Origin of the sequence: Bacillus cereus (assembly GCF_002577405.1) — a bacterium.
In the GTDB taxonomy this organism is placed as follows: domain Bacteria; phylum Bacillota; class Bacilli; order Bacillales; family Bacillaceae_G; genus Bacillus_A; species Bacillus_A cereus_AU.
Window position 1 is genome coordinate 1 of the sequence record NZ_NULR01000021.1, and the last position, 57671, is coordinate 57671.

Below are 57671 nucleotides of genomic sequence, written 5' to 3' on the forward strand. Positions count from 1 at the left end.
GTAACTTATCCAAAGCCCTCCCCTATACCTTCAGTTCTATAAATTAAATAAAGAAAGAGTGTGTTTTAATCAATCTTTTTTCAAAACACGCTTTTTCTTTTTGCTCATCTATCAAGGTTATTAGTATCAATTTGAACAAACATTATTTCGAAGCTGTGGATTTGAAATAATGTTGTACTGTTTATAAGAAAGTCGTACCGTTTATAAAAAAAGTTTAATCAAAAGCCTATATTATCAAAGCAGTTTTTTTGTTTCTCTTATTCAACTAAAGGAACAAAATAATATAAGAATGAGGACGAAGGGAAGCTACTCCTATTTATTGAATTTCTATTTGAAGATATTATTGTGAGGAGGGAATTAAATGGTAGTGAAAGAAGCAGAAATTATCTTAAACAGGAAAGGAGCCAAGAGAGCAAGCGAAATTCCTAATGAGGTATTACAATTACTACAGCAAGGGAAATTAGAAAGTGTTAATTTAACAGAATGGCTAGCTATAAACCATATTGAATTACTTAAAAATGTCTTGCCTTCAATAGGACTTAAAGATAGTTTAGAATTTGTAATAGCTGAATTGGAAAAACAGAACGTTGAAACTGGAATGAAAGTCATACGAATGACAGGAAATTTATTGGATAAAGTTATATTCAAAGAGAGTGAAAGAAAAAAGGAAGACTTACTGTTAAAATTCTCTAATCACATCTCAGATAGTGTACGATGTTGGGCAGCGTTTATGAATAAAAAACCAAATAACACATTAAAAGATAAATTGAAGTACATTCGCCCTTTTGCAGCGGATCGTCATTTTGGTGTTCGAGAAATTGCTTGGATGTCTATTAGAGAAGACCTTTCACAAAATATAGAAAAAAGTGTGGAATTGTTAGTAGACTGGGCAAAAAGTGAAGATGAGAATATTCGCAGGTTCTCTGTAGAATCTATTCGTCCTCGGGGTGTATGGAGTAAGCATATTGAAATATTAAAACAAGAACCAGATAAAGCACTTCCCATTCTTAATTTACTTAAATCAGATCCATCAAAATATGTCCAAGATTCAGTTGGAAACTGGTTAAATGATGCAAGTAAAACCAAACCGGATTGGGTGATTAACCTGTGTGAAGAATGGACAAAGGATACTGACATAAAGTCGACTAGTAGAATTATTAAAAAAGCTAAAAGAACAATATTGAAAAATAATTAATGTTCCACTAACATACTTATTAGTTAAGCAAGGAACAAAAATAATCAATCTTTTTTATAAAAGAATAATTTGAATAAATATGAGAAGAGCATATTTTGATCAATCTTTGTTCAAAACATGCTCTTCTTATTTTCTTTTATATCAGTGTTATTAATGTTAACTTGATCAAACTTTATTTCAAAGCTACAGAAGCTACATTTGAAGAAATAAAAAGAATGACGCTACTAGCTCAAAAGTAATGGTGTGTTAATGTAGCCAAGTACAAAGAAGATATAAAATAGTTAGCTTAAGTGACAAAGCGATTGATGAGGGAATATCATAAGGGAATTGCGGTGATGAGAGGGAAGAGAAAGTCGTGGAAGAAGCTCTGGTGATTATATTTCTAAATCTCTGTTAATAATTTAAATTTCCTTTTCTGTTCGGGAGTTAATTGATTTTCTACATAATGATGTATAAGTAAATCTATTATTTCATGAGTATATTTCTTAATAGTGAGCTTCATTAGTGTTCCAAGCTCTTCATGAGTCATGAGATTGGCTAGAAGTTTAAAAACCGCCCTATTGGTTTTTAAATTCCATACATTCACTTGTCTTTACTCGTTTTCAGGTGAAGAAACAGGAGTATCTTCGCTATTTTTGATAAAAAAATCAGGGATATATAGAAATAGGGATATTTCTATACTGTGGGAGAGGGGCACAGGGATGATATGTGATACAAGTAATAGAACTATAAAATTAACGGATAGTGCGTGAACTACTCGCCACTTAGCTAAGCTTGAAGTGGGAGCTTCTCAGTTCCACGACGAAAGTAACCTTTCGTCTCCCTGAGCGTTACTTCGGGGTGTTCCACCCCTAGATGTCCAACGCTTGGATGCTCTTTTGGTACGGTTGATATTTTACGCAGGAACCGAATGGCTTGGTTTTCGCACTCTATTTTCTTCCTGCAACCTCATATATCAAGTTATCAAAGAACTTCATATAGCTAGTTTATCAAAAGTTTTTGGCTATGCCAAACCGAAATTCATCGTCCACCTACCGTTGGACTATCGCCCTTCACACGCTTGAGGAAGGAGAATTCTTTCGGTAAATTCGTTAAATCATTGATGTCAAAAACGATAGACTACAACAATGAAACTAGAATGATATTTCTGATCTTGAAGAGATAAAAGGGTTGGAATTAGCTATTCAGGCAATTAGTAATTTTTCTAATAAATTACTTATCTAACTAAATAGAGTAACAGGTACTTTGGTTCAACATGAATTAAACAACTTATAAGAGCCTTGCTATAAAAAAATATAGCAAGGCTCTTATATTTTTTATCGAAATTAAATAACCTTATTATCAATTTACATAAGGTATATCATGAGGAAATTGCAGTGGAGAGAAGAAAAGGTTGTGGAGGAAGTGCTGGTGATGATATTTTTTAAAATCAAAAAATATAGAAATATCCCTATTTCCACGTAGGGATATTTCTATATTTCTAAATCTCTGTTAATAATTTAAATTTCCTTTTCTGTTCGGGAGTTAATTGATTTTCTACATAATGATGTATAAGTAAATCTATTATTTCATGAGCATATTTCGTATTAGTAAGTTTCATTAGTGCTCCAAGCTCTTCCTTAGATTGACTAGAAATTTTAATACTGCCTTGTTGGTTTTTAAATTTCTTTTTCTCTGGTGTTTGCTCCGTCTTTTGTTCCTGCTGATTTACTTGTTCTTGCTCATTTTTAGGTGGAAAAGTAGGAGTATCTTCGCCACTTTTTGTTACAACTGAATCCTCGTTTGGGATATAAGGATCTGTTGGGTCAAAATTGCTCTTTTTTCTGCCTAATAATCCAGGAGTTCTTGCCATGTTATACACCAACCTTCATACTTTCAAAAACATTGATACGAGATAATAATTCATCACTAATTTTTTCGTATAGTTCTATTACATTTAAATCATGTCTATCATTTTCAGTAATACCGTTAACATCAAACCTTTTAATACGTTCCATCTGTGGAACGATATTTTCAAATAGGTTTTCTTCACCAAAAATTTCACGAGCATTTTCCATAATGTATTCATCCACTTTACCATTATTTTTTAATAGCACTGGAAGAATACCTACAACTTCAATATCAAGATCATATTGCTCTTTTAATTTTATTAGCTGGTTAATGTAGTTCTCTGCACCTGTAAGAGAACGTTCTTGTGTTTGTAGAGTTATAAGAACATAATCAGAAGCTACAACTGCATTTTTTGTAACTTCAATTGACATAGGTGGAACATCGATAAATATGTAATCGTATTTATGTTTTATTTTCTCAAGTAATCCCTTAAAGTAGAAATCTTCTTCTTCTTCCGAAGAACACGATTTATATAGAAATTTTGCGAAATCTTGAAAATCAACATAAGAAGGAATTAAATGTAAATTTTCCGTTATTTCAACTTCTAATCCATCTAAATTCCCCTCTTGAATCCCTTTCATCAATGTTTTATTTAAAGTTACCTTTTCGTCAGGATTAAGGATAGATTTTGTTAGCATTAGAGATTTTGTTGCATTACTCTGTGGATCAAGATCAACAAGTAAAGTTCGTTTCCCTTTTTTTGCGAATTCATAAGAGTTTAATACAGCATTAGTGGTTTTACCAACGCCCCCTTTATAATTTCCAACAGTAATTGTAATAGCCATTTATACCACTCCATTTATTTTCCGGAATATTTCCCTATGTCCCTATTTCTATATCTTAGTGAAAAGATTAGAAAAAATAGGGAAATATCTAATTATAGAAATAGGGATATTTCTATGTTACAAAGAAGATTATAGCAGTGATATGTGGTACATGCAATAGAATCTGTCATTTATACCACTCTATTCATTTTTTTGAAAAAGTCCTTATATCCCCATATCCCATGCTCATCAAGCTAAGAAAAGCAAATACCCCAAAACGAGAGAATTGATGTTACCAGTAAAAAAAAGCCCCCCCATTCCTATAATTGACGTTGCGTAAGTGTAACTTGATGACCATGACCTACTTCAATATTTTTGATAGCGTAGGTAGGGATATATCTATATTGTAAAGAAGACTATAGTCGTGATAATTGGTACATACAATGGAATCAGTAATTTCCAAAGGCGCCCATTAACCCCCTATTTTTAATAATAAAAGTAGAGGTAAAGAGAAATATTCAATTATAGAAATAGGGATATATCTATATTAAAAAGAAGATTATAGTCGTGATAATTGGTACATACAATGGAATCAGTAATTTTCAAAGGCTCTCCCATACCTCCATTTCTGATAACAAAAGAAGATATATAGGGAAATATCCAATTATAGAAATAGGGATATATCTATATCGAAAGAAGATTATAGTCGTGATATGTGGTACATACAATGGAATCAGTAATTTTCAAAGGCTCCCCCATACCTCCATTTCTGATAACAAAAGAAGATATATAGGGAAATATCCAATTATGGAAATAGGGATATATCTATATCGAAAGAAGATTATAGTCGTGATATGTGGTACATACAATGGAATCAGTAATTTTCAAAGGCTCCCCTATACCTCCATTTCTGATAACAAAAGTAGAGGTATAGGGAAACATTCAATTATAGAAATAGGGATATATCTATATTGTGAGGGAGATTATAATAGTGATATGTGGTACATACAATAGAATCAGAAATTTTTCAAAGGCTCCCCTTATACCACCATTTATAATAATAAAAGTGGGAGTATAGGGAAATATCCAATTATAGAAATAGGGATATATCTATATCAAAAGAAGATTATAGTCGTGATATGTGGTACAAATAATAGAATCAGAAATTTTTTCAAAGACTCCCCCTATGACACATGCCCATCAACTTAAGAATTCAGAATTACCCCAAAATGAAAAAATGAGCTTTTTTGTTACAAGTTAGCACAAAATTTCGTTCTGGGAGTAGTTGTATTTTTTTAGCTTGATGGCGGTGTGACGCTCCCCTATTGTTAGCCGATTAAAAAGTTCTTTACTGAATAAAAAAGTTGTTTAAAAATCCTTCTTTAACTAAACGGCAGGTTAGTTTTAATACGATGTTTGTTTTATCATTTAAGCAAAGTGATAGAAGGTCGAAGAAAAGGCAGTAATAAAGAAGTGCCATTCCTAATGTGGACTGGCACTTTGTAAGGTGCAAAATTCATTATTTGATTTCGGCTGAGGAATTTGATTCATCTATTTTTCCTGTACTTTATTATGATTTCTTAGGCAGCCTTCTCTGTTTTAAATACCCATTGTTGAAGAGTTGGTTGATAATACGGTATCATCCACCCTAAAATTTTGCCGATAAAATAGGCGGCAATTAGTGTACCGATTCCGATTGAGCCTAATGATTGAATGAAAACTATACAGATTGCACCAGCTACACAAATGTTTATAAAATCGCTCAAAATTTTTGCTTTACCGAATTTCAAATTAAATTTTTCACTAATTGCATAAGTTAACGCATCATACGGCATTAATGGCAGTTTCGCTGTTGTATAGCCCATTAAACCGAACGCTATAACAAATAAACTAACAATCAAATACACACTTCGAGCAAAGATAGTTTCAGGTGTAGGGAAAAGTTGTACAAGGAAGAGTGTTGCATCCATGAAGAATCCAAATAAAAACGAAATAATGAATTGACTCACAAATTCATTGAGATTCATTCGTTTACTTAATATGACTTGAATAATAATGTATAAAACATTTGCAAGCGCCATTGTCACACCAATCGATAAACCAACCGTTAGCGTACTTGCATATGCTAATGATGACACAGGCGATACACCAAATCCTGCTTGAATCGACATACTAATGCCAATTGACATAAAAAATAACCCGAGCACGTACAAGTGGATGCGCTTCAAGGTTCTGTTCCGATGTTTCATATTATCTCTCACTTCCTAGTTAATATTATTCATATAAACACTATAGCTACAAAATTAACTATAACGCCAAATTAAACATATGAAAAATATATATATGATATACTAATCATATGAAAAAACATATAATGGATTTTCGACAATTATATTACTTTAAAGAAATTGTGAAACAAGGAAGTATTTCTAAAGCAGCAGAAGTGCTCCATATCGCGCAGCCACCACTTAGTCAATTATTAAAAAAGCTCGAAACTGATCTTGGTACAACTTTAATTCATCGATACCGTCAAAAATGGGAGCTTACAGAAACAGGTGAAATACTATATCAATATGCCACTCAAATGCTAATGCAAGTGCAAGATGTAAAGCAGCAAATTCAAGAAATTGAACAAGGTATAGGTGGAACAGTAAGTATTGGTGTATCGTCTACATGTTCGAATATGCTCATTGACTATGTTAGTACGTTTAGAACAAAATATCCTAATGTTAAAATGAATATAGTAACTGGAAATTCAGAAGAATTATTAAAAAGACTAGAACAAAGAGAAATTGATGTTGCCTTACTTTTACGATTGGGCAGTAGTGAACAATATGAGATGAAAATATTAAAAAAACAACCAACCGCTGTGATTATTCCAACAAGTTGGGCAACATCGTTTTCATCACAGCATGTGACGATTGAACAGATTGCGAAATTCCCATTCATTATGCTAGGAGCAATGGAAGGACTCTCTTTCAATGAAAACCTACTCAAAGCGTTTGATGAACATCAAGTCAAGCCAAATATCATTATCGAGTGTAAAGATATAAGTATGGTTGTATCACTTGTTAGTAAAGGGCTAGGCTTATCCGTCATTCCAAGAATGGATTACACATCACCATTTTTAGAACATACAACGCTTTTTGAATTGAAACAATTTGATTTTCACCTAGAGCCTGTAATAGTAAAATTAAAAGACAAAAGAATTTCCAAAGTAGCATCTCAATTTTGGGAAATGGTTGATTAGGAGATATGAACAAAGCAAAAATAGTCTTCAATCAAGTAATATAGACATCGTCCGAAAAATTGAGTTGGGATAAAAAAGTCCTTTACTAAGTTGAAAAACGCAGTAATTACACTACTTATTAGTAAAGAACTTTTTTATACAAAGACAGGTATATAAAGATAAATTTTAAAAAAATTTATTATTTCTTTTAATCATGGTTCTGTTTAATGATTAAGATTTTTAAACAACTTTAACTCTAACTGTCGATTTGAAAGACATGTGGTTCTTTTATTTCTAAGAACAAAATTAAACAACTTTATTATCTCTGCACACCTATAATGAATATATTGTTTGATTGTTAGTATTTTCTATAGGGAATGAATCCAATCAAATGTTGTTTACGTACAATCATGACAAGAAAAAGAGCATCCTTAACATGTAAGGACGCTCTCTCTTTTATTTAAGAACAGAAGGCGAAGTCTTTTCTAACCATAAAATGCCATCATATTGTTCGATAGGAATCATGATTTCTTCTTGCTTTTTGACCCCCCAGTAACTTGCTGCAGTTGGGGTAAACATCCATGACGTTTCTGGTCGGTTACTTTCTCCTTTTAAGTTTACAAAGACATTTGGACTTCCAACGGTGCTTATTATTTTTTCTACACTTTGTTCTTCATGTTCGGTATGTACAGGAACAATTTTGTTATTGGCAGAGTTCCAACTGCTCCCACTATACGCAAATACGCCAATCGTGTACATTTGGTTTTTGATGCGCTGCGGAAGATAATCCATCATATTAGGGCCTACAAAATTGTATTGCTGCAACTTCGTATAGTCTAATATCATTTTCGAATTTTGTTTCCGAATATGATAATTATGTCCCCATACAATAATTTTTTTGTTTTTATATTGCATTTCAGTGAGCCATGCTAGGTTTTGAGCCATTTTTTGATCTCGGATATAATCAGCGTAGTCTCTAACATTAGTAGAGAAGATGCCACCTCTAAATTTCATATAAGCATCTAGATGTGTTTTAATCGCATCAATCCGTATATTGATTGATTTCTCAAGGAAATTCACATCATACGTAGGGTGAGGTGCAACTTGAGTCAATTCAGCTTTATGATTCTGAATAAAAGTTCTCACATTTTCAAACTTGTTGATAACAGGTTGTATTTCTATTTTATATTGATCATAGGGATATGTACCGTCATAACCATTGTAATACTTATCCAGTTTAATCAACTCTGTTACTGCTGCATCAAATTCAGATGCCACTTCAGGACTTAGTTTTTGCAACCAGTCTTTCGCATACGAGTGGAATGAAGATCTATAAAACAAATTGATATCAAAACCAGCTAATGTTAGTGGCTTTCCTTTTTCTTTTTGTTCTTTCATATAGGTAAACAATTGTTCAACTTCCTCTGTTTGCCATACACCTTCTAAAGATTGTTTCATCGCTTCAGTAGCGGTTAAGTTATCAAAATTTTGTTGAACCGTACTTGCTTCTGCAAATCCTGATTCAAATGCAATTACATCATATCCCATTTCTTCATGTAAGTACTTAATCATACGTATTTTGGATTGATTCATTTCCTTAGCACCATGCGTACTTTCGCCAAGTACAACAATACGCTTGTCCTGTACGGCCTCTTTTAGAAAAGATAAATCTTCTGTTGTTTGGGAAGTGGGTTCATTTAATCTTTTTGCATGTCCATTTAGCCATTCCTCCCATTTGGGTTGATCGACTGGCTTTTCTGCTGCAAATGCTACAGATGTGAAGGTAGTACAGGCAAGAAGCGTACTCATTAGCCCGATTTTCCATTTTTTACGCACAACAACGCCTCCAAGAATCATATTTTTAGAGATTGAATAGAATCTGTATCAAAAATTTACTAATATACCATTATTTATAATAATACATATGCGGATTCCAAACAATATCAATATTCTAAAAATTAAAAACCCACTTCGTGCATAATGAAGAAACCTTCTATATGGGGTCACCATACATCACCATCGAGCTAAGAAAAGCAAATATCCCAAAACGATAAAATTGACACCACCAGGTGAAAATATACAGTTTTTGTTTTGGGGCGTTATAAAATTCTTAAGTTGATGGGCATGGGGTAGCGTCACATCATTATCAAGCTAACAAAATTAAATTTCTTTAAAATGAAAAAATACGTTATTCTTTCTGTAGAATCGTAGGAAAGGATGGCGTATTTGGCATAAACTTATCGATTTTTGATAAACTAGAATTATTTTCTAAAGAGTTACAACGATATATGTTAGCTGATGTCTTAGAACAATTAGCTAGAGAGATAGGGTTTATTCAGCGAAAAAGTAAATATCATGCACAAGATTTAGTAGCTCTATGTGTTTGATTAAGCCAAAATATAGCTCATACTTCATTGGCACAATTATGTAGTCGATTAGAAGCTAATACAGGTATTTCTATGAGTCCAGAAGGACTCAATCAACGATTTAATTCTCAGGCTGTACAGTTTTTACAACAAATACTAGCGTATGTACTTCATCAACAATTGTGTTCCACTAACAAAATTACAACCATGTATACTAACTATTTTCGTCGTATTCGTGTATTGGATTCTACACATTTTCAGATTCCGGATAAATTCGCTTCTACATATATCTATATTGAGAGAGATTATAATAGTGATATGTGTTACATACAATAGAAGCAGTAATTGTTCAAAGACGCCCCCTATGCCTCCATTTCTGATAACAAAAGTAGAGAGATAGGGAAATATCCAATTATAGAAATAGGGATATATCTATATTGAGAGAGATTATAATAGTGATATGCAGTACATACAATAGAAGCAGTAATTGTTCAGAGACGCCCCTTATACCACCCTTTCTAATATTAAAAGTAGAGGGATAGGGGAATATCCAATTATAGAAATAGGGATATATCTATATTATGAAGGGGATCATAGCCGTCATATCAGGACTACTTCATTTTGACACTCCCATCCCTAAAGGGGACAGATGACTTATGTCAGTGGGATCCGTACTATCAAAACCAAGTCTATTTTTAGATGTCAAAAAATCAAAATAAGATTGTGATACCGTACGAATTTCGTATTAACCGTAGGAAATACGGGATAAGCCTAATAGGATAACCGAAGGATACTTTGGTGTTCGTAGGAAGCCCCCACTTAACAACCCATAAGGGTGTTAAGTGGGGGCTAGTTCAATTCAACAGATTTTTAGGTCACACAATTATAAGAAGACCTTAGGATTATACCTAAAGGTCTTCTTTATTAGTTAGAAATCGAGCTCTTCGTTATCTTCTTCAGAAATCCCACCAAGTACTACCCTGGCGTCAATAATTTTACCTTCTTGCAATATGGGCTCCTCTGTTTTTAAATCTTCTTGTCTCTGTGCGGAAACAAATCCATTAGTAAGCAAAAGATTCAATTTATTCTCAACTGTATCTAAAAGATTTAATCTCTGTTCTACATTATCTAATTTCTGTAGTAGTTGCTCATAACGTTTTTCATTTTGTACCAGTTCAACAACAAATGCTGTTAATTGTCTACTATTAGCTTTTTCATTAAGGATCCTATATACATCTTCAGGCATATTATCAGCATGTAATGCCATTTTTCTATTTGTAGCCATTATCAGCACGTCCTTTTATTTTAAGCTAGCTGTCCCTTCATTTCATCAATTACTTTTAATTCTAATGCAGTTAGATTAATTGTACGTGAAGTTGGAGCAAATACTTCTTTGTCGCTATTTTGAATAATATCGTTCAAGAAGAAGTGATTGTTTTTAGCAGCCATTTCAGACATATGATTCAATAAAGCGAGACGGATGTATGGTTCTAAAACGGGTGCTTCGCCTCCGATATAAATGAATTTCAATACTGTATTCGTACTAGATGGGATGAATACATCAAGAATTTTAGCAACTAAAATTCTTGCATATTCTTTCAGTGCCTCTACAATTTCATTTGTAAAATCATATTCTTCACCAGTATTTTCATTCGATAGTACATACTTTTGTACTTTATATTTATTAACTATAAATTTCTCTAATGTTCTTAGATCCTTAAAGTATTGAATCAATTTTTCTTTTCTAAAGCGTTCTAGGTATCCCAAGAATGGCTCAATATCGATAACTTGGAAAGAATCTCTGTGCTTAGGTGTAGTAAGCCCTTTACCCAATCGCACAGCATCTGTAGAACCGCCACCAATGTCAGTTAAAACTACTTCATAGTCATCGAATCGCTCAGATTCATAGCGCTTTTCAATACTAATTACATTTGTATTCTGATCTTTTGAAACCATTTTATATTTTAAAGAATGTCTAGCAACTTCTGATTCATTTCTACATTTTGCTGATTGGACTGTAATAGTTAGTTCTTTCTCCATTCCTGGTGTTAACACTTTAACTTTATGTTCACCGTTAAATCTTTCTTCCATTTTTTTATGGGCAATGCTAAATTTCTCTTCGCGTTTTAAAAGCCAAATTGGAAGCATCATACTCATGTGTTCAATTTCAATTTCATTATCTTCTTGATCAGCATTAAGGGCATGATAATATGCAATTGCTCCTAAAAAGCATACGTATGGGATAGGACTATTTATTTTATCGTGCATCTTATTTACATGTGAGTTTGCTAACTGATTATCTTCAGCCAATTGCCCAACTAAATAGTAAGACTCTTCACCTTCGATTTCAGTGGAAATTAGTAATCTATCCAGTAAATCTTCTGGTTTAGAAATACGATCAACAAGTAAATCCTCAGCTTGTTTCTTTGAAATCTTAACTACATTCGTTGCAAGTTCAATATAATAACCGTCAACCATGAAATTATTAAAACTATTTCCGAAATCCGCTACTTTTCTTCCAATTTTCATTTATAATTCCCCCTTTATACATTAAGTGCGACTTAAGTGCTACTTTTGATTATGCTTTAGCGCATTTAATCAAAAATAGAAACATTTTAAATAATAAGTACGACTTGAATCGTGCTTATTATTTAATTAACCTATATACTTAAAAAATTCAAAATAAACAAGGAAATACCTTCTTTCAAACGAATTAAACACATAACAGTTAGACGCCGACATGTCGAACATAAATGATGATGAATAACAGTAAAACAGCAACATGGTCGACATGAATGATGGTCAACAACAATGTAATGACAACACGACCAACATGGATGATGGTCAATAACAATATAATGACAACATGACCAACATGGATGATGGTCAATAACAATACAATGACAACATGACCGACATGGATGATAATCAATAACAATGTAATGACAACATGTCGGACATCGATAACAACAAATGACGATGAGGGGAGGACGATGGAATGGATAGGGAAGAACCTTATAAGAAAACATATTCCCTTGCAGATATAGCAAGGATGCTTGGGAAGCCACGGACAACCCTTCAGGCCTGGCGGGACCAATTCAAACCATACTTACCAACCGTCGCTGGGACGAAGGGGCGAACGCTGAGATATGAACAGGAAGCATTAGAGCTTTTTAAATTAATTGCTAATATGAAAGATGCACAAGAACCACCAGAAATAATAGAACAGACGTTAAAACAAAATGTAGATTATATTGTAGTAGAAGAGAGTGATGAAGACAACGAAATAACGAAACCAATTATTCAGACGATGTATGAGAGTATGAAAGAGGTTTCTATATATTTTCAAGAACAAAAAGCTATGAATATGGAACTTTTAAAACGCATAGACAATTTAGAACAAACTAATCAAACATTAACGAACAAGATTGATGAACAGCAAAAGACTATTGATAGAAAAATAAACAATAGAGATCAGCAGTTATTAGAAGTGGTTCGAGAAATACAAGAAACCAAGAAGTTAGTTGCGTCTTCTCAACAAGAAAAATCATGGTTCGCTAAACTATTTAAAAAATAACTTAAATAATACGTAAAAAAATAGGGAAGCTTGTATGTTTTTACAAGCTTCCCTACTTTTTTTGTGAATTTGATGTATTTCCCCAAACAATCACAAAAATTAAGAGACAGTCTTCTGTCGGAAAATGATAAAGAACATACTTATAATGTTTCCCTTTTAGGATAGAATACTGTATTTATTAAATCTTGTTTAAAAAATAAAATCATTATAAACATTAGAATCTATTTTAGAGATGCTAGACTAGCTGTATCAAGTGATTCAAGATTTTACCTTAGTAAATTACAAGGTTAATTTATGAGTAAATAATAGAATTTTCAGTTTCGTATGAATGGAAATTTCATAGCTGAATAGTTTAGAAAAAGAGAAATAATTATAAGATCTGAGAGGTGTTTTGAATTCCTTTTTTGGGAAAATAGTACGTTGCTCGGGGATTATAAGAATACATGACAAATAGCCTTGCTAATTATATTATTTTTGAGCAAGGCTAAGTTTTAGATGTTTTTTTATTAGGGCTTTAGAGCGCCTATTTTTTGCAAAATGGAATCCACTTTCTTGTTATTAAGCCAGTCTATAATTGGAAGTTTGCTTTCATATTTTTGTGTATGTTCCATGTTAGTTAAGGCTTTTTTTGCTTCATAATCGTTACGCTCTGTTCTTTGTTTGGCTTTTTTCGCGAACATTTTCATAAAATGAGCAGGATTACTTATTTCAGCTTGATTATATTCAAAGCATTCAACGCATTTTTCAAAATCCCATTTTTGATAACGATCAATTCTTTGCGGTATTCTTAAGGCTATAGTATAAGCGTTCTGTTCGGTTAAATATGTTACAGGTTGACTTGTTATATAGCGATATGCCTTTATCTGATCTTCACTTAAATAATCATTTAAATCTTGTGATCTATCAATAGCATTTTGTGAATTAGTATTTGATCTTTCTAGTTCTTCAAAATTTAAAATATCTATGCCATTAGATAAAGTATTCTTGGTACTGGTGCAAAAATAGAATAAAAGATAATAAAGTGCATAGATTTCTAACGGAATCGTATCTTATGCTGCAAGTCCAAACAATTGATGGATAAACTCTTTTTGATTTTGGACAGACTGGTCCCGTAAATCAACCTGTTCTTTGTTCATCATATGCATGGCTTCTACTCCAGAAAGAATGGATGTAGCTGTGTCAAAACATTTGAACCCTAGCATAGAACGAATTCATCTCTTTATAAAGCGATGGTCTTGTTCTACTATGTTATTCAAGTACTTTTGTTGTCTAAGTCGCATACCGTTAGGTATGCTTTTTTCTTTTTTCAACTGTTCAATTGCTATAGGATAAGCTGGATTCTTGTCGACCGTTATAACACGAGGCTTTGAAACATGAAAAGACCGCAAAGCTTTCTTGAAAAAGCGCTTTGCAGCCTTCTGATCTCTTGTTTGGCTTAGGAAAAAATCGATTGTGCTTCCTTTCGAATCAACAGCACGATACAAGTACATCCATTGACCTTTTACTTTGATATATGTTTCATCGACTCTCCAAGGATCATTTGTTTGTTTGTTTGAGGTAACGTCGGATCCGTTTATCCAATTCAGGACCATACTGATGAACCCAACGCATAATCGTTGTATGAGAAATGGATAAACTCCGTTCCTCCATCATTTCCACTAAATCACGAAAACTAAGATTGTACCGTAGTACCATCTTACCGTTAATAAGATAATATCAGGCTGATAGTGTTTCCATTTGAACAAATTATTCTTTTCCATACCAATCACACACCTTTTTAGAGTAATAGTATCAGTATGGCTTTTGCACCAGAACCTTCTAATAGAATTATATCAATTGCACCTAATCATTCATACCATCCTAATAGAATATCCTTAGGTTATCTTTTATTTATATAGAACGTAGCAAAAATAAAATATATGTAAAGTTAGATACTCTCACTGTAAACACGCCACATTTTTCTCGAATTCTGTACTCTTGCTGTAAATACGCAACACCCTTCCCAAGTTGCGTACTCTCACTGTAAATACGCAACAGCTTTCCCAGGTTGCGTACCTATTCCTTTAAAAAAGAAGCAACAGCTTTCCCAAGTCGCGCGTGTAACTAAAGAATAATGAATACAAAATACGATTATATCAAGGTTCATCGTGATTACCTTGTTTCCTTTAGAATTGAAACAGGAAACATATTTTCACAAAAGTTGCACATGAAATTTTTTGTAACTTTTTTTGAGGCCTTGTAGCCCAAGGGATTAGCATGTGTTTCCTCTTTTTAAAAACTCTCTTAAAGAGCGCATTTTTACAAAATTCGTTTTGATATAATCAAAATTGGTATATTTTATAGTCTTTTGGCATATATTTCTGAATTTGTAGAACGGAGGTGAAAAAGATGGGGAAATCATTTGTAATATGAAATCAACGTAGCTTAAATGGGGAGACAACCAATGCTGTGTTAGTAACACTGAAATCTTAGCTTTTCAGATTCAATTTGTAGTGTTTCTTCTTTTAGAGGAAACACTTTTCTAAAGTTGTGCGTATAACAAAACAAAAGGAAACACCTGCAACAAAACAAACTATTTTTGGGAAACAAATTTTTTCTTAAAACACAAAAAAGGGTTCTGGTGCAAAGATAAAATGAAAACCAGTAAAACGCATATATTCCTAACAGAATTGTATTTTATGCTACAAGTTCAAACAATTGATGGATGAATTCTTTTTGGTTTTGGACAGACTGGTCCCGTAAATCAATCTGTTCTTTTTTCATCATATGCATAGCCTCTACTCCAGAAAGAATGGATGTAGCTGTGTCAAAGCATTTGAACCCTAGCATAGAACGGATTCGTTTGTCCAATTCAGGACCGTACTGATGAACCCAACGCATAATCGTTGTATGAGAAATGGATAAGCCCCGTTCCTCCATCATTTCCACTAGATCACGAAAACTTAGATTGTACCGTAGGTACCACCTTAATGTTAATAAGATAATATCAGGCTGATAATGCTTCCATTTGAATACATTTTCCTTTTCCTTTTCCTTTTCCTTTTCCTTTTCCTTTTCCTTTTCCATACCAATCACGCACCTTCTTTAGATTAGTAGTATCAGTATGTCCAAAAATTAGAGATTGCTTACAGTTATTTTGAAATTTTCGCACCAGAACCCTTTGGAAATCATTTAATAATTCTTGAATACTTGTAGTCATTAAATCTATAAATTTACTGACACAAATTTTGTTAGGACGTCCTAACACTTTTATACCTATACTTTATTCTTCAAAAAAATGTTAGGGTAAAACTGTTACTCTGTCCTAACAATTTTAAAAGAGCTTTAAAGCTATATAAATCAATGCCTTCCAGTGGATTTTTATAAAGAGAATTGATCCAAACTCCAGCGTACAAGTTTTAGTATCCATATTGGCTCAAATTCAATTTAATTTTTTCGTAATTTACAACCATTTTTTACTGTAATAAGATATATAAAAATGATAGTTATTGAATAAGAGTAAATTTATATTTCGGGGGTGTATATTATGAACAATAAAACGTATAAATATAAAAGTAACGGAACAAAAAAATCATTCCACTTAAAAGATGCCGACTTATTTGTCTTCACGGTTTTATATTACAAAAGGTACCTGACTACTAGACAAATCACTCAACTATATAATGCGTTTGAAGGTAGAGATTTTTCCGAAGCCAGTGTGTTTACAAAACTTAATCGTTACTCACAATATGGTGCTATTTTAACTAAAAAGATTGATAAGAGAGATGATAGTATAACTAAACGTGCAACATTCTCCTTAAAAGAAAGGATGATTGATTTTCTTCAGGAACTAGGAAAGATTCCTGCTGGATCTTCAAAACGTAGATATTCTCATTCAAGCTCATTGCATACATTTTGTTCACGAGAAATATTAGTCCGAACACTTTTAGAAGTGTCGAAAAAGACCAATACGAATAAGATATTAAGTGAACTAGATATTCGGTCATATCATCAAAAGCAAAAGAAAACAGAAATAGAAGGTTCTGGTTTAGCTTTAGTTCCAGATGAACATATTTCGTATCATGATGAAAATATTTATATTGAGATGGACATGTGTAAAGAAACTAATGCTACATTAGTTGAAAAAGTAGGGAAGTACGTAGAGTACGCGCAAAAAACTGATGAAAATGTAACGGTTGTTTTTGTACTTTATGACAAATCTATGTTCCTTGCAGAAGATGCTGATCCACCTTACGTACGAATGAAAAATTTCTTGTTTTCTATGAGGGAGTATCATGAACTATTAATGAATCTACCAAATCTAAATGTGCATATTTGTTCAATGAAAGATGCTGGAGATGTTATTTCAGATATCATTCTAGGAATAGGTGGTAATCAAAACTTTGAACAAGATATTTTATTACCTTTATCTCAACGTATAGTAGGAGATGCCGATTGGCGTTACGCATTTGTTGAAAATGTTCAAACGTTTAAAGAACCAATAGATGGTGGTCTTCGAAGAATGTATAGAAGAGATAAAGATGCTATGCAAGACTTCTTCTTTATTTTTGGAAATGAAAATGATTATCGGATGATTGCTAGATTAGACGATGTTGTATTTTCAAGAAGAGAAGGTGATGAAGGGGTGCCTCTTGTTGTGATCTATCCGAAACGCCGAATGGCTAGAGATATACTTTTAATGGACACTTATGACAACGTACTGCTGCTATCCCTCCAAAATGAAAGTGTCACTATAGACGCTGATGAACAAATTATGGTACGTACTGCAAATAACATACACCCAAAAAGACGTAAACTTATTGAATTATATTAATCTATTGTTTTTTATATACTTCTATATAATTTTATTGATTTCTATTTTTCAAGGTGTTAGAATAACGTTTGAACAAACATTCAAAACAACAATCAAATCAGAACATATGAATTTAAGGCAAGCGACACACGCTGTTTTTACAGTGGGTGTCGCTTGCCTTTTTTTATATGGAGAAAGGTGGAAAACCAAAATGGATTTACAATATGCAACTACTACGACTGGGGAAGTGCTTTCTGCTAGAGAATCGTTTGAAAACCCCGAACTAGTCCTCAAACATATGACAGCTGATTTCATTTTACAACCGAATGGACACGCATATTTTATTTCTGATTCAACATCGGATACACAGTTAAATGCAATGAAAGAGCATCTTGATAGTAGAGGTTGGTGGTATGAAGTTACGTAAAATATACTTTATTACAGCAAGTGAAGCTTATGTGTATGTGAAGTAAGGAAAAGAGCCGTTTCCTGTAGTGGAATCGGCTCTTTTTACGTTTGTTTAATTATGCTTCATATGCCATGCTATTAGGAAAGTCTTCGTTTCTTTTAAGACAGCGCACAATTCTAGTACATGCACAATTAAAATAATGTTTTCTCATTGTTTCTGAATCTACTAGAGCTTGCTCTAAGTCATTAAACATTCGTTCTTTTTTATTATAATACATTTTGCCTATTTTATCGGGTGATTCAGAAGGATAGTATTGATAAACAACAATCTCTTCATCTTCAAATTCTTTAGTCATTAATAAATATATTGCCATATACAAAAACCTCTTTATTTATACTGAATTTTATGTTTGAGGTTATGTGAGAAAAATGACTTACTGCTCTTAGTTTGAAAACTATTAGAAGTGACTAGTCTTCTTTTAAAAATTCAATATTGATTCTATCAACTTCAATTTCAACATACTTGTTAAAGTATTCACTGTGTTCCGGGAATATTTCATCTTCGTCTGTAATAATAATCCCTGCATCAATAAACTCATGATTTAATATCCCACTAATACGATACTTGAAAGAATTATCAATTCTCTTTAAATCTTTTACTCCATCTATTCCTTTATTTATTTCAATATCATCAAAAACTGTAATGTCGAGAATAACAGGATAATTTTTTCCTTCTTCAATTTTATATGGACAAACAGTGGAGAATCCTGTGAATACTACACCGTTAATATTTATTGTAACTTCCTCTTCAATTAGCTCATCGATTTTTTCTACATATGCCATGTATTTCATATTTTTTCCTCCTATTATTAATTAGCAGGGTTTATAATTTGTTCATTTTTTCCGTTTAGGGTTCTCCAAAACGTTTTACCGCTTTGCGTATGATATGTTGTAATATATCCCTCGTTATTTGTACCTACTAACTCAAACTTAGCTTTCCCCTTACCAGTATTGCCCATATATTTAACGTAACCGGTTCGTACCTCACCTTTGTAATCATACTTAACTTTTATCCCATTTTCGATTACATCTCTAGCACCTTGCAAATATTGTTCAGCATTTTCATAAGCACCTTTAAATTCTCCGCCATGTTTATCAAAATGCCCAATTAATTTTTCTTTATCAGCAAAATTCTCTGCCTTTTTGACTGTGTTTTCAACTTTTTCAGCTTTTTTAACTGTATTAGCAGCTTCGACTGCATTTGCAGTCATCTTAACACCTTTCCCTACCTTGGCTATCTTTCCAATAGGTGTAAGACCGGCTACTGCCATTCCGCCTGCAAAAATTCTATCCCAAGCCAGGGATCAACCCCATCCCAGGCCCTTTTAATATCATACTCACCACTTATTTCGCCAGCTATATCCCTGGCTAATTTTCCACCATCAAATCCTTTTTCCTCCGAAGAAGGTTTACCACACATTGCCCCTTCTTCCAGTGTAACATCTTGATTATCTGTGTTACGGAATTTTTCGGCAATTCGTTTCAAATCCTCTTCTACTTTTATAATTGAATTGATAGATGTAAAAGCTTTTGGTTTCGCATCATTGAACATTTGAATGAACTGTTGATTAGAGGCTCCAATCCATTGAAAACACAAATGATCTATTTCATTACATAAATTATTATGTATAGATTCTAATGCGATTCTGGTATTACATGCACGATTAGCAACTTCTTCTAGCATTTCAGGTGTCACTTTGATTTGAACCATTTCTTTCCTCCCTTTTCCTAATTAAAATTATGAGATAAAAAGAAAAAAATGTAAACACAGAAATTTTATACTAGTATAGTAATATTTATATAAAATAAAATTTGCTTAATTGTAAATAAAGCCTATGTATATGTGAAAGAAGAGCCGTCCTGTCGGGCGGCTCTTATCATTTTAATATTTAATTTTGCTATTCAAATAGTTTATCCATTAAATCTTGGACTTCGCGTCTTTTTTTATCTGTTTCATTCTTAGCGATTGTATACTTATCATCCTCAATAATAAGAACGTCACCTTCTTTTGCGGTAGGAGGAAGTTTAGATTTAGGTACATCAATTGTCGAGTTATTAATTTCAATAACTGCTAGTTCTCCTTCAAAACGATCAATAATACCTCTTTTCATACTTATCTCTCCGTTCTTACAGAAATATTTGAACCATCACTATTAACAACTACAGTTCCATTTAAATCAGTTCTATATACCTTAACAGACATTGAAGATAACTTAGCTAAAGTTTCCTGTGTAGGGTGTCCATATCGGTTACCTGCACCAGCACTGATTACAGCAATGCTTGGTTTAACTGCATCTAAAAATGGTTGAGAAGAAGAAGTTTTACTTCCATGGTGACCGGGCTTTAATACATCAGATTTTAGGTTTGAACCGTGCGCTTCAACCATATCTTTTTCGCTTTTTGCTTCAGCGTCGCCAGTAAATAAGAATGATTTGCTGCCGTGCGTTACTTTTAACACAGCACTCCATTCGTTTAGGTCATCACCATATTCTTTTACAGGGGCTAAAAATTGTGAATTTAAGCCATTGATTGGTAAAGTTACACCAGTTTTTGCTTCTTTAATTGTTAATCCTTTGTTAGCCACCGCAGTTAAAAAGTCTTGATACGTTTGTGTCGTATGGCTTACTTTAGGGGCGTAAACATTTTTTACATTCATAGAATAAAGGACTTCGTCTAATCCGCCTACATGATCAGCATCAGGGTGCGTAGCAATCATATAATCAATAGTTTGGAATCCTAATCCCTTTAGATAATTCGCCACTACTTTGCCTTTGCCATTGTTTCCGGCGTCAATGAGGATCGTTTCTCCGCTTGGAGATTTAATAAATGTAGCATCGCCTTGTCCCACATCAATATAATGAACCTCTAAGTTACCCTTAGGTTGAGGAAGAGTAGGACGGAAGCTAGGTTCTAATACACGAGCCAAGAATGCAGCGAATTGCTCACGAGTTACTTTTACGTCTGGACCAAACGTACCATCAGGTAATCCAGCAGTAATATTATTTTGAGCTAGGATTTTGATATATTCATAACCCCAATGAGTAGATGGAACATCAGGGAAATTGACGTCCGCACCTGTAGGCTTCAAATCAAAAGTTTTAACAAGAACTACTGCCATTTCTGCACGAGATAATGAGCGGTCAGGGAAGTAGTTTTTCTCACGTTGTATAATGTTATAATGTGCTAACTTATGTACAGAATCGTAGTAATAGATGCCCTTGGGCACATCAGAAAAAATATGATTATAGCTATCTGGTTTTTGGGATACTATCGATAAATCTAACATTAATGCCATTTGTCCACGGGTTACATTATCACCTGGTTTAAAATATCCCTCGGGAGTACCATTAATAATGCCTTGATCCGCTAGATAGTTAATCTCTTTAATTGCCCAATGGCCAGCTTGGACATCAGGGAAAGATTTAGCACTTGCAAGATTAGGAATAAATAATGAAACAATCATTACAAATGCTGTTAGTAATAAGCTTAACTTCTTCAAGAATATCGCCTCACTTTGTATGTTTTTTTACCTACTTAACTTTAGCATTTCTTACAAATAATTCAAAGTTTAATAGAGAAGTATGTAATATTTATGTTTTTTAAGTTTGTATTCACTAATTCTTCAAACTTAAACTCGGTGTCCAATCCAATTACATCCGTTGTAGCGTTATGCGGTGGCTTGTTGATTATGGTTGGTAGCCAGGAACGAGGATTCTCCCTAATTTCAAGGTATATAGTAGTCCAACTGATTCCATTGTTTATGAGATTATTTGTTGAGACTGCTAAAGCGATTTAATTCTAATATAAGCTAATATTTACTTGTAAAAAACTATCGAAGCAACTAAATGTAATTTACATGATATTCTTATAGAAGGACATTAGAGAATATATCGGAAGGACGAAAAATTATGAAATCAAATTGGGCAGCTACAATGGAGCTAGTCACTATGTGTATGGGGATATCAATAATATCTTTAGGAGTTTCCTACCTATTTGGTGGTGCAACACTTCCACCTGCTTTAGTTACGGGAATTTCTATAGCTGGTTTTTGTTTAACATTAAGTGATTATTTTATAAAAATAAACGTTGAGCATAGTAAATTTGTTAATACGGAATCTAGAAAAAGAAAGATTGTAATCCTTATGCATCTTATAGCTGTTTATGGACTAATTGTATTTCCAAACTTTAAATATATTGAGGATATAGGAAAAGAAAATTTAGAATATATAAGTACAGTTGCGAGTGTTATCGCATTAGGATTTGTAATACTGGCAATTGGATATAATAACAGAAAAGAAGTTGTTAATGATATCACTAAACAGTTCCAATTATTGAAAGTTAATCAAGAAAATATAGATGAGTTAAAGAAGCGAATTCCTAAGTTAGAAGAAGAACTACAAAAATCACAAGAACAGGCTTTGCAAAATAAAAAAGAGGTAGAGCGATTGCAGTTACTTTTAGAAGATGCGCGTAGAGATTTAATAGAATTCAAGTGAGATGTCCCCTGTTTAAACAGGGGATTTTTCTTTGCAGGAATTTCTGAACCACCATGGAATACTCTCACTAGGAGGTGTTGTGACGCTATGACGGACGAGATTGTTTATTCTGCTAGTGAAGTATACAAAAGGCTAGGAATATCCGATAGTACGCTCAGAAAGTATATGGAAGTGTTACAACGAGAGGGATTCACAGTAAAGAAAGATAAGCGCGGCCGACGGGAATACTCAGAAGGCGACATTATGGTCATTGAGAGGCTAATTGACCTTAGTAAGCATGACGGTATGACGCTAGAGAAAGCAGCGAAGATGATTGCGCAGCAAATAGAAAAAGTTAACCCGGATCTGATCAAAGAAGAACCTGAGGACACAAACTTAATCCCATTCCACATTCAAGAGCAGCTCCAACAACAATACAGCGTTATGGCGCAAGAAATGAATCAGGGTATGTTAGCGATGGAGAAGCGATTAAGTGAGCAAGCGAAGCAAAGTAACGAAGAAATTAAAGCGAGTATAGAGCAACATAATGAAAGAGTGGAAAAACGTTTAGAAGCGCGAGACGAGACGCTTATGAAAACATTACGCGAGATACAGGAATCTAAGAGATTGATGCAGGAATATTGTGATGAGGTCGCTGCAGCAAAAGAGAAGAAAAAGCCGTGGTGGAGGTTCTGGTAAGAACAAGAAGGGGTACCACTAGTATTTCGGGAAAAAACCATGCTAAGAGCATGCAAGATTTTATACAGTTTTTCAGCTAAGTCAGTAACAAATGGGAACCTTAAAATCCACGTCAGAATAGGAATGTATAAAAAAATGAATAGGATTATAGAAAAAGAAAAAGGGGATTCCTTGTGAGAATAAGGAATCCCTTTTTCTTGCTACCGATAATAGGACGTTATGTTAACCTTACATGTATAGGATATTCACTCGTTTTACTTATCTAACGGAGCGTTTTGTTAAGGAAAACTTGTTATAATATCCTCAAAATGGAAAGTACAATTTATGGGAGGATAGAGTACAATGCCTGAGCCAAGTATAAAAATAAAAAGAATATGGGAAGATACCGATTTTTTTGAATTGAATTTTGACTTCTATGGATTTTCTGGTACTGCGAACATTGACATATATACCACCAATGAAGATCTCGAAGATTTTAAAAAAGGAATAATCAAGTTTTCCACTTTTAAACTAAATGAGTTTCAATGGGTTTCAGGTGAGGATATAGACAATGTAACTCATTTCTTATCCATGAGATTCTTCTTACATGATAAAAGAGGAATTGTAGGCATTGAGGTAGTAGCTGACAATAAGCAATCAAAACCTTATTGGATGCGTTCAAATTTGTTTATCCTTACGGAACTTAGTCAAATTGATGATTTTATAAAAAAAATAGAGCAGTTAATTAGTGAGGAAATTACTGAGTTGGAAAGCATAATTCCAGTCTGATAGTGATAATTTTCCGTAGATGAATTACATATATCAACTTCTGATAACGAAAATTATGTAAATGAGCTGTCCAAATGGATGGCTTATTTTATTTTTTGCTTATCGTGGTTTTTTCCAAAATGCTGGTGGTATCCAAACATTACTTAACATAGTAAAATAATATTTGGATGGGAGTCCAAATATTATTAAAATTAAGATGGTTCAAGTCGGAGGAAGGCACCTTAGGGTGTCTTCCTCCGACTTGAAAATTAGAAGCTTTAAAAAGAGTATGTAATAATGCATATTTAATCGACTGGAATTTATGATATGCTTTCAAAATGTGATACATAATTTCTTTAGATTGGAAAACTAAAACCTTATCTACCTAATTGGAGGAACGCCTTATGGCTTCCTTTCTTTTTTATTAATTGCTTATGTTTTTAGGAAAAGAAAAACATAATAAAAATGTTTTAGACTATTAAAAAATAGTTGTAGACTGAAAAGGTGTTTTATGTACAGAATTTAATAACTTACGGAAGAATAAGGAAAATTCTTGGTGTTTGCAAAAAAGTTCCAATACTTTTTCGCTTGCGATTAAGGAATTCTAAATGAGTTTTGAGTGAACTTTTTTATAAAACGGATAATAGTTTAGGGAGATTTTAAAAAAATTTTAATCAAACTTTATTTCAAAGCCACAGTAAATGCAAATGTTTTTGTGAAAAAATATTATATCCTCGTTTTAATACAACACAAATGACATTGCGTTGTATTAAACAGCCTTAGCGTTGTTAAAATCACTTATTTTCATGTCGAAATTTGCTTAACGTTTTTTTCCGTTTTGCGGTCTGTACCTACTCATTAGCTGATAAACCAAACGATCGATGTCTTGGCTAACGTTAATTACTTTCGGGTGAGTAACCCCATATTTTATAACTAATTGATTTAATTCTTCTTTTCGCTTTTTTATCGTATCATTTAAAACCTTTATATCCACTTTTAGTAAAAAACTCCTTTATAGCTCTTTGTTTTGCTTCCTCATTTTCACAACAAATAATTATTAGACAAAGCCATCAAAACTGATTCTTGTTTTTCGAACTCACCAACAGCTCTAAATCCTTGAATATTTATATCAATCTCTCCTGTACTTGAAATTTCGGTTAATAAACTTGTCTTATACTCAGCTTCAATAAAATTCAGATTATGTTAAACCTTAATGTAACTTGAAGATCAATTCACTTTTAAAAATAAAGGAATCCTATTAAACCAGCGACACTCAGTCTAGAACATTTTTTTAATCATATAAAAAAGTGCTCCATTACTGGAGCACTCAAAAACAGACAACTTTTATTATTATAATCTATATACTGCTCTATTTCAAACCGAACCGTCTGGTCTGAAGTGGAGGTGAGTTATTCCCACTCTTATTTTTTAAAAAGTAACCTAAAAATTTGTCTAAGTACAAAATATGCTGCTATTACTCCAAGTATAAAAATTACAATACCTATAGGATTAATGTTGATCATCTACATCAACTCCTCTGATTTTGTATACTATACTACAAATATAAGTATTACGGGTTGATTGAGAAAGAACCACCTGGATAATGAACTGTCCCTCTTACAACGGTATTTGAATATGCAACAGACGCACCATATTTTTCTGTTTTATTTAATTTACACGATTTCCCATTGTTGCATGAACTAGTAAGACTATTAGAAAACACTTTCCCTACTCCGCCACTTCCTACAAGACCATAAGCTGTATGAGTTACAGTGTTACTTAATTTCGTAGCATTCCCCTTAAATGTTTGTGTAGTCATATTCGCTCCATAAGTATTATTCCAAGCTCCATGAGTAGACGACGCTGTTCCCCAAGTTCTTGCTTCAATACCAGCTACAGTTCTATATTTTGTAAAACTATTTGTCTTATAGGGTTGTATTTGATCTTTTCCTGAAATCCCAAGCATAGGCTTATCAGCATAAGTTTTAATAAACTCTTGATCTTCTATAGCCATCTCTTCACCAATACCATATTTAACATTAATTTCCTCAAACTTACGATCAATTTCCTCACTAGTCAACCATTTCGGTTCTACCTCTGTGTCAGCACTAACTTCTAAAGTCGGTAAAGAAAACACACTTAAGCCTAATACTAATGTTGCACCTAACATTACTTTTTTTACTGTCATAAATTGTTGCTCCTTCCACTTAGATGATAATTAATACCGATAAACTCAACATGTAAGTTTATGAAAAAAGTAAAATTATCAGTTGGAAAACCAATATTTTACTCTATGATCATATTTTAATATTTTTAATATTTTAATACAATTCTGGTTATACCATTATATATTTGTTATAATTTGTATTAGTAAATACAAATATTACACTAGGTTTATTATTCTGAATATTAAAATTAATAATTCTACAAAAATGACCAATAGGGACACAGTCGGGATAGTTCAAGTTGGAGGAAAGCACCTTAGGGTGTCTTTTCTTTATGAAAAAATCCCCACACAATGTGCAGGGATTCAAGTACTGTGATGCTAGATAAAACACAGAATTTTGGTTTGGGTAGGACTTTAAAAACTTAGCTAGCGATGTGACGGTACCCTTACTGGCCAAATTTGATAAATCCAGATCCCTTAGAAACTATCGATTACAGAAGGAAATAAGCCCACTGGGATGATGCAACATAAATAAGATTTGTTGTTAGGTTTATATTTGCATCATCTGGAGCGGTTCCAACTGGGATAGTATCTATTACTGATATATCATCAGAACCCGTATTAACAACATCTTAAGATTACCTTATTCAATATTAAAGGAGGATCAAAACTCTGCTGTGCTAATTCGAGCTGCTGATTTTATAAATAGTTCGCACCCTTATTTAGTATCTTCAAAACGGGACCAGCGTGAAAACGATATAAAAATGCAAATGATAGGTGGACTTGGGCTATTTTAAAATATTTTACTTCTTAACAAATCATCCTATTGTCTTTATACCCATTAAATAATGATTGTCTAGCTTTAACAAGTGGTAGTACTGTTCCAGTAATATGTTACTTTGATTAGAAACATATAAATTAACTTATTTAAGGTGTTCACTCTTTAGCGATAGCGCTATGATAGATGAGATTAATAAGGTGCAGCAAGCTAACCTTTTAGAAATGGAAAAGAGACTAGATAATCGTATAGATCAAAAGAACAAATTAATCGAAGAGGATATTAAAGAAAGAAATAAATTAATAAAGGAAGACATGAAAGATCGGAAGGAACGTGAAGAAAGGATAGAAAAGAGGTTCGAGTTTAGGGATGATAATCTTATGAAGATGGTCAGAGAAATTCAAGAGGCTAAACGTACGATTGTATCAGCCCAGGAAGAAATCGCGGCAGCAAAAAGGAAATCTTGGTGGAAGTTTTGGAAATGAGTATATTCATTTTTGGAAACTGAAGATAGCAGCTTCTTTTCGTAAATGACTTTTCTCTTGAATCTCATCAAATGCAAACTTAACATTAGGTACAATTAAATCGTCAGGTCTATAATTACTTGGAAGCTTCCTGTTTTTATTAACTACTACATCCACAGTATCGGGGGATGTAGTAGTTATAGATCCATCATTATTTTGTATATCATCTTTACTTTTAGCAATGTCAGTGATGCTAGTTGAAAAAATATATATGCATAGAAAGAGAAAAACAGCTCCTCCTACTAAGTTACCTATTAATTTTCTAATCATTTTATCTACTCCTTGTAAGTGATCCAGTTTATAATTTACATCGTATTGTGATGAAGCTAACGAATGACTTGCCTTTACATCTCTATTTAATTTCGCGTTAGTTATTTATTATAATTTAAAAATTAATGCCATCAATTCAAAAAAGTTGAGCTAAATTTATTAAATCCATGTGAAAATAATTTTTTGTTTCTATAAATCTCTTAGTATCTTCGCTAGTTCCCATGACAACAGCAATCATCCTTTTTTCACCTTGTTTTGCTGTTCCTGTAAAACAGTATCTTGCTTCATCTGTAAACCTATAAGTTCTTGTAAGGATAATTCATTATGAATGAGCAAATGCACAATGGATTTCTGTGTCCATCCCCCGAAAAAGGAGAATGATACAGAAAACCAATTTTAAATAAAATCATTATTTGAATAGAGCTAGCCCCCTTACAACTAGATAAGGGGGCTAAGATAGAAACAGATAAATATCGTATTTGAAAACTCCAACCCATCAGAGCTTCTATGATAGTTTAGCATGTATATATAACTCTGTATGTTAAGAAAAGGTAACATTGTCGGAAAGAAATTATACATGTAAAGGGTTATGAACATTTTGGAGTGATAATTTAAAACGAGTATAACGAAGACTTAGAGTTTAACAGAAAACATGGGATTAGTTAAACTCTACAAAGTTGATTGTTAGGATTAACTTGTTTTTTGATGATAATAGTATAGATGAATTTTTAGCTGTTCATTTATTAGAGCATATTCAACGACCTTTAGATTTAATGGAGGAATTGCAAAACAAAATGCAATAATGGCTTGTAATGTTCCTTATGGATCCAGTGATGATGCGTTTGAAGACCCTACACATATTCGACAATTCTTTTACTTATTTTTTCACAGCCATATTCTTTTAAGAACAATTCAAAATCTATTAAATGAATACCATTTTTAAAAATTGAGTCCATAAAAGCCACCTCCAGTATTAGTATGGTGATAGATTCAGTTATATATACCTAGAAGACATATATAAACAGAAAAACATTCTTTGCAATATTTGAAAGTTCATATTAGAAGGTGCAGTGCTATAATGAAGGTAATGAATCGAAAGAAGCATGAGGTGAAAATCTCATGAAGATATTTCGTGAGATCCAGGAGACAAAGAAATTAATGCAGGAATAATATGGGGAGATTACAGCGGCAAAAGAGAAGAAAAGCCGTGGTTGTGGTTCTGGCAAGGGATTTGGAAACTACGCGTAGGTAGAAAAGTAGAAATGCATACTTTTCTACCTATCTTAATCAGACCTTCTTCTGCGAGGGATGAGAGGGTAACGTATTCTTGAATGCCTTTCAGATAGAGAGCGGGATTGCCCGTGAACGAGAAATATTGTGAAAGATCCAGATGAATAACGGCAGCAGGATACCGCTGTACATGGGTCGAAAAGATTTCCAGCCATTCATGTACAGGAGCGGCTATTATATTATTTATATTAGAGGAGATTATGACACCGAGAGAAGTATCTGATCGTTGGGGGATTACACAAGAAGCAAAGCACTACGGATGAAATTAAAGAGGGATAAAGATAAAATATTAGTAGATGAATTAATTAATTGAATTAATTAGAGAATCAGTAAAGTATAAAATAAACCAGCTATGCTTGCAGCTGGTTTATTTTTAAATATATATGTTGTGTCTCGTTTTTATATTGAATATGAATTAAGAAGTTGTCGTATTTGTTCTAGAAAATAATGATGGTGTATATTATTTTTTGATACTCGACTAGCCATAATAGCTCCCTGCATAGAAGAAGAAAGAAAAGAAGCAAGTGATAAAACATCTATATCATCATTAAATTCTCTTTTTTCTATTCCTTCTCTAATAAGAGACTCCATTAGCATTACTGTATTATCATATCCCTTTGCTGCTGCCTTATGTAACTCAGGAAAGACATCTGTACTTTCAATTGCAAGATTAAGTAAAGGACACCCACCAGGTATTGGAGGGTTGTACGCTGCATCTTGGTATACAAGGAAAATGGAAATGATTTTATCAATGGTTTTCTCTTTATTTTCTATAGCTTCATAAAAGTGTTTCCATATGATTTCTCCACCTTTATGAAATGCAGCCAATGCAATTTCTTCTTTACCTTTAAATCGGCGATAAATAGCACCTTTAGGCAGAGAAGTAGCATCCATTATATCTTGAATTGATGTACGGGAAATCCCTTGTGTATTAAATAAATATAAAGATTTTTCAATTATATCTTCTTTTACCTTATCTACCTTAACCATAATAAATGTTCCTCTCAAATTTTAAATTTTTAATTATCAATCTTTTTACTTTAAAATTTTTTATATTCTTAAAACAGTTTTTTTACATTATTTGTTGTTATATATGTTTACTCTAAAATGATAAATGTATAGTAAGTCATAAATTTTTTGTTTCTCCCATACTATAAGAATTAAATGTTACTTGCATATTATTATATACATATTTATTTAAAGCAAGTTACAAGTTTGTAAAAATAATCGTTTCTGCATTTTTACTCATATATATAATAAGTTGTGTATACTTATGGTAATCATATTATTTTATAATTTAATAAAAAGTACTTAGAATCAAAGGGAATTATATGGTTATATCCGGACCCGTCGGTTTATTTGTGTAATTGTGATCATTATAATTTAAATTATTTAAATCTTTATAAATAATTATACTGGAAAGAAATTTTTTTTAATGTATGCATTACCTTTTATATGCTGAGTGTCTATTGGTAGCCATAGGTAATTAAAATGTACTATGGGAATGAGTAGGAAATGGAATGCCTACTGTATATATTAAAAGGTTTATTAATATAAAAAGAAGTTTTTATATGTGAAACTTTTTTAGGGATAAAATCTGATTTTATAATTTTTCTGTGTTTTTTAGAATAGTAATTCTATGATATATTAGTTGAGTTCTATATATGTTTATTCATGAAAAAGAGAATTTGTTTAGGTGAATTTATAATTATAAAATATACAAAATGTAAAAATTTCCGTTTTATTATGATATTGTAATGGATTGTTGATGATAGAAGTTTACTAAATTCCCGGAGAGGTAAACATTTATTATGGAATCCAATGGAAAGAATTGTTGCTGGATTACGTTTAATCTGAGTTTAGTAGAATAGCTATTGTTACGCCAGTTATAAATATAAGACAATGGTACAATTATTTTGTAAAAAAATGATTTTAAGGATACACTATTTTGAAAATTAAGAATTTTAATTCCGTTATTAATAATAGTCTCCAAGTGAAAAAAGTATAATTAAAATTGTTAAATAATAAAGAAGAAAATGCTTTTTGACATATATAGGATATATAACCATTTTCGGATCTAGCGCAAAAATATTTTACTAGAAACATAGAACAGAAATATCCTGTTAAGGGGCATCCTTATCCCCATTTTTTTGTTGTGTGTAACAGTTGTCTGCAGCTCAAATTAAAGTATAAAAACCCTCCATTAAGGAAGGTTTTGAGCCTATATATCTAATTAAATTTTGTTGATAGTTAATTACAATGAAAATCTATAATCTTAACATTAATCAATTGATTCAAATTCAGAGAATAAACAATTAAATAACGTAAGCTCATTACAAGAAATATATCCTGTTTCTATACCTTCTAGCTTAGTATTTAAAAGCTCTTTAGGGATATAAGTAAACCCTTTTTTATTCATAAAGATTTTAGTATCCTCTAAAAGCCCGTCATATTTCCCACTATCACTTACATCCCTGAAATCCCAACCATCAGTTCCGTCAATATGGCTACATGCCTCTAACATACAGTAATAATAATCCCCAAGTAGACTAATAAAAATTCTTAGATCAACTCGTTTTCCACCTAACAATGTAATTAGCTCTATATTATCATCTAAAATCTCTTGATTACTGTGGGCTAAAATTTTATATTCTAAACACTGGCTATGAGGGAAGTCTGTCCAATTAATTACTGTATTGTTAGAATATAATCTTTGAAACTCTGTATACCAAACCTGATCCAAACCATTTTTATGGACAGATTCTTTTAAAGAAAGTAATCTTTCATTTGGTTGTAGCACTTTTACCAATAAGTTATCCATGGATTCTTCATAAGAATAATATGAATTCATTATATTTAAGATATCACTTTTAGTAATTACACTCATTTTCTGTTATCACCCTTGTCAACGTCTTTATCTGTTAATAATTTCTTTGTTTTTTTCGCATCTTTATTAACTTTTTTAGCTAAATCTTCAATTTCTTTTACCGTTTTATTTTTCATTGATCCAGGAAATTCTTTATTAATAGCGTCTTTTTTATATTTACCAATGACATCTTGTGCTTTCATTCTAGAAATACGAACAGCAGAGCCGACTGTAACTAATTTTCCAGCTTTCCACATTTTATGAACTAATTGTGCCCATCTAGCACCCAAAATAATAACAGGAAAGGCCAACGGGAAAGCGTATTGCTCTACTTGTCCATATTCTGCCGCCTCAATATTCATAGCCCCTACCGCTTCCACAGTATTAACTGGTACATTATCAAATTCATGAATTGCGGCTTGTGTATTCATAGAGAATGGTGTAGTTAATAAAGAAAATGCTGAGATACCTAATAAAGATTTTACACCAGAACCCATCTGATCAAATCCATGAATCTGATCTATTCACTACACTTCGTCAATCAATTAGTAATCTCCTAAACTTGAGTATACTAATCACACATCTTTTCTAGAATTTGAATTTCCTTATACCTCCGGATGTTAATCCTTAGTGAGCATTCGTTCATCACCTGTAGGATTATTTAAAAATCCCTCTTTTGATAACTATATGTTTAACTAAGTAATTATTACATATTATGTAATATATCCATTAAGTTATAATTAGTATAAAATGATAATTGATAAAAGTAAATATTTTGTCGATAAATGTCATTGATATTAGCTGGAGATTATATGGTTCTGGTGCAAAAATTGAATAAAGAATAATAAAGTGTATAGATTCCTAACGGAATCGTATCTTATGCTGCAAGTTCAAACAATTTATGGATGAACTCTTTCTGATTTTGGCCAGACTGGTCCCGTAAGTCAACCTGTTCTTTTTTCATCATATGCATGGATTCTACTCCAGAAAGAATGGATGTAGCTGTGTCACAATATTTGAATCCTAGCATAGAACGAATTCGCTTCTTTATAAAGCGATGATCTTGTTCTACTATGTTATTCAAGTACTTTTGTTGTCTAAGTCGCATACCACCAGGTATGCTTTTTTCTTTTTTCAACTGTTCAATTGTTATAGGATAAGCTGGATTCTTAACGACTGTTATAACACGAGGTTGTGAAACATGAAAAGAAGACTGTAAGGTTTTCTGGAAAAAGCGCTTTGCAGCCTTCTGGTCTCTTGTTTTGCTTAGGTAAAAATCGATTGTATTTCCTTTCGAATCAACAGTACGATACAGGTACATCCATTGACCTTTTACTTTGATATATGTTTCATCGACTCTCGAGGAGTCATTTGTTTGTTTAAGATGACGCCGTACTCGTTCATCTAATTCAGGACCATAGGGATGAATTCAACGCATGATGGTAGTGTGAGAAATGGATAGACCTCACTCTCTTGGTATTTCCACTAAATCCCAGAAACTTAGGTTGTACCGTAGGTACCATCTTACTGTTAACAAAATAATACCAGGCTGATAGTGATTCTATTTGACCAAATTTTGCTTATTCACACTGAACACCATCCCCTTTCTAGATTGATAGTATCGGTATGTCCAAGTTTAAGAGATTTTTTGCACCAGAATCTAAAAACGAGACCCCTATTTCTTTTAGATTTGGGGTATCTCGTTTTCCTTAACTTGATGACGATCTTACCATTCAGCTCTATCATTTTTCATATTTCAAGTATTATTTAAAAGCACATAAACTCTGACTACTATGTTGTGGAATGTCTTATACGTCGGGGGATTTTACAACAGATGAATCCAAGTCTCTTAGAAACTATCGATTGCAGAAGGAAACAAGCCCACTGGGATGGTGGTAATTACTGTATTGGTTGCACCATCTATTACTGTAACATTATTAGAATTAGCATTAGTAACATAAATAAGATTTGGTGGAAGAACTGCTACGGCTTGATTTGGTGTCATTCCAGCAGGAACGGTAGCAATTACTGTATTGGTTGCACCATCTATTACTGATACACTATTGGACCCGATGTTTGGAATATAAATACGATTTGTATTACTATTTATTGCTACCCCAGCTGGATTAACTCCAACAGTAACAGTAACAATTACTGTATTGGTTGCACCATCTATTACTGATACATTATCAGTAAGGGAATTAGCAACATAAATAAGATTTGTTGTTAGGTTTATATTTGCATCATCTGGAGCGGTTCCAACTGGGATAGTAGCAATCACTGTATTTGTTGTAGTATCTATTACTGATACATTATCAGAACCCGTATTAACAACATAAGCACGATTCGTTGTAGGATTTATAGGAACTATTTCACCACGTGGATTAATTCCTACAGTAACAGTGGCAATTACTGTATTGGTTGCACCATCTATTACTGATACATTATTATCACCGGCATTAGTAACGTAAATTTGATTTGTTACACGATTTACTCCTACACCATTTGGTACACTTCCAACTGGGATAGTAGCAATTACTGTATTGGTTAAAGCATCTATTACTGATACATTATTAGAACTGCCACTACCATTAGCGTTATAAACGCGCTTTGTTATAGGATTTGTTGCGATTCCTAGTGGGTTAATTCCAACAGTAATAGTAGCAATTACTGTATTACTTCCACCATCTATTACTGATACAGTATTAGAATCGGTATTAGTAACAAAAAGAGTGCCAACTGCTGCAGCTCCAGTAGGTCCAGTAGGTCCAGTAAGTCCAGTAAGTCCAGTAGGTCCAGTCAATCCGGTTGGTCCAGTAGGTCCTTTAGGTTCAAATTGAATAAGGACTGCCAAAATTCCTTTTAGGAGCTCTAGTAAATTTTGTCGAACGTTAATAGGTGCACATAATTGACTCACAAGTGCTCCAAATTGGTTTACTAATTTTTGTAATTCGATAATGAAAATAAGGGGTGAAAAAATCGGATAATTTAAAATGAAACTAGTATTGTTTAAAATCGCTGTAAGAGGGGCAGCATCTGTTTGAGTAAGAAATCCAGATTGAACAATGGCTAATAATTGGTTCAATTGTATTTGTACAGCTGCTTTATTTTGTGGTGTAGGGGAGAGAAAGAGTGCTGGAAGAGTGGTCTGAGCTAATGATTGAAAAATAATTGATAACTCGGAAAGTTGACTGTCAGAGAGCCAGATGCAAGGGGGAGATGAGGGGACACAAGTACAAAAAAAGGGCGAGCAATTTTTTTCACAATTTGACAAAGTATTATTCTCCTTTCTTAACTATTAATAATCTATATAACATATGCGAAATAAGAACAAAAGTGAGGTAGTACAGTAAATTTCGTACACGGTTTAGGTGCGAATTTTTCTATATAACGAGTTGTCTCAAATGAAAAAGCAGTACGATGAATTGCTTAAAAGACAACGTGTTGAGTTGTTAGTCAAAGAAGGTTGTTCGATTTCAAGTATCCAGAGAATTTGAATTGATGAAGCTTTCCCCTTATGAAAGCAATGAACGGGAAGAACTTCGTTTTTTATGAAGGGAGTACCAAACTGGAAAATGAGATACGACGTTGTCGAATATTACAAAAAATGTGTGTTTCCTAATTGTTTTAGCTCATTCTTTTACTTTTGATAAAAAAATACATAAAGTTGTTTGTTTTATATCGATTTTTGTTTAATGCGTAGTAACAAAGTGTATTTTTGCACTGTATTGAACATTTGCCAAGATTCTTAGTTTGTATAGCATTCGATTCAGCAAGTGCAAAATATATGTAGAAATCAAAAGGATTTTTTATTCCATATTGTTCAAGAATCACCAATTATACATTTATAGGTTTATGATACGAGTAAACCCCTGTAGGGCTTAAGCATGCCTTTAGACATAGTATGAAAGTATCCTTTTACATAGCAAAAATCAACTTATGTATATTTCGTTAAACGATACCTCTATATTTTTCAAAACATAATATGTAATTTAGGTCCATAATAATAATAAATGTAAATAGACCTACCATTACTATTCAAAATAATTAAAGGGGGGTAATTAATATAATCTCTATCAGTTTATGTATGATTGTCAAAAACGAAGAACATACACTGGAAAATTGCTTAACATCAATTAAAGGAATTCCAGATGAAATCATTATCGTCGATACAGGTTCAACTGATCGAACAAAGGAGATTGCGAGAAAGTGGACCCCACATGTGTACGATTTTGAATGGATTGATGATTTCTCTGCTGCCAGGAACGTATCTTTTCAATATGCAACGAAAGATTATATTCTGTGGTTAGATGCTGATGACATTGTTGAACATGATCAAGAAACTAAGCTCAAGCAACTGAAAGATTCACTTTCTGAAAATATTGATGCAATTTCCATGAAATATTTAATGTACGATAATGCTCAGAAGATTGTCATATCCTATACGACCCGTTTACGCTTAGTGAAACGAAACAAAGGATTTAAGTGGAAAGGACTTGTCCATGAAGATTTATCCATTAATGATTCTTATACATGCCTCAATTCGGAAATAAGTATTACACATACAAAAACAAGCCCCACCCCATCGAACAACCGCAGAAATATTGAAATTTATGAACGGCAACTAAAAAAAGGTTACAAATTTAATATATCTGATATGTATCACTATGCCCGAGAGTGCAAAGTACACAAGAAGTATGAAACAGCCATTCAATATTTTGAAAAGTGCAAGAATCATCCTGAAATTTCATTAGAAAACAATATGTTTATTCATCATCAATTAGCTACTTGTTATGTAATGGTAAAACAACCTGAGAAAGAATTAGAACTCACGTTACAATCATTAGCTTTAGATGTTCCATATCCAGCCTTCAGTTGCCGTATGGGGGAACATTTTTTACGCACAGGACATATCGAAGCCGCAATTTTTTGGTATAAAGCTGCTTACACACAATCATTACCAGAACGGTACGCTTGGTCAGTCGCAGATCAAGCATATCATACATGGCTTCCTCATCAACAATTAGCTCTTTGTTATCAAGCTCTTGGTGATCAAAAAGAAGCCCAATTTCATGAGAAGCAGGCTAAGCACTATCAAAATGATCAGAAAAAGAAAGTAGATCTATAAAATCAGTCTATCTAAAATCAAAATATTTTATTAACTAACTGTTTGAATTAACGTCCTAACTGAATAATCCTTTAGGAATCTATTATCCTGTTTTATTTATTATTTTTTTACGAGAATCGCATTGACTATTGCATGTAGTTTGCAATATCCTCATCTATACCTAAAACAACACATATATATAAGATATTTTTAAAAATTATATAGATTGGATGAATACTCATGACTAAAAAATTACATTTAGGTTGTGGAAGAGATATTTTAGAAGGGTGGATTAATTTAGATATTATGCCCTTGGAAGGAGTTGATGTTATAGCTAATTTAAATGATTGTAAAACCCAGCCGTTACCCTTTGATGATAATAGCATAGATGAATTTTTAGCTGTTCATTTATTAGAGCATATTCAACGGCCTTTAGATTTAATGGAGGAATTGCATCGAATTGCAAAACAAAATGCAATAATGGTTTGCCATGTTCCTTATGGATCCAGTGATGATGCGTTTGAAGACCCTACACATATTCGACAATTCTTTTTGAATTCTTTTACTTATTTTTCACAGCCTATTTATTGGAGAGCAGATTATGGATATCGGGGGGATTGGCTTATTGAAAAATTAATCTTGGTAATAGCTGCTGAAAAATATAGGGGTAAGACTGCTGAAGAAATATTGCGTGATGTCCATAAATATAGAAATGTTGTCATAGAAATGATTGTAGAATTAAAAGCAATAAAACCGATAAGAGAAGCAAAACGTAAATTATTAACTAATTTCCCCATTGAAATCCAATTAACTCAAACAAATTCATAAAAGAAAAAATAACTTCTCTTATAATACCTATATTGTAAGAAGAAACTGATTTAGATCAAGTTGGAGGAATGCACCTTAGGGTGTCTTTTTTTATTCTCAAAAGTACCTGCTCAATTCATGCGTAAAACCATAAAGTAAATGGAATCCTCTAAAACCTTTATTCTAGTATTTCTTAAAAATTCTTGAGCTTCAGATACAAGCTCTTTTTCTTTAGTATTTTTATCATAAAAATATGTACCCGTAAAAATGCTAAGCATTAAAGCAGTTACAGCTGCAATTATAATTTTTTTATTAAATTTCTTATTTTTTAATATTGCCATCTTGATCTATTGGTTCTTTTCCCTTGTGAACAAAAACTTGTCCACAATTGCCACAAAACTTATTACCATTACCACAGTTAGGACAATATTTCATAAGACATCCTCCGTATAATTTAGCTAATAAACTTAAATAAATCATGTAAAGTTTAAATTAAGTATTAAAACAAACCTTAATAACCAAATAATACCACGTTAATAAGAAAGATAAGAGTTTTCAGAAATGTAAATGACTAGAAAATTTCACGTACTATATTTGATTTGTAAAACCAAAATCTGAAACAAAATATATTCTAACCAGGCTCCACTAATATAATCCCCCCTGAATAGGAGGTTATGGATTCAAATTATTTGACTTTATTCTATCTAAAACAGCTAAAAATTCACCAGCTGTTTCGCTAAAGCTAAATACCCTTAAACCATTTATAGAAGAACAAGAAGGTATGGATAAAACATCAATTAACAACATCATTGATATGTTTGTTGAACACTATGTAGATACCAATTTAACAAATGGGCATTCTAAGGGATATAAAGATATGTACAAGCATCTTTATGAGATGTTGGAGAATAAGTAATAAGCAAAAAAGTTTTAAATAGGAGTAATAATAATTCATTTGTAGTAACAGTTACGCCTATTACTGACAGCTCGGATTTATATATTAATACGGAAAAGAAAATGCAAACACCAAAGAAAAAGAAGTTTAATAATCAACAGAATAGCATTAAAATTTCTAGTTACTCTAAAGAAAAACTTGAAGCGTTAATAAAACTCACAAATGCCAAATATGCTCACGAAATAACTGATTTACTTATAAAAGGTTATGGAGAAAATGAATTAACTTCGGAGCAAAAAAGAAAGTTGGAATTGTTTTATAATGTATCTTTTTAGGTTCTGGTGCAAAAATAGAATAAAAGATAATAAAGTGCATAGATTCCTAATGGAATTGTATCTTATGCTGTAAGTCCAAACAATTGATGGATGAACTCTTTCTGATTTTGAACAGACTGGTCCCGTAAACCAACCTGTTCTTTTTTCATCATATGCATGGCTTCTACTCTAGATAGCTGAGTCAAAACATTTGAACCCTAACATAGAACAAATTCGCTTCTTTATAAAGTGATGATTTTGTTCTACTATGTTATTCAAGTACTTTTGTTGTCTAAGTCGCATACCACCAGGTATGCTTTTTTTATTTTAACTGTTCAATTGCTATAGGATAAGCTGGATTTTTATCGACTGTTATAACACGGGGGGAAACATGAAAAGACTGCAAGGCCTTCTTGAAAAAGAACTTTGCAGTCTTCTGGTCTCTTGTTTTGCTTAGGTAAAAATCGATTGTATTTCCATTGGAATCAACAGCACGATACAGGTACATCTATTGACCTTTTACTTTGATATATGTTCCATCGACTCTCTAGGGGGTATTTGCTTAAGGTGACGCCGGATTCGTTTGTCCAATTCAGAGCCGTACTGATGAACCCAACGCATAATCGTTGTATGAGAAATGGATAAGCCCGGCTCCTCCATCATTTCCACTAAATCACGAAAACTGAGGTCGTACCGTTAATAAAATAATATCAGGTTGATAATAATGCTTCCATTTGAATACATTTTCCTTTTCCATACCAATCACGCACCTTCTTTAGATTAGTAGTATCAGTAGGGCCAAGGTTTGTAGATTTACTGCAATTGTCCTGAAGTTTTTGTACCAGAACCCATTTTATTAAAGATGATTTTATATTGTATCACTTTATTTATATTGTGCATTTATTAGTTATGATAGTAGTTTTTTTGGAGGTGAATTATGTTAAATGAAAATTTTTCAAAAGATTTTATACTGAGTGAATCGTTGAGTGCTTCTGCATTAGATCCAAATTTGGTTGGTCCTACATTACCACCTATTCCATCTTTTACATTACCGACAGGGCCAACAGGACCAACGGGACCAACAGGATCAACAGGACCAACAGGAACAATCTCAACTGCTAGTGCTAGTGTTTTAACAACTACACCACAAACTCTTGCTAATTTTGCTCTAGTCGATTTTAGCCCTGCAACTGTTCTATTAAATAATGTTTTATTTGATGGAATTAGTACATTTACAATTCAAGTGCCTGGCATTTATTATTTTATTGGTGCTTTAATGTCTTCTGCAAATCAAGCAGGACCTGTTGGAGTAACTATATCTCGTAATAATAATCCTCCAGGATTGGATGGAGCAAATTATGGAACTGCAGCAGGACAAGAAGTTGTTGCTTTTGGATTTTTTCAAGTCGTTGCTGGAGATACAATTACTCTCGTTAATATTAGTGGACAGTCAATTGCGATAGGGGGTGATACAGGTAGTAATCAACCAGCCGCTCGTTTGTCTTTTTTCAAAATCTCGTAAGACTTAATTTTGTGAAGGAAAAATCCCTTTAGTCTGTTTCTGAAGGGATTTCTTTATGTATGGTGTTTTGAATGTATACCTTTGTTGTTTAGTTTGTATCAGGGATTTTGGTGTGAATGAAGTCAAGGATTAAGGGAGAATGAAAGTAAACTAATATTTAAAAGTTTACTTTCAGAAATGATAACAACAGTCTAATTATTTAAGGTAAATTTAAGATTGTTTTCATAGATATTTCTAATTTATATATTATAATTGCAATATTAAGTTGTGTTTATGGAGGATGTTATAGGGTGAAATATAAAAAAGGTATTATGATAGGTCTATTATGTGTATTTGTTTTTTCATTAGGTGGTTGTGATTTTTTCGATGGATTTAAAAGTGGATTCAGTTCTAAAACTGAAAAAGTAGAAAATCAGGAAAAATAATAAAATTTTATAGATGTTTTGAGGCCAAAAGATGACTTATTCAATGTCATCTTTTGGCTTTTTTTTAGTGAAATTGAAAGTAAACTTCTAATAAAAAGTTTACATTTGATAAAAGTAAAAAAGAGTCCTATGTTTATGGGATTCTTTTTTTGTTTCTGATAACATTGTATTAATTGAATGTAGAGGGTAATTTAGTAAGGATTTGAATATGTGAACCATTAGTTTACATATATTAGATTAATGGTTTCTTTATTGATTAGGGGTTTATATGTAATGATTTTTTAGAGGTGAATAATATGAATTTAGGTTCGCAATTGAAAAAGTTTCGTGAATCAAAAAGCTTTTCACAAGAAGATGTAGCTCGAAAAATTGGAGTGACTAGACAAGCTGTTTATAAATGGGAGAGCAATAGAAGTTATCCTGATATTGATAATTTGATTTTACTTAGTGAATTATATGAAGTAACAATTGATGAGTTAATAAAGGGATCAGGGAATGCTCGAGAGGAGTTAGATAAAAAGGATAAGGGTGAGTGTGAAGATGATGATGAGGGAAATGATTTTGGCTTTTTTATAGGTATTGTTCTTATATTTATAGGGATATTTATTGGTATTGAAGGAATTTCTTTATTTATGACTATATTGGGAATGATGATAATGGTATTTTATAGTGATGTGAAAAGAGCAATCATTAATGAATTTAAAATAAAAAGAAGACCGAACTAGATTGTTTTTCTAGTTTGATCTTCTTTTTATTTTATGTAAACAAATATTCAAAAGTTTACATTTCGATTTTAAATTAATATTTTATTGAATACATTATTTTGGTTTTAGTCACATATATTTGACATTTTTAAAATTCAAGGTTAAAATGTCTTATATATACGACATTAATTATTGAAGGTGGTGTACATTTGAATAATGTTACTAAATACCGAAAGTTAGAAGGACTTTCTCAATTAGAATTGTCTAGAAAGGTTAATGTTGCTCGGCAAACAATAAATTTAATTGAAAATAATAAGTATAACCCTTCTTTATCTTTATGTATTGAAATAGCAAAGGCTTTAAAAACAGATTTAAATACTTTATTTTGGGAGGAGAGTTAAATTATGATGCAGAGATGGAGAGAGAAAATATATACAACATTTATAGGAGCAATAAACGATAGAGATGAATATCAAAAACAAGAAATAGATAAAGAACTGGCTTTTGCAGGGGTTGGTTTATGGTATTTAAATATGTTAGCGATGCTTATTATGTTAATAATTGATACTATGAATCAGACTACATCAGTAGGGACAATAATTATTTTTTTAATTAATATAATTTATTCGAATTATGTAATATTCAAAATGAAAAAGGGTAAATTAAATGTTACCGAATGTGGAACAAAAGAAGAATTTCTAGAGCAAAAAAATCTATTAAAGAAATCAAGTTTTAAAGCTGGAATATCTTGGGGACTGCAAATGTTTGTTTTTATGTGTTATGTTTTTCCTTATTTAAGTTCAGAAAAAATATCTATTTCTTTATTTGATATCTGTTTATGGAGTGGTGGAGGTATAGTTTTTGGACTTTTTATGTATGTAGTATCACTATTAAATTTAAAAAAGTTATACTAAATGTGTTAACATTAATGTCTTTTTATGTTGAAATTTGAGTATTACACTATTATAAAAAATAAAGTGTTATAAAGGTTAAAATTAAGATTTCAAATAAAAACGATTAGATTAAGAAGTTTCATCTTAATCTAATCGTTTTTTATTTGAATATTTTGTTTAGCAAGTTTTAGTGCCACCAAGAACGCCGCCAACTAAAGCTCCTGCGCCGCCACCATAGATTACACCATATGGACCTAATGTCCATGTTTTTCCTGATCCAGAAATAAATCCTGCGCCAGCTCCAAGGGCAATACCTGTAAGACATTTTCCCATGCTGCCACCTGCTGAAATTTCTAGCATTTCTTTTTCTGTAAGTGTTTCAAGTTTCATAGTATGTATCCTCCTATAAATAACATTTTAGTTTTGATTATTTAATTATTCGAAAAAATTAAGATATTTTATTTATTGCAAGCACCCATACCACCAAGAACGCCGCCAATTAAAGCTCCTGCGCCGCCACCATAGATTACACCATATGGACCTAATGCCCATGTTTTTCCTGATCCAGAAATAAATCCTGCGCCAGCTCCAGCTGCAATACCTGCAACACATCTATCCATGCCACCTGCTGAAATTTCTAACATTTCTTTTTCTGTAAGTGTTTCAAGTTTCATAATATCATTCTCCTTTTAATATATTTTATGGCTGTTTTAATTCGTTATTTATTCTTAAAAAAACAAATAATCAAAATATAACAATCACTCCATTTACAATATCATGAAGAAAAAGGAAAAAACAACAATTATGCAAAAATGCATATTCTCTGTATTTTTCTGTCATAGGCATATAATATTAGAGTTAAATATTTTGATATAAAGAAATGAGGCTGCGACTTTGTTTAAAAAGAAATTTACTTATATTAAGCAACAGGATTTAAAAGATTGTGGTCCAGCATGTCTTGCAATGATTTCTCGGCATTATGGATTTACAATGCCTATTTCAAAAATTAGAGAGGTAGCTGGTACGGATTTAGAAGGAACTAATATAAAAGGTTTGATAGAAGCTGGGGGAAAATTAGGCTTCGATGTTAAGGGTGTAAAAGCAACAAAACCAGAGGATTTAAAAGAAATACCTCTACCTGCAATTGCTCACATTGTAGGGAATAATGGTTTTTTACATTATGTAGTTATTTACAAAGTTAAGGATAATAAAATTTATATTGCTGATCCAGAAAAGGGATTGATTACATATTTATTGGGTGAATTTTGTCAAATGTGGACAGGTATTTTGGTGTTACTGTCTCCCGGACAAAATTTTCAAAAAGGAAAAGAAACTCAAGGTACTTTCTCTCGTTTTTTATCGTTATTAAAATCTCAAACGAATTTATTAGTACCTTTATTTTTTGCTTCTATCTTTTTTAATTTATTCGGATTATTGGGAGCGTTTTATTTTAAATTTTTAATTGATGATATTCTGACTAATCAGTTGTTACAGACACTTCATATTGTATCAATTGGAATCATTATATTGTATATATTCAAAGTTTTACTTTCATATTTTCGTACACATTTAATTTTATATTTAAGTAGGCGAATAGATATTCAATTAATGCTTGGTTATTATAGACATGTTGTAGGATTACCAATGAATTTTTTCGAAACAAGAAAAGTAGGGGAAATAATTTCTCGATTTATGGATGCAAGTAAAATACGTGAAGCATTATCAACGATAACGGTTACCTTAATGCTTGATACAGTAATGGTTACATTGGGAGGGATTTTATTATATACACATAATGCAACGTTATTTGGTGTTACTTTATTGTTAATTCCTTTTTACATTGGGATTATTTTTGCTTTTCATAAACCCTATCAAATTATTAATAGGGAAGAGATGGAGAGTAATGCAAAATTAAATGCTTATTTAGTTGAGTCTTTAAATGGTATTGCAACGATAAAGTCTTACAACGCTGAAAAAGAGGTGTTTTTTCAAACTGAAAATCGTTTTGTAAATTTATTAAAGCATGTATTTAAAAGAGGAATGTTATCGAATTTACAAGGATCTATTAAGATGGGACTGGAGTTAATAGGAGGTACAGTCATTCTTTGGGTTGGTGCCATACAAGTATTAAAAGGGAATATGACAATAGGGGAATTAATTACATATAATGCACTTTTAGCTTATTTTTTAAATCCAATTGAAAATTTAATTGGAATTCAACCTACTATGCAGTCAGCATTAGTTGCTGGGGAAAGGCTAAATGAAATCTTTGATTTAGATGCTGAAAAAAGTGAAAATGAAAACAATAAAGTTTCTCCAGGGAAATTATCTGGCAAAATAGAGTTCTCAAATGTTACATTTCGCTATGGAACACGTAGGGATGTTTTAAATAATATTAGCTTTTCTATTGAACCTGGTAATCAAGTAGCTTTTGTAGGAGAAAGTGGTTCCGGAAAAACAACGATTTCGAAATTGTTGATGCATTATTACAAACCTCAAGAAGGTGACATCTACTATGATGATTACCATATTAAAGAGATAAATCGTACTGTACTTAGAGATAAAATTGCATATGTTTCTCAAGAGTCCTTCTTCTTTAGTGCTTCCATATATGAAAATTTATGTTTTGGTTTAGAAAGACAAGTTACTTTGGAAGAAATTATACAAGTATGTAAACAAGCTTGTGTACATGAGTTTATTAGCGAATTACCGTTACGCTATGAAACTTTTTTAGAAGAAAATGCATCAAATTTATCCGGTGGACAAAGACAACGTTTAGCAATTGCACGGGCATTATTAAAACAACCAGACATTTTGATATTAGATGAAGCCACAAGTAATTTAGATTCTTCAACTGAAAAACTTATTACAGATATGCTAAAAGAATTAGGATCGCAAGGAATAACGGTAATTATGATTGCTCATAGATTAAGTACAATTCAACATGCAAATCAAATTGTCGTAATGGAAAAAGGAAATATTATTGAACGAGGCTCTCATGAAGAATTATTATTCCATAAAGGTGAATATTATCGTCTTTGGAAGAATCAAACAATTCATGTAGAGCATATAGAATTACAATCACATGCAATGCGAGGTGGGCAATATGAGTAAAATATATTCTTTTGATCAACTAACAGATAGTGTGGAGTTATTAGAGAAAAAGCCCCCTCGGTTTATTTCGGTATTAATATGTTTTCTTTGTATAAGTTTATTGGGATTTATGATTTGGGCATATGTTGGAAAATTAGATATTGTGAGCAAAGGAACAGCAATGATAAAAGGAAAATCAGAGGTAAGTGTATCTCAAAATCAAATTGCTGGTATTGTAGAAAGTGTTTCTGTTCGATCTGGTGATGAGGTGAAAAAAGGGGATACTTTGGTTCAGTTAAAGAATCAAGAACTAACAAATAAACAAAATCAATTAAATCAAATTGTTAAACATTTAGAAGAAAACAAAGGAATGTTAGAACAGTTGAAAAAGAGTATTCAATTGCATAAACCGTCTTTTTCTGATGAGGTGGATAAAAAAATAAGTGAAGAATACAAAGCATATGAACAAAAATTTAAAACTTTACAAATTGAAAAAGAAAATGAAATTGAAGTGATAGCGGGTAGTAAAATTTCAAATGAACAAGATGAGGTTTTACAAGGATTAATTGTGGAGCAGGAAAATATTCAAAGCGAAATGAAATCGATTGAAAAACAAAAAATGAAAGAAACTATTTTAGAAGAACAAAAACAATTGTTAAATGATAAAGTTGAATCTTTAAAATCTCAACAAAATAGTATAGAAAAACGAATCCAACAGCGAAAAGATACTTTAGAAAGTGACAGAAAAAAAGTTGATGTAACAACCGAAGGAAAGCAAGAACAAAAGAAAAATGCTCTAAATCAATACAAAGAGGATACAGTAATTTCAGTTAATCAGCGGATTCAATCTTTAGAACAAGAGATATTTGTAAAAAAACAAGAGTTGGATGGGTTACGTAATCAACATGAAACGATGATTATAAAGGCACATCAAAATGGGATTGTACAATTTCCTTCTATTTTGCAACCAGGTGATTTAATTGATTCTGGTCAAGAAATCGTTTCAGTTATACCGAAAGAGGCTGAAAAAAAGGTGAAAATTTTACTGTCAGCTCAGGAGGTAAAAGGGATTAAAAAAGGTGATAAAGTACAGTATTCGTTTAAGTTAAAGAAAACAGATAAACAAATGGGCAAAGTAACATATATATCTGCGCAGCCTATTTTCGATAAAGATTCTAAAGATTATGTCTATGAATTAGAGGCGACAATCGATACAAAGGAATTATATGATTTGAATACAGGAATGGTTGGAAGTGCTTCTATAGTGACAGGTGAAGAACCAATATGGAAGTTTATATTAAGAAAATTAGACTTCATATCTCAATAATCAATTTATTTTTGGGTATTTCCCAGATAGGGGTAGCACCATATCACCATCAAGCTAAGAAAAGCAAACACCTTAAAAGGAGAAAATTGGAGTCTCTAAGTGGAAATGTACTATTTTTTCGTTTTGGGGGCAACCCGTTCTTTTAGGTTGATAGGCATGTGATGCTACCCCAATACGGAGAGAAAATTAACGGAAGTAGAAGAAAAATAGCGAATTAGAAGTTTTTATAGAGAAAAAGTTAGAGAAACGGGATCAGTTATTGCTTGAAAACATTAGAGATACGCAGAATCAAAATCAAAATCAGAAACAAAAACGGAAAGGTTTTTTCGGTTTGTTTAAAAATTAAATGTGGTTGCTATTTTTGTAGAGTTCTAATGTCGGAAAAAGAAGGATAGAAATATAGCATACATACAATAAGGGAATGCAGTATAGATCAGTTTACAAGTATTCCCTTGCTATTATTAATATTCATCGATATGCATTATTGTATTATTTTAAATGTTGATATTCATATATTAAATGTATAAGATGGATATATATTCCTGTTAGGAGGGATTATTTGAAACAAAATAATCGGTTTTTATATTACTTTATTTTTATATTTTTTATACAGATATTAATGGTAGGAAATATGACTTTTTTTGAAACTGAATTGTTATCTACTAAAAAAATCATATTATTTACTTTTTGTGTATTAGGATTGGTAATTTCTATTGTTGTTCTTTTATATAGAAAATTCAAGAAATCTTAATGTATATAAAGTATATAATGTTATTTTAGCATTTATAATTTAATTAGATTTTAAATACTATATAATCCTAATATTAATATAAACCAATATTAAAAAGTTTACATTTGAGAAAGGTAAAAAGAGTCTTATTAATTTAGGACTCTTTTTCGTTTTGGGGTAATTCTAAATTTTTAAGTTGATGGGCATGTGGTGTTACCCCTAGTTGACAAATAGCTCAAAAAAAGAACCAAATTAATTGGTTCTTTTTTTGAGCTGATTATTCTTGTTCTAAAATACGTTTAACCTCATTTATGCCTAATTTACTGGCTTTAGCAATTGTTTCAAGTGGTACACCAAGTTCATGCATACCTTTAATCATCTGTATTTTTCCTTGCTGAACCCCTTCTTGAATGCCTTCTTTTTTCCCCTCATTACGAGCATGAGCAAATTTTGCAGCCTCATCCATTAAGGCCTTTTCTCTTGCTTCATATGCTTGACGGAAAGAAGAATCTTGACTCATACGTTCCCACTTATTCATTGCTTTTTGTAAAATCGGATCTTGGTTCATGGCAATGTCCTCCAATGTTTGTGTGAGATACTCATCTTCATTCGCTGGTAATAATAATAACCAACGAACAAACGAGTCTTCCCATGGATTAACTTTCTCTTCACGCCATTGCTGTAGTAACTTTGGAATCTCTACAATATGAACTTCTATATCGTCACTTAATAACTTTTGTTGTTGCTGATTCCAAAGGATTCCTGTTGTATGAAATGATTCGTATTCTGGAAACATCACAAAGTTTAACAAGTTTATGGTAATTGTTTTATGAAGCGAACTATAAGGCATTCCTTTTTGCAATTGAGAGGTGTATAACCTTCCCCAATAATATAAGCTTCGTTTGATCATATCGTGATTGTTATTCAATTGTATTTCTACATTTACCTTTGTTCCTGTATTTAATGTAGCCGAAATATCTAAAATTGATAATTTATCTTCTTCATATTCTCGATGCAAATGTGGATCTTCTAATTGTAGGGCAACAATAGGTGATTCTAAAGAATCTTTTAATATGGCATTTAAAAAGGCAACTAAAATATCTTCATTCCCATTTGTGCCAAATAGCTGCTTAAATGCAAAATCGATACGTAAATTTACTAATGAATTGGACATGGTTTTCCTCTTCCTGTTTCAGACTATATCTTTACCTTTATTGTACATAAAACTAAAGTCAATATGCAAACAATCCCCTAGGACTTATATAGGGATATAAGTCCTTCTCTTAAATGAATACATTTGAAACAGAGGGATTAAGTGAAAAGAAATAAGGTACACTCAAAAGATTGAATTTTATAAAAATAAGAATTTACAAAAATATTTATTTGAATTAAAATACGAACTACAAATATTCGACATTATACGACAAAATGATATTATTTTTCAGAATATTAAAACAACTAGAAGTGAGGTATCTATATGAATCTATTTCGAAAAAAATCTATTTCAGCATTATTAGCACAGTCAGAACAAAAAGGAGCATCTTTAAAAAAAGAACTCAGTGCATTTGATCTTACTATGCTCGGGGTCGGCGCTATCATCGGAACTGGGATTTTCGTTCTTACCGGTGTTGCCGCAGCAGAACACGCAGGACCCGCACTTGTTTTGTCGTTTATTTTATCCGGTTTAGCCTGTGTATTTGCAGCCTTATGTTATTCTGAATTTGCATCAACTGTAACGGTATCCGGTAGTGCGTACACTTATAGCTATGCAACATTTGGGGAATTAATCGCTTGGATTTTAGGTTGGGATTTAACGTATTCTCCGAAAGAATTCTCCTTCCTCAAGCGTGTGAAGGGCGTAGCCCAACGATAGGTGGGAGATGAATGTCGGTTTGGTGTAGCCAAAAGGCTTTGCTTTTTATTTTGCCTCTGATAAAATCAGTCCTATAGAGAATAAAGGTTGGTATACGAATGAAATTAGATAGCAATAATCATTCAGTGTTCTTGTTGTATTATCATCTTGTGTTGGTCGTAAAATACAGAAGAAATGTGTTCGATGATGATATATCAGACTATGCAAAAGACATGTTTGTCAGGTTATCCGAGAATTACAACATAACACTGATAGAGTGGAATCATGATGTAGACCATGTTCATATTTTGTTCAAGGCACATCCGAATACAGAAATGACAAAATTTATTAATGCGTATAAAAGTGCAAGTTCTCGACTAATCAAGAGAGACTTTCCACAAGTGAAAAAGAAACTTTGGAAAGAGATGTTTTGGTCAAGAAGTTTTTGCTTACTAACTACTGGTGGTTCGCCAATAGACGTAGTAAAGAAATATATTGAAAATCAAGGTGAAAAGTGAGGTGAAATGATATGACAAAGCATAATAAAGCATATAAATTCCGTTTGTATCCAACAGAAGAACAAGCATATCTTATGCGTAAAACCTTCGGTTGTGTACGTTTCGTGTATAATAAAATGTTAGCTGAACGAAAAGAAGCGTACGAAAAATACAAAGATGATAAGGAGCAACTAAAGAAACAAAAGCCTCCAACTCCCGCGAAATATAAAGCAGAATTTGAGTGGTTAAAAGAAGTTGATTCATTAGCTTTGGCAAATGCTCAACTAAACTTGCAAACTGCCTATAAGAATTTCTTTAGTGGTCAAAATGACTTCCCAACATTCAAAAGTAAAAAAGACAGAAAGTCTTATACAACGAATGTAGTAAACGGAAATATTATGTTGCTTAATGGTCATATCAAATTGCCAAAACTGAAAATGGTACGTATCAAACAACATAGAGAAATACCACAAGATTATATGATCAAGTCATGCACGATTTCTATGACACCTACCGGTAAATACTATGTGTCCATCTTGACTGAATACGAAAAAGAGATTGTACAAAAAGAAGTAGAAACAGTTGTTGGATTAGACTTTGCGATGGATGGATTATACGTCAGTTCTGAGGATGAGAAAGCCAATTATCCTAAGTTCTATCGTAAAATGTTAGACCGGTTAGCAAAGGCACAACGAGTATTATCAAGAAGAACAAAAGGTTCTATTCGTCAGAATAAACAACGTATCCGTGTAGCTAAGTTACATGAAAAAGTAGCGAACCAACGTAAGAATTTCCTTCATCATGAGTCTAAAAAGTTAGCTGCTAATTTTGATATTGTAGCTATTGAAGACCTAAACATGAAAGGAATGTCGCAAGCACTTCATTTTGGAAAAAGTGTTGCTGATAATGGGTGGGGTATGTTCACTTCTTTCTTAGCTTATAAACTAAACGAACAAGGAAAACAACTTGTGAAAATAGACAAATGGTTTCCTTCCACAAAAACATGTAGCAGTTGTGGAAATGTAAAAAATATGACATTGTCTGAACGAGTCTATTCTTGTATATGCGGTGTAAATCTCGATAGAGATTATAACGCAGCTATCAATATCAAAAATGAAGCAATACGCCTATTAGCGTTAGCATAAATAGCAATAAAATAACCTTTGGAACAAGGGACTTAGCTCGGCTGTCTTAGGACGAATTCGTTAGCTATCAAAAGTAATGATTAACCGAGAAGCCCCCACTTCAAACAGTCCGTTAGGACGTTAAGTGGCGGGTAGTTCACCTGGGATTGTACCTTACGATCAGTTAGGTGTGAAAAACCCTGTTGCATTTGCACTACAATACATTCAACAAGATTGGGTTGCTGGTTTCATTTCTTTAGGAGCGATTACTGGAATTACAACTGTATTACTTGTTATGTTATATGGACAAACACGATTATTTTACGCAATTAGCCGCGATGGGTTCATCAATATGGACCTCAATTAGAAGAGAAAATACGACATCATCTTAAATCAACAAACGATTCATGGAGAGTCGATGAAACCTATATTAAAGTGAAAGGGCAATGGATGTATTTATATCGTGCCGTTGATTCAGAAGGGAATACCATTGATTTTTATCTAAGTAAATCAAGGGATAAACAAGGGATAAACAAGCAGCCAAGCGCTTTTTCAAGAAAGCCTTGGCTTTTTCGTATATTTCTAAACCTCGTGTGATAACAGTAGATAAAAACCCCTGCCTATCCTGTAGCGATTCAAGCGTTGAAAGAAGAGAAACATATGCCCGAAGGCATAAAGATAAGGCAAGTTAGATATCTCAATAATATAGTGGAACAAGATCATCGTTTTATTAAGAAACGTGTGCGTCCTATGTTGGGGTTTAAGTCATTTAAAACTGCAACTTCTATATTGAGTGGTGTGGAAGCCATGCATATGATTAAAAAAGAACAGATTGATTTACCGGACCAGTCTGTCCAAAATCAGAAAGAATTCATCCATCACTTGTTTGGTCTAACAGCATAAAATACAATTCCGCCAGAAATATATGCTCTATATTCTCTTTTATTTTATCTTTGCACCACAACCACAATTCCTTATGTCTACGATACTTCTCTTCCATTAATCGGCTGAACTGGTCGGTTATTCGTTGGGAATAATTTATGAAACGTTTCAATTTGTTTTTTGGACATTTCTATTGTCTGTTTCATCACAATCCACTGGACATTTTCTGTACAAGGAGGTGTTGTCAACGAACCCATGTAACGGAATGACGAATGATCTGAAGGAAGAAGCTGTTTTACATCAATAGTATGTTGCACATCAATCTGTGAATTTTTGCTGTTCGGGAGATTTTCCCACATTTCTGCAAAACCTTCGTTTTTTTGTCCTTCTTTTATCATAATACCTACTACTGCTAATTGACCTTGATCATTTTGATGGACCAGATGTAGTTCCATATCTGCATGTTTTCCTTCAAATTGATGTTCACTTGGTGTATGGAAATGGAATTGTTTTAATGTGTAACGACTTTCTCCAAGCGTGAGATAATCATCAGAACTATTTGCTTTCCCCTCAATACTATGTCCATTATTTTTAATAGAGAATGATATCGGTTGATAATTAATTTGCAAATGATTAGTATCCTCAACTGTTGATTTTATTTGTTCTGTTTTGATATCTATCGGAGATTGTTCTTGCCCATTTAAACACATTTTGTACTCTGGTTTCAATTCTCCCCAGTGCTCTGGGCTAGTAGTCCCTTCATATGACCATTGCGTATTTTTCTCTGTAGATTTTTCTTGTGTAGCTGTATCCTTGTTTGACTGTTCTTGTTTTGCTGTGTTACACCCCATCAACACGGCACTCATTGTCAATATAAGGGGAGCTTTATACAAAAACTTTGAACCTTTCATACTGTTTCCTCCTAAGACGATAAAATATTGTATTTAAAGAATATTGCCTGTGACTAAAGGTTCTGTTACAAATTCACCAAAAATATCAAGAATCTAGAGAAGCGTCGTTCGATTATTATGCAATTTAAATTTTTAAATAGAAAAATGGGATGTCGGAAGCTATACAGTTAATTTGTGAGCAAAGGAGTAACTGTGCTCATTTCTCAAGTTGAAAAAGCTTTATATAAAGCCAGATTGAAGTCAAAAGTTATTAAATACTATAAGAAATGGAAGCAAGAACATATTACATTTCCTAATTTGCTATTATTCTGTGTGTCCTCATTTAGCATTAAATAGAATGACTTCTTACCAATATCCAAAATCGATTTTGTAATCTAATTTGGATTCCAATTGTATTAATCTAATCATTTTTATTTGGCATTACTTCATTCTTTTCGAAACATGGGCTTGCTTTCCTACTAAATGTTTTGTCCTGTCTATACTCCCCCCTCATATCTAATTGATATTGACTTTTAATTTATATTAATTATAATTATATATAAATTATTAAAAAAAAATCAATATAGATTTATATTTTTTGATGTGATACTATATATTTCTAGTTCCGTTGCAAAGCTTTCGAAACGAAGTTATGTTTTTGAAAAGATAAATGGAAGCGTAATAAGGTAAATGTTTTAAAGTAAAACAATTCAAACAAGATATTATTCGGGTGTTTTTGCTCAAATTTGTGAAATGGGGGAATTAGCTTAATGGGGATCACTTTTCATCACCACCAAGCTAAAAAAATATCCCAAAAATAAAAAATGACTTCTCAAGATGAAAATGTACAATTTTTTATTGTGAGAGTGTCATAAAACTCTTAAGTTTATGGATATATATGGTGATTAATACTAATTAACGACCAGTCTTGTTTTGCGAAAAAAATGTCGAAATTACGCGAAAATTGAATTTTTTTGTCTTGTTATACTTTATATTTAGTGCTAAACTCATAATACAAAGAAAGAGTGGCTGAAAAGACCCTTATTTAAACTGAAAATACTGAAAATTCAGTTTAGTATACATCTAATTGATATTTACGCTTACTGCTCTTTCTTTGTTTTATTTTATATATTATATCGGGTATAGATAGCGGGGTGACTGAGATGAGATTAATTAGTAAAAGTAGAGTGTGAGTATTCTGTTATTCTTATGACACTTTAATTACTTAAGCGCACATTTATTACAAATATTTGTAAAGGGAATTGAGGCCCATTGTGCCGTCTAGCAATGGGAAGTTGGGTTTCATGCAAATAAAGAAATAAGCAACTACAATTAATTATGAATCTAGTCATTATGCTGAGAACTTAATTGAAGGTTTGGTATAGCGAGATTTAACCATGAGGTTTATAAATCATGTAGATTGTGATTAAAATTCTAAATTCATAAGCTGACACAAATTAGTGAACGTTACTGTTCATTCTTTTAAAAAGTATAAGACTAATTAATTATAAACCTAGGAAATGCTATATAGGAGGTACATGAATAAACAAAATTGTTTGTGGTTTTTACTAAATGAATCAAAATTTAGGCAGAGGTTTAGCACAAGCACTTAAGGATGATATTTAGGTGTCTGTAGGAGGGAGTATAAAATAACAAGTTTATCCCAAATGAGGTATTAATTTAAGTTTGTTTTTTTAATTACAAAATCAGTTACAAAAGTTACAGAAGCTATTTTTGGTATCTAAATAGTTTTATATTATAGATGAGAACATGGGGGTAATGCCTGTAGGAGGGGGTAGAAGGTTCTGGTAAATTGGGACATACAGATGTTATGAATCTGAAAGTAATAGAAAGTAGTATGAATAAACTGATGGCATTGAAATGAAAACATTATTAATCAGAAATTTATGCTATCCATAAGATGGTAGATATAATACAAGCTTTCAAGATTTGATAGGGATGATGATAAACGTAACTTCACTAGTTACAATAATATCAATAACTATTAAATTTGTAAATAGTAAACTTAGTGAAATTAATGTTAGATTAAAGAATTGAAGCTTATTGGAGGATAGAGAAATCGTTTATAAAATCTATTTTCAAGTTTTTTAGTTTATAACAGTTGAAAGAAACGGTATGTCATCAGCCTATTAAGTCATTGTCATTGTAAATTCATATTAGAATCCATCTAATTATAATTAATAGGAGAATGACATGATAAAAAGAGTAGTTTCGATTTTTTTAAGTCTAATACTGTTTATGTTGACGATAGGGCAGAGTTTGGTACCTATAGTAGCAAATGCACAAGAATTAAATACAACAGGATTTGTTGATACATTTAAGTTCGACAAAACGGATCTAACTTACGGAGAACGAACGGGAATAAAAGTTGATTTTAGTGATAAATCTGGAAATAAAATGAAGGCTGGAGACACACTAACATTAACATTACCACCCGAATTACAGGGCTATGCTAGAATGATTGATTTAAAAAATGAGGCAGGTGTAAGCTTTGGTACTTGCCAAGTAACATCAACGAATGTGATATGTACATTTAGTGATGTTGTTGAGAAACTTCAAAATATTAGAGGATATTTTTATTTTGGGGTTCAAGCAACTAAGAATGTAGCAACGGGACAAACGCTCACAGTTGATACAAACTTAGGTACACAATTACAAACGCAAAGGATCACAATTAAGGGTCCAACTGAAGGTGGTGGAGGTACAGCACCATTTGTCTATAAAGCAGGTAGAATGGATGCGGATGCTCCAACTAAAGTGAAGTGGGAAATACCTATAAATAATAACCGGGAACAACTTAGTTCTGATATAGTTTTGACTGATACTTTACAGCCGGGGCAAACGCTGGATCAGGATGGTTTTAGTATAGCTGTTGGAAATCAAAATTTAACACCTCAACAATTTAATGATGGGGGTTATGGGACGATTACCTTTAATGGTAATTCTTTCGAAGTTAGGTTTGATAAAGATCAGAGTAGCGGTAAGAACATAAGTTTAAGGTATACAGCTACTATAGCTGAAAGTGGAATGACCCAAAAAGTTTTTTTCAATAATTATACAATTAATTACCAAATCTTAAATGAGCAACCAGTAACGTTTTCAGAGCAGTCCTGGGCTGATAATATAAACGCAGGTGGCGGTGCTGACGGTGATTTACCGCCTAAAGGAACGTTAAGAATCGTGAAGCACATTGACGGAGATGAAACAAAACTCCTCCCAGATGTTACGTTTAAGCTGTATAAGGAATCAGGTGAACAAATTGGCGATACTTATACAACGGATGGACAAGGTATGGTTGAAGTCCCTAATCTAGACCCAGGAAATTACTATGTGCAAGAGATTACAGGTCCAAACTATTTGGATTTTGATCCTCAAGTAAAAGTGCCTTTTACAATTGATGCAAATGCTGAAAAAGGTGTAAAGCTTATGATTCCGAATAAAGTGAAAACGACATCTGTTTCAGGAACGAAAACTTGGAATGACAACAATGCAACAGATCGCCCAAGCTCAATCCAAGTAGAGTTACTGCAAAATGGAAATTCAATCAAAACACAAGATGTATCAGCAGCGAATAACTGGAACTATACGTTTGCAGATTTACCAGCATATGATAATGATGGTAATACTTATACGTATACAGTAAAAGAAAAACCGGTAGCGGGATACAAATCGGAAGTAAATGGCTACAACATTACGAATACAAAAGATGCAAAAACATCTGTTTCAGGAACGAAAACTTGGAATGATAACAATACAACAGATCGTCCAAGCTCAATCCAAGTAGACTTATTGCAAAATGGAAACGTAATTCAAACACAAGACGTAACAGCAGCAAACAGTTGGAAATATACATTTGCAGACTTAGCACAATTTGATGCGAACGGTGTTGCTTACACGTATACGGTAAAAGAAAAACCTGTAGCGGGATATAAATCCGAAGTAAAAGGTTATGACATCACAAATACAAAAGTAGCGAAAATGACAGTAGAAGGAACGAAGACGTGGAAAGACGGAAATGCAACAGACCGTCCGGCAACAATCAAAATAGACTTACTACAAAATGGAAATGTAGTAGACACAAAAGAAGTAACAGCGGCAAATGGTTGGAAATATACATTTACAAATTTAGAATCATATGATGCGAGTGGTGTTGCTTATACGTATACAGTAAAAGAGCAACCGGTGGATGGATATAAATCCGAAGTTCACGGTTATGACATTACGAATACAAAAGTAGCGCAAACAACAGTAGAAGGAACNNAAAACGTGGAAGGACGGAAATGCAACAAATCGTCCGGCAACAATTAAATTAGACTTACTACAAAATGGCCAAGTAATTGCGACACAAGAAGCAAGTGAAGCAACAGGTTGGAAATATGGATTCAAAGACTTAGCGGCATATGATGCCGAAGGCAATGCGTACAAGTATGAAGTAAAAGAACAACCGGTGGATGGATATAAATCCGAGGTAAAAGGTTATGACATCATAAA

Annotated in this window: 45 protein-coding genes and 18 pseudogenes (1 of these 63 running past the window's edge); 33 read left to right on the plus strand and 30 right to left on the minus strand. The window is 32.4% G+C overall.

Annotated elements, in window-relative coordinates; genetic code table 11:
- Positions 1–361 precede the first annotated feature (361 nt).
- Positions 362–1195, plus strand: coding sequence for a DNA alkylation repair protein (locus tag COC96_RS22975; RefSeq protein WP_098769430.1), 834 nt, complete (start codon positions 362–364; stop codon positions 1193–1195).
- A 1480-nt stretch (positions 1196–2675) separates the two neighbouring features.
- Here COC96_RS22975 and COC96_RS22990 read toward each other — a convergent pair.
- From COC96_RS22990 to COC96_RS23005, 3 genes are all read right to left on the minus strand, one after another.
- Positions 2676–3047 (minus strand): hypothetical protein, encoded by a 372-nt coding sequence (locus COC96_RS22990; RefSeq protein ID WP_098268488.1) that lies wholly within the window; start codon positions 3045–3047, stop codon positions 2676–2678.
- A gap of 1 nt (position 3048) precedes the next feature.
- A complete protein-coding gene (locus COC96_RS22995; RefSeq protein WP_001018645.1) occupies positions 3049–3870 on the minus strand; it encodes a ParA family protein in 822 nt (273 codons plus the stop codon).
- A 1559-nt stretch (positions 3871–5429) separates the two neighbouring features.
- Positions 5430–6098 carry a YczE/YyaS/YitT family protein gene (locus COC96_RS23005; protein ID WP_098769434.1) on the minus strand — a complete coding sequence of 223 codons (669 nt, stop codon included), beginning with the start codon at positions 6096–6098 and terminating at the stop codon, positions 5430–5432.
- Between the two features lie 125 nt (positions 6099–6223).
- Between COC96_RS23005 and COC96_RS23010 the strand changes: the two genes are divergently transcribed.
- Positions 6224–7099: a LysR family transcriptional regulator gene (locus COC96_RS23010; RefSeq protein WP_098769436.1), complete on the plus strand. Its 876-nt coding sequence runs from the start codon at positions 6224–6226 to the stop codon at positions 7097–7099.
- A gap of 435 nt (positions 7100–7534) precedes the next feature.
- On the opposite strand, the gene COC96_RS23015 is transcribed toward COC96_RS23010, so the two are convergent.
- Positions 7535–8914, minus strand: coding sequence for an erythromycin esterase family protein (locus COC96_RS23015; protein ID WP_098769438.1), 1380 nt, complete (start codon positions 8912–8914; stop codon positions 7535–7537).
- A gap of 395 nt (positions 8915–9309) precedes the next feature.
- Between COC96_RS23015 and COC96_RS23020 the strand changes: the two are divergent.
- A pseudogene (locus tag COC96_RS23020) lies at positions 9310–9732 on the plus strand (IS4 family transposase); the annotation flags it as partial.
- Between the two features lie 640 nt (positions 9733–10372).
- Here the strand turns inward: COC96_RS23020 and COC96_RS23025 are convergent.
- Positions 10373–10729, minus strand: coding sequence for a hypothetical protein (locus COC96_RS23025; RefSeq protein ID WP_098769440.1), 357 nt, complete (start codon positions 10727–10729; stop codon positions 10373–10375).
- Positions 10730–10749: 20 nt separating this feature from the next.
- Positions 10750–11973 (minus strand): ParM/StbA family protein, encoded by a 1224-nt coding sequence (locus tag COC96_RS23030; protein ID WP_088233080.1) that lies wholly within the window; start codon positions 11971–11973, stop codon positions 10750–10752.
- A 469-nt stretch (positions 11974–12442) separates the two neighbouring features.
- Here COC96_RS23030 and COC96_RS23035 point away from each other — a divergent pair, with 469 nt between their 5' ends.
- Positions 12443–13021: a DUF3967 domain-containing protein gene (locus tag COC96_RS23035; protein WP_098769442.1), complete on the plus strand. Its 579-nt coding sequence runs from the start codon at positions 12443–12445 to the stop codon at positions 13019–13021.
- Between the two features lie 506 nt (positions 13022–13527).
- Here the strand turns inward: COC96_RS23035 and COC96_RS28190 are convergent.
- From COC96_RS28190 to COC96_RS23055, 3 genes and pseudogenes are all read right to left on the minus strand, one after another.
- Positions 13528–14007 (minus strand): annotated as a pseudogene (locus COC96_RS28190) (Replicase RepFR55); the annotation flags it as partial.
- A gap of 63 nt (positions 14008–14070) precedes the next feature.
- A pseudogene (locus COC96_RS23045) lies at positions 14071–14781 on the minus strand (IS6 family transposase).
- Between the two features lie 916 nt (positions 14782–15697).
- On the minus strand, positions 15698–16087 hold the full coding sequence (locus tag COC96_RS23055) for a hypothetical protein (protein WP_098769446.1): 390 nt from the start codon (positions 16085–16087) through the stop codon (positions 15698–15700).
- Positions 16088–16547: 460 nt separating this feature from the next.
- Between COC96_RS23055 and COC96_RS23065 the strand changes: the two genes are divergently transcribed.
- From COC96_RS23065 to COC96_RS28575, 3 genes and pseudogenes are all read left to right on the plus strand, one after another.
- Positions 16548–17834 (plus strand): replication-relaxation family protein, encoded by a 1287-nt coding sequence (locus COC96_RS23065; RefSeq protein WP_098769448.1) that lies wholly within the window; start codon positions 16548–16550, stop codon positions 17832–17834.
- Positions 17835–17940: 106 nt separating this feature from the next.
- Positions 17941–18121, plus strand: a pseudogene (locus tag COC96_RS28570) (hypothetical protein); the annotation flags it as partial.
- Positions 18112–18240, plus strand: coding sequence for an N-acetylmuramoyl-L-alanine amidase C-terminal domain-containing protein (locus COC96_RS28575; RefSeq protein ID WP_373604893.1), 129 nt, complete (start codon positions 18112–18114; stop codon positions 18238–18240). The pseudogene COC96_RS28570 and the gene COC96_RS28575, both read left to right, overlap by 10 nt.
- A 97-nt stretch (positions 18241–18337) precedes the next feature.
- Here the strand turns inward: COC96_RS28575 and COC96_RS23075 are convergent, their stop codons facing one another.
- From COC96_RS23075 to COC96_RS23095, 5 genes and pseudogenes are all read right to left on the minus strand, one after another.
- A complete protein-coding gene (locus COC96_RS23075) occupies positions 18338–18595 on the minus strand; it encodes a hypothetical protein (RefSeq protein ID WP_098769449.1) in 258 nt (85 codons plus the stop codon).
- 94 nt (positions 18596–18689) lie between these two features.
- On the minus strand, positions 18690–19073 hold the full coding sequence (locus COC96_RS23080; RefSeq protein ID WP_098769451.1) for a hypothetical protein: 384 nt from the start codon (positions 19071–19073) through the stop codon (positions 18690–18692).
- Between the two features lie 353 nt (positions 19074–19426).
- Positions 19427–19992, minus strand: a pseudogene (locus tag COC96_RS28200) (WXG100 family type VII secretion target); the annotation flags it as partial.
- A 187-nt stretch (positions 19993–20179) separates the two neighbouring features.
- Positions 20180–20392, minus strand: a complete 213-nt coding sequence (locus COC96_RS23090; RefSeq protein WP_098769452.1) for a DUF3006 domain-containing protein — start codon at positions 20390–20392, stop codon at positions 20180–20182.
- A 2-nt stretch (positions 20393–20394) separates the two neighbouring features.
- Entirely contained in the window at positions 20395–21780 is a 1386-nt protein-coding gene (locus COC96_RS23095) for an S-layer homology domain-containing protein (protein ID WP_098769453.1), read from the minus strand.
- 409 nt (positions 21781–22189) lie between these two features.
- Here COC96_RS23095 and COC96_RS23100 point away from each other — a divergent pair, with 409 nt between their 5' ends.
- The 3 genes from COC96_RS23100 (at position 22190) to COC96_RS23115 (ending at position 24223) form a co-directional block, all read left to right on the plus strand.
- On the plus strand, positions 22190–22777 hold the full coding sequence (locus COC96_RS23100) for a hypothetical protein (protein ID WP_098269496.1): 588 nt from the start codon (positions 22190–22192) through the stop codon (positions 22775–22777).
- Between the two features lie 87 nt (positions 22778–22864).
- Positions 22865–23455: a DUF3967 domain-containing protein gene (locus COC96_RS23105; protein WP_098269495.1), complete on the plus strand. Its 591-nt coding sequence runs from the start codon at positions 22865–22867 to the stop codon at positions 23453–23455.
- Between the two features lie 342 nt (positions 23456–23797).
- Positions 23798–24223: a hypothetical protein gene (locus COC96_RS23115; RefSeq protein WP_098769454.1), complete on the plus strand. Its 426-nt coding sequence runs from the start codon at positions 23798–23800 to the stop codon at positions 24221–24223.
- A 799-nt stretch (positions 24224–25022) separates the two neighbouring features.
- Here COC96_RS23115 and COC96_RS23120 read toward each other — a convergent pair.
- The gene (locus COC96_RS23120) at positions 25023–25196 is read right to left on the minus strand and encodes an aspartyl-phosphate phosphatase Spo0E family protein (protein ID WP_098269494.1); all 174 of its coding nucleotides are present in this window, start codon (positions 25194–25196) and stop codon (positions 25023–25025) included.
- 576 nt (positions 25197–25772) lie between these two features.
- Entirely contained in the window at positions 25773–26390 is a 618-nt protein-coding gene (locus COC96_RS23125) for a hypothetical protein (protein WP_098769456.1), read from the minus strand.
- Between the two features lie 930 nt (positions 26391–27320).
- On the opposite strand from COC96_RS23125, the pseudogene COC96_RS23130 reads away from it, so the two are divergent.
- Positions 27321–27632, plus strand: a pseudogene (locus tag COC96_RS23130) (DUF3967 domain-containing protein); the annotation flags it as partial.
- Positions 27633–27638: 6 nt separating this feature from the next.
- Here COC96_RS23130 and COC96_RS23135 read toward each other — a convergent pair.
- Together COC96_RS23135 and COC96_RS23140 are read right to left on the minus strand one after the other, a co-directional pair.
- Positions 27639–27941 carry a hypothetical protein gene (locus COC96_RS23135; protein WP_306475339.1) on the minus strand — a complete coding sequence of 101 codons (303 nt, stop codon included), beginning with the start codon at positions 27939–27941 and terminating at the stop codon, positions 27639–27641.
- 131 nt (positions 27942–28072) lie between these two features.
- Positions 28073–28236: pseudogene (locus COC96_RS23140) on the minus strand (D-alanyl-D-alanine carboxypeptidase); the annotation flags it as partial.
- Between the two features lie 815 nt (positions 28237–29051).
- On the opposite strand from COC96_RS23140, the pseudogene COC96_RS28580 reads away from it, so the two are divergent.
- Together COC96_RS28580 and COC96_RS27320 are read left to right on the plus strand one after the other, a co-directional pair.
- A pseudogene (locus tag COC96_RS28580) lies at positions 29052–29111 on the plus strand (DUF3967 domain-containing protein); the annotation flags it as partial.
- Positions 29112–29407: 296 nt separating this feature from the next.
- Positions 29408–29538 (plus strand): annotated as a pseudogene (locus tag COC96_RS27320) (MarR family transcriptional regulator); the annotation flags it as partial.
- Positions 29539–29630: 92 nt separating this feature from the next.
- On the opposite strand, the gene COC96_RS23150 reads toward COC96_RS27320, so the two are convergent.
- The 6 genes and pseudogenes from COC96_RS23150 to COC96_RS28590 all read right to left on the minus strand — a co-directional run.
- The gene (locus COC96_RS23150) at positions 29631–30221 is read right to left on the minus strand and encodes a TetR/AcrR family transcriptional regulator (RefSeq protein ID WP_098769458.1); all 591 of its coding nucleotides are present in this window, start codon (positions 30219–30221) and stop codon (positions 29631–29633) included.
- Between the two features lie 1291 nt (positions 30222–31512).
- Positions 31513–32118 (minus strand): hypothetical protein, encoded by a 606-nt coding sequence (locus tag COC96_RS28205; protein WP_225315973.1) that lies wholly within the window; start codon positions 32116–32118, stop codon positions 31513–31515.
- Positions 32115–32594 (minus strand): hypothetical protein, encoded by a 480-nt coding sequence (locus tag COC96_RS23160; RefSeq protein ID WP_098769459.1) that lies wholly within the window; start codon positions 32592–32594, stop codon positions 32115–32117. Before COC96_RS23160 ends, COC96_RS28205 begins: the two co-directional genes overlap by 4 nt.
- Before the next feature lie 380 nt (positions 32595–32974).
- Positions 32975–33640, minus strand: a pseudogene (locus tag COC96_RS23165) (IS6 family transposase).
- 306 nt (positions 33641–33946) lie between these two features.
- Positions 33947–34789: a YVTN family beta-propeller repeat-containing protein gene (locus COC96_RS28585; RefSeq protein WP_257142448.1), complete on the minus strand. Its 843-nt coding sequence runs from the start codon at positions 34787–34789 to the stop codon at positions 33947–33949.
- Positions 34790–34993: 204 nt separating this feature from the next.
- Positions 34994–35371 (minus strand): annotated as a pseudogene (locus COC96_RS28590) (collagen-like repeat preface domain-containing protein); the annotation flags it as partial.
- A gap of 813 nt (positions 35372–36184) precedes the next feature.
- Here COC96_RS28590 and COC96_RS23175 point away from each other — a divergent pair.
- Both COC96_RS23175 and COC96_RS23180 read left to right on the plus strand, forming a co-directional pair.
- Positions 36185–37225, plus strand: coding sequence for a glycosyltransferase (locus COC96_RS23175; protein WP_098769463.1), 1041 nt, complete (start codon positions 36185–36187; stop codon positions 37223–37225).
- Between the two features lie 219 nt (positions 37226–37444).
- Positions 37445–38032: a class I SAM-dependent methyltransferase gene (locus COC96_RS23180; RefSeq protein WP_098269486.1), complete on the plus strand. Its 588-nt coding sequence runs from the start codon at positions 37445–37447 to the stop codon at positions 38030–38032.
- 110 nt (positions 38033–38142) lie between these two features.
- Here COC96_RS23180 and COC96_RS23185 read toward each other — a convergent pair whose 3' ends face one another.
- The gene (locus COC96_RS23185; RefSeq protein ID WP_098269485.1) at positions 38143–38352 is read right to left on the minus strand and encodes a hypothetical protein; all 210 of its coding nucleotides are present in this window, start codon (positions 38350–38352) and stop codon (positions 38143–38145) included.
- Positions 38353–38714: 362 nt separating this feature from the next.
- Between COC96_RS23185 and COC96_RS28220 the strand changes: the two are divergent.
- Together COC96_RS28220 and COC96_RS23195 are read left to right on the plus strand one after the other, a co-directional pair.
- Positions 38715–38927: pseudogene (locus COC96_RS28220) on the plus strand (hypothetical protein); the annotation flags it as partial.
- Positions 38928–39028: 101 nt separating this feature from the next.
- Positions 39029–39241, plus strand: coding sequence for a hypothetical protein (locus COC96_RS23195; RefSeq protein ID WP_306471701.1), 213 nt, complete (start codon positions 39029–39031; stop codon positions 39239–39241).
- 62 nt (positions 39242–39303) lie between these two features.
- Here the strand turns inward: COC96_RS23195 and COC96_RS23200 are convergent.
- Positions 39304–39977: pseudogene (locus tag COC96_RS23200) on the minus strand (IS6 family transposase).
- A 180-nt stretch (positions 39978–40157) separates the two neighbouring features.
- On the opposite strand from COC96_RS23200, the gene COC96_RS23205 reads away from it, so the two are divergent.
- From COC96_RS23205 to COC96_RS23220, 5 genes are all read left to right on the plus strand, one after another.
- On the plus strand, positions 40158–40742 hold the full coding sequence (locus COC96_RS23205) for an exosporium leader peptide-containing protein (RefSeq protein WP_098769467.1): 585 nt from the start codon (positions 40158–40160) through the stop codon (positions 40740–40742).
- 290 nt (positions 40743–41032) lie between these two features.
- Positions 41033–41167 carry a hypothetical protein gene (locus COC96_RS28225; RefSeq protein WP_257142446.1) on the plus strand — a complete coding sequence of 45 codons (135 nt, stop codon included), beginning with the start codon at positions 41033–41035 and terminating at the stop codon, positions 41165–41167.
- Positions 41168–41463: 296 nt separating this feature from the next.
- Entirely contained in the window at positions 41464–41892 is a 429-nt protein-coding gene (locus tag COC96_RS23210) for a helix-turn-helix domain-containing protein (RefSeq protein WP_098769469.1), read from the plus strand.
- A gap of 188 nt (positions 41893–42080) precedes the next feature.
- The gene (locus COC96_RS23215) at positions 42081–42272 is read left to right on the plus strand and encodes a helix-turn-helix transcriptional regulator (protein WP_098269483.1); all 192 of its coding nucleotides are present in this window, start codon (positions 42081–42083) and stop codon (positions 42270–42272) included.
- A 3-nt stretch (positions 42273–42275) separates the two neighbouring features.
- Entirely contained in the window at positions 42276–42785 is a 510-nt protein-coding gene (locus COC96_RS23220) for a DUF3278 domain-containing protein (protein WP_373561081.1), read from the plus strand.
- Positions 42786–42941: 156 nt separating this feature from the next.
- Here the strand turns inward: COC96_RS23220 and COC96_RS23225 are convergent, their stop codons facing one another.
- Together COC96_RS23225 and COC96_RS23230 are read right to left on the minus strand one after the other, a co-directional pair.
- Entirely contained in the window at positions 42942–43154 is a 213-nt protein-coding gene (locus COC96_RS23225) for a hypothetical protein (protein WP_098269481.1), read from the minus strand.
- A gap of 68 nt (positions 43155–43222) precedes the next feature.
- A complete protein-coding gene (locus COC96_RS23230; RefSeq protein ID WP_098269480.1) occupies positions 43223–43438 on the minus strand; it encodes a hypothetical protein in 216 nt (71 codons plus the stop codon).
- Positions 43439–43658: 220 nt separating this feature from the next.
- Here COC96_RS23230 and COC96_RS23235 point away from each other — a divergent pair, with 220 nt between their 5' ends.
- The 3 genes and pseudogenes from COC96_RS23235 to COC96_RS23250 all read left to right on the plus strand — a co-directional run.
- Positions 43659–45878 (plus strand): peptidase domain-containing ABC transporter, encoded by a 2220-nt coding sequence (locus COC96_RS23235; protein ID WP_098769471.1) that lies wholly within the window; start codon positions 43659–43661, stop codon positions 45876–45878.
- Positions 45871–47184, plus strand: coding sequence for an HlyD family efflux transporter periplasmic adaptor subunit (locus tag COC96_RS23240; protein WP_098769472.1), 1314 nt, complete (start codon positions 45871–45873; stop codon positions 47182–47184). The genes COC96_RS23235 and COC96_RS23240 overlap by 8 nt, the downstream gene beginning before the upstream one ends.
- A 171-nt stretch (positions 47185–47355) precedes the next feature.
- Positions 47356–47530: pseudogene (locus tag COC96_RS23250) on the plus strand (MerR family transcriptional regulator); the annotation flags it as partial.
- Positions 47531–48191: 661 nt separating this feature from the next.
- Here the strand turns inward: COC96_RS23250 and COC96_RS23260 are convergent.
- Complete coding sequence (locus tag COC96_RS23260) at positions 48192–49088, minus strand: Rpn family recombination-promoting nuclease/putative transposase (RefSeq protein WP_098269475.1); 897 nt, start codon at positions 49086–49088, stop codon at positions 48192–48194.
- A gap of 303 nt (positions 49089–49391) precedes the next feature.
- Between COC96_RS23260 and COC96_RS23265 the strand changes: the two are divergent.
- The 5 genes and pseudogenes from COC96_RS23265 to COC96_RS23290 all read left to right on the plus strand — a co-directional run.
- Positions 49392–49727 (plus strand): annotated as a pseudogene (locus COC96_RS23265) (amino acid permease); the annotation flags it as partial.
- Between the two features lie 158 nt (positions 49728–49885).
- Complete coding sequence (gene tnpA / locus COC96_RS23275; RefSeq protein WP_070142913.1) at positions 49886–50284, plus strand: IS200/IS605 family transposase; 399 nt, start codon at positions 49886–49888, stop codon at positions 50282–50284.
- An 11-nt stretch (positions 50285–50295) separates the two neighbouring features.
- Entirely contained in the window at positions 50296–51408 is a 1113-nt protein-coding gene (locus COC96_RS23280; protein ID WP_098269474.1) for an RNA-guided endonuclease TnpB family protein, read from the plus strand.
- 142 nt (positions 51409–51550) lie between these two features.
- Positions 51551–51736 (plus strand): annotated as a pseudogene (locus COC96_RS23285) (amino acid permease); the annotation flags it as partial.
- A 26-nt stretch (positions 51737–51762) separates the two neighbouring features.
- A pseudogene (locus tag COC96_RS23290) lies at positions 51763–52290 on the plus strand (IS6 family transposase).
- Positions 52291–52367: 77 nt separating this feature from the next.
- On the opposite strand, the gene COC96_RS23295 reads toward COC96_RS23290, so the two are convergent.
- A complete protein-coding gene (locus COC96_RS23295; protein ID WP_098269473.1) occupies positions 52368–53180 on the minus strand; it encodes a carbonic anhydrase in 813 nt (270 codons plus the stop codon).
- Positions 53181–55577: 2397 nt separating this feature from the next.
- Between COC96_RS23295 and COC96_RS23300 the strand changes: the two genes are divergently transcribed.
- The 3 genes and pseudogenes from COC96_RS23300 to COC96_RS28395 form a co-directional block, all read left to right on the plus strand.
- Positions 55578–57488 carry a Cna B-type domain-containing protein gene (locus tag COC96_RS23300; RefSeq protein ID WP_441296598.1) on the plus strand — a complete coding sequence of 637 codons (1911 nt, stop codon included), beginning with the start codon at positions 55578–55580 and terminating at the stop codon, positions 57486–57488.
- Positions 57484–57615 (plus strand): annotated as a pseudogene (locus COC96_RS28595) (Cna B-type domain-containing protein); the annotation flags it as partial. The gene COC96_RS23300 and the pseudogene COC96_RS28595, both read left to right, overlap by 5 nt.
- A 12-nt stretch (positions 57616–57627) precedes the next feature.
- Positions 57628–57671: part of a Cna B-type domain-containing protein coding region (locus COC96_RS28395; RefSeq protein WP_373604892.1), annotated on the plus strand (this coding region is incomplete at its 3' end). Its footprint extends 603 nt past the window's final position; the window shows 44 of its 647 annotated nt.

Excerpts from the sequence above, each read along its gene's own strand:
- COC96_RS22975 (WP_098769430.1), top strand. The coding sequence starts at position 362 with ATGGTAGTGAAAGAAGCAGAAATTATCTTAAACAGGAAAGGAGCCAAG.
- COC96_RS22990 (WP_098268488.1), bottom strand. The coding sequence starts at position 3,047 with ATGGCAAGAACTCCTGGATTATTAGGCAGAAAAAAGAGCAATTTTGAC.
- COC96_RS22995 (WP_001018645.1), bottom strand. The coding sequence starts at position 3,870 with ATGGCTATTACAATTACTGTTGGAAATTATAAAGGGGGCGTTGGTAAA.
- COC96_RS23005 (WP_098769434.1), bottom strand. The coding sequence starts at position 6,098 with ATGAAACATCGGAACAGAACCTTGAAGCGCATCCACTTGTACGTGCTC.
- COC96_RS23010 (WP_098769436.1), top strand. The coding sequence starts at position 6,224 with ATGGATTTTCGACAATTATATTACTTTAAAGAAATTGTGAAACAAGGA.
- COC96_RS23025 (WP_098769440.1), bottom strand. The coding sequence starts at position 10,729 with ATGGCTACAAATAGAAAAATGGCATTACATGCTGATAATATGCCTGAA.
- COC96_RS23030 (WP_088233080.1), bottom strand. The coding sequence starts at position 11,973 with ATGAAAATTGGAAGAAAAGTAGCGGATTTCGGAAATAGTTTTAATAAT.
- COC96_RS23035 (WP_098769442.1), top strand. The coding sequence starts at position 12,443 with ATGGATAGGGAAGAACCTTATAAGAAAACATATTCCCTTGCAGATATA.
- COC96_RS23055 (WP_098769446.1), bottom strand. The coding sequence starts at position 16,087 with ATGGAAAAGGAAAAGGAAAAGGAAAAGGAAAAGGAAAAGGAAAAGGAA.
- COC96_RS23065 (WP_098769448.1), top strand. The coding sequence starts at position 16,548 with ATGAACAATAAAACGTATAAATATAAAAGTAACGGAACAAAAAAATCA.
- COC96_RS28575 (WP_373604893.1), top strand. The coding sequence starts at position 18,112 with ATGACAGCTGATTTCATTTTACAACCGAATGGACACGCATATTTTATT.
- COC96_RS23075 (WP_098769449.1), bottom strand. The coding sequence starts at position 18,595 with ATGGCAATATATTTATTAATGACTAAAGAATTTGAAGATGAAGAGATT.
- COC96_RS23080 (WP_098769451.1), bottom strand. The coding sequence starts at position 19,073 with ATGAAATACATGGCATATGTAGAAAAAATCGATGAGCTAATTGAAGAG.
- COC96_RS23090 (WP_098769452.1), bottom strand. The coding sequence starts at position 20,392 with ATGAAAAGAGGTATTATTGATCGTTTTGAAGGAGAACTAGCAGTTATT.
- COC96_RS23100 (WP_098269496.1), top strand. The coding sequence starts at position 22,190 with ATGAAATCAAATTGGGCAGCTACAATGGAGCTAGTCACTATGTGTATG.
- COC96_RS23105 (WP_098269495.1), top strand. The coding sequence starts at position 22,865 with ATGACGGACGAGATTGTTTATTCTGCTAGTGAAGTATACAAAAGGCTA.
- COC96_RS23115 (WP_098769454.1), top strand. The coding sequence starts at position 23,798 with ATGCCTGAGCCAAGTATAAAAATAAAAAGAATATGGGAAGATACCGAT.
- COC96_RS23125 (WP_098769456.1), bottom strand. The coding sequence starts at position 26,390 with ATGACAGTAAAAAAAGTAATGTTAGGTGCAACATTAGTATTAGGCTTA.
- COC96_RS23135 (WP_306475339.1), bottom strand. The coding sequence starts at position 27,941 with ATGATTAGAAAATTAATAGGTAACTTAGTAGGAGGAGCTGTTTTTCTC.
- COC96_RS23150 (WP_098769458.1), bottom strand. The coding sequence starts at position 30,221 with ATGGTTAAGGTAGATAAGGTAAAAGAAGATATAATTGAAAAATCTTTA.
- COC96_RS28205 (WP_225315973.1), bottom strand. The coding sequence starts at position 32,118 with ATGAGTGTAATTACTAAAAGTGATATCTTAAATATAATGAATTCATAT.
- COC96_RS23160 (WP_098769459.1), bottom strand. The coding sequence starts at position 32,594 with ATGGGTTCTGGTGTAAAATCTTTATTAGGTATCTCAGCATTTTCTTTA.
- COC96_RS23175 (WP_098769463.1), top strand. The coding sequence starts at position 36,185 with ATGATTGTCAAAAACGAAGAACATACACTGGAAAATTGCTTAACATCA.
- COC96_RS23180 (WP_098269486.1), top strand. The coding sequence starts at position 37,445 with ATGACTAAAAAATTACATTTAGGTTGTGGAAGAGATATTTTAGAAGGG.
- COC96_RS23185 (WP_098269485.1), bottom strand. The coding sequence starts at position 38,352 with ATGGCAATATTAAAAAATAAGAAATTTAATAAAAAAATTATAATTGCA.
- COC96_RS23195 (WP_306471701.1), top strand. The coding sequence starts at position 39,029 with ATGCAAACACCAAAGAAAAAGAAGTTTAATAATCAACAGAATAGCATT.
- COC96_RS23205 (WP_098769467.1), top strand. The coding sequence starts at position 40,158 with ATGTTAAATGAAAATTTTTCAAAAGATTTTATACTGAGTGAATCGTTG.
- COC96_RS23210 (WP_098769469.1), top strand. The coding sequence starts at position 41,464 with ATGAATTTAGGTTCGCAATTGAAAAAGTTTCGTGAATCAAAAAGCTTT.
- COC96_RS23220 (WP_373561081.1), top strand. The coding sequence starts at position 42,276 with ATGATGCAGAGATGGAGAGAGAAAATATATACAACATTTATAGGAGCA.
- COC96_RS23225 (WP_098269481.1), bottom strand. The coding sequence starts at position 43,154 with ATGAAACTTGAAACACTTACAGAAAAAGAAATGCTAGAAATTTCAGCA.
- COC96_RS23230 (WP_098269480.1), bottom strand. The coding sequence starts at position 43,438 with ATGAAACTTGAAACACTTACAGAAAAAGAAATGTTAGAAATTTCAGCA.
- COC96_RS23240 (WP_098769472.1), top strand. The coding sequence starts at position 45,871 with ATGAGTAAAATATATTCTTTTGATCAACTAACAGATAGTGTGGAGTTA.
- COC96_RS23260 (WP_098269475.1), bottom strand. The coding sequence starts at position 49,088 with ATGTCCAATTCATTAGTAAATTTACGTATCGATTTTGCATTTAAGCAG.
- tnpA (WP_070142913.1), top strand. The coding sequence starts at position 49,886 with ATGAAATTAGATAGCAATAATCATTCAGTGTTCTTGTTGTATTATCAT.
- COC96_RS23280 (WP_098269474.1), top strand. The coding sequence starts at position 50,296 with ATGACAAAGCATAATAAAGCATATAAATTCCGTTTGTATCCAACAGAA.
- COC96_RS23295 (WP_098269473.1), bottom strand. The coding sequence starts at position 53,180 with ATGAAAGGTTCAAAGTTTTTGTATAAAGCTCCCCTTATATTGACAATG.